The sequence below is a fragment of the Pseudomonas sp. R4-84 genome (assembly GCF_054130985.1).
Window position 1 is genome coordinate 963,344 of the sequence record NZ_CP096390.1, and the last position, 55,987, is coordinate 1,019,330.

Genomic DNA, 55,987 nt, shown 5'->3' on the forward strand with positions numbered 1-55,987 from the left:
GGAGATTTCAATGTCATCCGCTTGAACGCCGACGGTAGCCTGGACTCAAGCTTTGGCAGCCAGGACGGCAAGCTCCATATGGAGGGGTACGCCGGCGAGGAAATCTTGCGGGGCACCGATGCCGCCGAAATCATCCACGGCTTGGCGGGCGATGATGTGCTCCACGGTGACGGCGGGCGTGACGTGTTGCAAGGTGGCTCAGGCTCGGACATCTTCCGTTTTACCGAACTGGGCGACAGCTTCCGCACCGCCACGCTGAACAGCAGCGACCGAATCCAGGACTTCGATGTCTCCGAGGACCGCATTGACCTGATCGGCCTGGGCTTCACCGGTATTGGCGATGGCCATGACGGTACCTTGGCCATCCAGGCCAGCGCGGACGGCACCCGCACCTACCTCAAGAGCTTCGACGCCGATGCTACCGGGCAACGTTTTGAACTGACCTTGGATGGCAATCTGGTCGGGCAATTGAACAACACGAATCTTGTGTTCACAGCGCCCACTCTTGAAGGGGAATCTACCAACGATACGATTACCGGTTCTGCCTTGTCGGAAATCATCCATGGCCTGAACGGCAATGACCGTATCAACGGCGGCGCCGGAGCGGATGTCATCATCGGCGGCGCGGGCGCCGACCGTCTCAACGGTGGGGACAGAGCCGACATTTCGTTGTGGACGGACAATCGGGAAAACGCCGACGTGTTCCGCTATCTCTCCATCGAGGACAGCTACCGTACCGACAACCAGAGCTTTGCCGACCTTATCGAAGGCTTTACGGTTGACGACAAGATCGATGTGTCGGCACTGGGCTATACCGGCTTCGGAGAGGGTACGGGCACTACGCTGAAGTTGGTCTACAACGAGGCATTGGACCGCACTTACCTGAAGGATGCTCAAGCGGACGCGCAAGGCCATTCGTTCCAGGTTGCGCTGGCCGGGGACTGGCGGGAAAGCCTCGGCGAAGACAACATGGTCTTTGCTCCCACAGCGGCTCCCGACGCCCAACTAGGCCTGATCGGGGTGGCGCCAGACGTCGATCAATGGCATTTGTTAAGTTGACGCCCATAAAAAAACACCGCGTGACAGTCACTGCCACGCGGTGTTTTTTTCATTTCAGACGTTGAAGCGGAAGTGCATCACGTCGCCGTCCTTGACGATGTATTCCTTGCCTTCCAGGCGCCACTTACCGGCTTCCTTCGCGCCAGCTTCGCCCTTGTACTGGATGAAGTCGGCGTAGGCGATGACTTCGGCGCGGATGAAGCCCTTTTCGAAGTCGGTATGGATGACGCCAGCGGCTTGCGGGGCGGTGGCGCCCACGCGAACGGTCCAAGCGCGCACCTCTTCGACACCGGCGGTGAAGTAGGTCTGCAGGTTGAGCATTTCGTAGCCAGCGCGGATCACCCGGTTCAGGCCAGGCTCTTCCAGGCCCAGGGCCTCGAGGAACATGTCCTTCTCTTCGCCATCGTCCAGTTCGGCGATTTCCGCTTCGATCTTGTTGCAGACAGGAACGACCATGGCACCTTCTTCCTCGGCGATGGCACGGACCACGTCCAGATGCGGGTTGTTCTCGAAACCGTCTTCGGCGACGTTGGCGATATACATGACCGGCTTGGTGGTCAGCAGGTGGAAGCCCTTGATCACCAGCTTCTCGTCGGTGCTCATGTCCTTCATCAGGCTACGCGCGGGCTTGCCCTCGGTGAAGTGAGCGATCAATCGCTCCAACAGGCCTTTCTGGACGACTGCATCCTTGTCGCCACCCTTGGCGTTGCGGGCAGCCTTCTGCAGTTGTTTCTCGCAACTGTCGAGGTCGGCGAAGATCAGTTCCAGGTCGATGATCTCGATGTCGCGTTTCGGGTCGACGCTGTTGGAAACGTGGATCACGTTCTCATCTTCGAAGCAGCGCACCACGTGGGCGATGGCATCGGTTTCGCGGATGTTGGCCAGGAACTTGTTGCCCAGGCCTTCACCCTTCGAAGCACCGGCCACGAGGCCTGCGATGTCGACGAACTCCATGGTGGTCGGCAGGATGCGCTTGGGATTGACGATGGCCGCCAGTGCGTCCAGGCGCGGATCGGGCATCGGCACGATGCCGCTGTTCGGCTCGATGGTGCAGAAGGGGAAGTTCTCGGCCGCGATACCGGATTTGGTCAGGGCGTTGAACAGGGTGGACTTGCCGACGTTAGGCAGGCCGACGATGCCGCAATTGAATCCCATGGTGTTTCCCCTCGGATAAGTGTCAGGCCTTCTGGCTGTGCAGGTTTTTCATCGCGCGGTTCCATTCACCGGCGAGGATATCCGGCAGCACGCCGAGGGCAAAGTCGATGCTGGCATCGAGTTTTTCCTGTTCGGCGCGAGGCGCGCGACCCAGGACAAAATTTGAAACCATACTGGCAACGCCCGGGTGGCCGATGCCGAGCCGCAGGCGGTGAAAGGTATTTTGATTGCCCAGTTGCGCAATGATGTCGCGCAACCCGTTGTGACCGCCATGGCCGCCGCCCTGCTTGAGCTTGGCAACGCCCGGAGGCAGGTCGAGTTCGTCGTGGGCCACCAGGATTTCTTCAGGCTTGATGCGAAAGAAACCGGCCAACGCCGCCACGGCCTGGCCGCTGCGGTTCATATAGGTGGTGGGAATCAACAGGCGAACATCCTGACCCTGGTGTGAAAAACGCCCGGTCAGGCCAAAATATTTGCGATCGGCGGCCAGGCTGACGCCTTGGGCGTGCGCGATGCGCTCAACAAAAAGGGCCCCTGCGTTATGCCGGGTCTGTTCGTATTCGGCGCCTGGATTTCCCAGGCCAACGATCAGTTTGATGGCAGTCACGATAGGGGCCCTTCCTGGAGTGGTGGTTAACATGTCGCGGTCAGACGGTGTGGCGACAACGAACGAAAATTGCGGATCTACCGTTAAGTAAACTTCGCGTTCTTGCCCGTTGTCTCGCTACGTTCCAGTCCGCGATGTTTCCGGTCACTCCGGCGACAGAGTGTAATTACTCTGCTGCGCCTTCTTCAGTCGCTTCTGGAGCAACACGTGGAGCGTGGACGTTGGCAACAGCCTTGTCATCACCGTGTGCCAGGGCAACAAACTCAACGCCTTTAGGAGCCTTGAGGTCGGACAGGTGAACGATCGTGCCAATCTCGGCGTCAGCCAGGTCGACTTCGATGAATTCAGGCAGGTCCTTCGGCAGGCAGGAAACTTCCAGCTCGGAAGTCACGTGCGAGATTTCGCCGCCTTTCTTGATCGGAGCAGCTTCGTTGATGAAGTGCACTGGAACGGTAGCGGTCAGTTTCTGGCCAGCCACGACGCGGATGAAGTCAGCGTGCATGATGAACTGCTTGGCCGGGTGACGCTGCATCGCTTTAACGATGACGTTTTGCTTCTTGCCATCAACGTTCAGTTCGATCACGTGGCTGAAAGCAGCCTCGTCTTCGAACAGCTTGGCCACTTCTTTGGCCAGCATGGTGATGGATTCAGGGGCCTTGTCACCACCGTATACAACGGCAGGAACCTGGCTGGCGAGACGACGCAGGCGGCGGCTCGCACCTTTCCCCAGGTCGGTACGCGCTTGGGCGTTCAGAATGAAATCGGTCATGTTGTTTCTCCAAAATAGCCATATCCGAATGACGTCTGCGACCGACGCCAAAGCGGTATGGGCAAAAAAGCCCCGCCCCAACATGAGTGTTGGGGCGGGGCGCTTTTCGTCAACGAGATATCCGGGAAAGGGCAGGGCCCTTAGCGGAACATCGCACTGATCGATTCTTCATTGCTGATGCGGCGAACCGCCTCGGCAACCACCGGTGCGATATCCAACTGACGGATACGCGCACAGGCTTGTGCTGCAGCGGACAGCGGGATGGTGTTTGTCACCACCAGCTCGTCCAGCACGGAATTTTCAATGTTTTCGATCGCCCGACCCGACAGCACAGGGTGCGTGCAGTAGGCGAAGACCTTGGCAGCGCCATGCTCCTTCAGGGCCTTGGCCGCGTGGCACAGGGTGCCGGCGGTATCGACCATGTCGTCGACCAGGATACAGGTGCGCCCTTCGACATCGCCGATGATGTGCATCACTTCGGAGTGATTGGCCTTCTCGCGGCGTTTGTCGATGATACCCAGATCAACGCCCAAGGATTTGGCTACGGCTCGTGCACGCACGACGCCGCCAATGTCCGGGGACACGATCATGAGGTTTTCGAAGCGCTGATCCTCGATGTCATCCACCAGGACGGGGGAGCCGTAGATGTTGTCCACGGGAATATCGAAGAAGCCCTGGATCTGGTCAGCATGCAGATCGACCGTCAGTACACGATCAATGCCGACCACGGTCAGCATATCGGCAACGACTTTCGCGCTGATGGCCACGCGTGCGGAACGCGGACGGCGATCCTGGCGGGCATAACCAAAGTAAGGAATAACAGCAGTAATACGAGTAGCCGAGGAACGGCGGAAGGCATCAGCCATCACGACGAGTTCCATCAGGTTATCGTTGGTCGGAGCGCAAGTCGGCTGAATAATGAAGACGTCTTTACCGCGAACGTTTTCATTGATCTCGGCAGTGATTTCGCCGTCGGAGAACTTACCGACAGAGATGTCACCGAGAGGGATATGCAGCTGACGTACGACACGCCGAGCCAGATCGGGGTTAGCGTTCCCCGTAAAGACCATCATCTTGGACACGCGCAGTACCTGAAGGCTGAGGGTATACCTGGATGAGTATAGGAAAATGGCAGGGGCGGCTGGATTCGAACCAACGCATGGCAGGATCAAAACCTGCTGCCTTACCGCTTGGCGACGCCCCTGTATCTGTTGCTGCGAGTGCCCAGCACTCGATTCCTTTTAGAGCAGACTTTGCAGCTTGCGATGCAACATCGAAACGTTGCTTCCTTTTGCTACAAACCCTGTAAGGGTCTCTGTAAGAAGGGCCGAGACTTTATCAGCTTCAGCTTTGCTTGGGAAGCCCCCAAACACACAACTTCCAGTTCCGGTGAGTTTTGCTTCGGTAAATTTACCTAACAAATTCAATGCGTTACGAACATCTGGATAACGCCTTGCTACCACCGGTAAGCAGTCATTTCGACTGTTTCCCTTGGGAACGGGGCGCACTTTAATGGGAGGAGAGTTACGTGTCAACAGTGGATCTGAAAAAATTTCTGCTGTACTTACAGAGACTTGCGGCACCAGCACCACGTACCAAGGTTCCTCGGGCTCTACCGGTGTGAGTTTTTCCCCGACGCCCTCGGCGAAAGCCGCGTGGCCACGCACGAAAACCGGTACGTCGGCACCCAGCGAAAGGCCCAGCGCCGCGAGGCGATCCATGTCCCAGCCCAACTGCCAGAGATGATTGAGGCCTAGCAGCGTCGTGGCCGCATTCGAACTGCCGCCACCGATCCCTCCACCCATGGGCAGGATTTTTTCGATCCAGATGTCGATGCCCAGCGAACAGCCGGATTGCTCCTGAAGCTTCTTCGCCGCCTTGACGATCAGGTTGCTGTCGTGGGGAACACCGTTGAATTCGGTGTGCAAACGGATCACGCCGTCATCGCGCACGGCAAAAGTGATCTCGTCGCCATAATCCAGGAACTGGAAAATCGTTTGCAGCTCGTGATAGCCATCCGGGCGACGACCGAGGATGTGCAGCATCAAGTTGAGCTTGGCCGGGGAGGGCAGCGTCAGGCGTGCAGCGGTCATGTCATTGTCCCAGCTTGCGCGGCTGCCATTGCTTGATGACCAGCGTGACGTCCAGGTTGCTGCCGTGCAGCTTGATGCGCTCCGGCAACCAGTAGCCGTTCTGCTCGGCATAGCTCAGGTATTCGATCTGCCAGTCATCCTGCTCCAGGTTCGACAGGCGGCTGTCGGCGTCCAGGGTCAGACGGCTCTTGCTGTCCGGTGCCGGGAGGCCGCGAACCCACCAGGTGAGGTGGGAAACCGGCAGTTTCCAGCCCAGCTGTTCTTCCAGCAGTGCTTCGGGGCTCGGAGCCTCGTAGCGTCCCTGGTTGGCGACTTCCAGCGAAACCTGCCCTGGCCGGCCGGTCAGCCGCGCCGCACCGCGCCCCAGTGGGCCCGAAAGTCGAATGTCGTAGTAATCCTGGCGCTGCAACCAGAACAAGGTACCGCTGCCAGAGTCCTTGGGCGCACGAATGCCGATCTTGCCGTCGATCTGCCAGCCGTCGAGGCCGCTGAGCTGTTCTTTATGCTCGCGCCACTGGGCCGGGTCGCCATGACCCTGGACGGATTCTCGGGCGCCGAAGCCCGCGCAACCGGCGAGCAGGGCGATGAAACTGAAAATAATGAAGTGGCGCACAAACATAATCTTAAAGGGTCTCTGATCCGGTCAGGCGTTTGATGGTGCCGCGCAGAATCGGGCTGTCCGGTTGTTCCTTGAGGAACTTGTCCCAGATCTGCCTGGCTTCGCGTTGTTTGCCGTTGGCCCACAGTACTTCACCCAGGTGCGCGGCGACTTCCTGGTCGGGGAAGCGCTCCAGGGCCTGGCGCAACAGGCGTTCGGCTTCGTCGAGGTTGCCCAGGCGGAAATTCACCCAACCGAGGCTGTCGAGTACGGCCGGGTCTTCCGGATTGATCCGGTGGGCCTGCTCGATCAGCACCTTGGCTTCATCGTAGCGGGTGGTCCGATCCGATAGCGTGTAGCCGAGGGCGTTGAGGGCCATCGCGTTGTCGGGGTCGCGCTGGATGATCAGCCGCAGGTCTTTTTCCATTTGGGCCAGATCGTTGCGTTTTTCCGCGAGCATGGCGCGGGTGTACAGCAGGTTCAGATCGTCCGGGTATTGCTTCAACGCTTGTTGCAGAACAGCCCAGGCTTTATCGCCCTGCTTGTTGGCCGACAGGGTTTCGGCCTCGATCAGGTAGAGCTGGATGCCATAGTCCGGCTGGGTGTCGCGCTGAACGGCCAGGCGACTCTGGGCCTCGGCCGTCCGGCCGTTGCCGATCAGGATGTCAGCCTGGCGCAGCTGCGCTGGGAGGTAGTCATTGCCCGGGCCGACCTGGGCGTACTCGATCAGCGCGCTCTCGGGATCGTTGCGCTCCTCGGCGATGCGGCCCAGGTTCAGGTGGGCCGAGTCGACGTGGCTTTCCCGCGCTATCAGGTCTTCCAGATAACCCTTGGCTTCTTCCCACGCCTTGGCCTCCAGGCAGACCAGCGCCAGGGAATAACGCAAATCGTCGTCTTCGGGGTATTGCTGCACCAGGCTGGAAAACTCGACCTTGGCGTCGTCCATGCGGTTGTTTTCCACCAGCATGCGGGCGTAGGTGAGGCGAAGGCGTTTGTCGTCCGGGTACTTCTTGATGCTTTTTTCCATCAGCGGCAGCGCTTCGTCGCCGCGATTCATGCCTTGCAGCAAGCGTGCACGCAACAGGATAGGCGCCACTTCGCCCGCTTCCGGCGGGTTGTCTTCCAACAAGGTGAGGGCGCCTTGAGAGTCGCCGTCCTGCTGCAGCAGCAAGGCCTTGCCGAAAATCAACTGGCCGTTGTTTGGGTGACGTTCCAGCAGGCGATCGAAACTCTTCTTCAAGCCGTCGCGGGTCTCTTGGTCGGTATCGGCGGCGGACAGCGCAAGGAAATCGAAATGGGTATCGCCCTTGCCCAGCAAGACTTTTTCCATGTACACCATGGAATCGTCGTAACGCCCGGCGCGCGCCAGTTGCACGGCGGCGGCGCGTTGCGCTTCGAGGTCGTCCGGGGCGTTTTTGGCCCAGATCAGCGCCGTATCCAGCGCGGCCTGGTCGGCCCCCAGGTATTCGGCAATGCGGAACGCCCGCTCGGAAATGCCCGGATCCTGAGTGTTGATGGCCTGGGTGACGTAGTTATCCAGGGCAATGTCGAAACGATTGCGCTGGCCTGCCAGCTCGGCACTCAGCAGACTGAAGACAGTTTCTTCGCTGAACGAGCCGTAGACCTTGGGCTTTTCGGGAGCCGGAGTGCTGCCTTCGACCGGTGGCGTACCGTCCGTCGAAACGGGGGCCATGGACTGGCAGCCGCCGAGAAAGGCAAAAGCGAGGAGCAACGCAAAAGATCTATTCATATAGGAAGAGGACGACTTACCTGCGGTCGGATCATCATGACACAAGCCATCGGTCAAACATAACCGAGTCTCGGCGGATGCCTTATAGGCACAGGTAATTGTGACAATAGTCGGTGGTGGTTGTTCTCAATCTGGCGAAGTAGGACAATTGCCGGCTTCACGTCACCATCAGCGACCTTGAATGGCCTTCCTTGCACTTGGTATTAACCACAAGACTGCTTCAGTAGATGTCCGCGAGCGCGTGGCCTTTACGCCTGAGCAGCTGGTTGAGGCCCTGCAGCAGCTCTGCCGACTCACCGACAGCCGCGAAGCTGCGATCCTCTCCACCTGTAATCGCAGTGAGCTTTATATAGAACAGGATCACGTCTCGGCCGATTCGGTGCTGCGCTGGCTGGCCGAATACCATGACCTGAGTCTGGAAGAGCTGCGCGCCAGCGCCTATGTACATGAGGACGATGCGGCCGTTCGTCACATGATGCGTGTCGCTTCGGGGCTCGATTCGCTGGTGCTCGGCGAACCGCAGATTCTCGGCCAGATGAAGTCGGCCTATGCCGTGGCGCGCGAGGCCGGCACCGTCGGGCCGCTGCTGGGGCGTCTGTTCCAGGCCACTTTCAACGCCGCCAAGCAAGTGCGCACCGACACCGCCATTGGCGAAAACCCTGTGTCCGTGGCGTTTGCCGCTGTCAGCCTGGCGAAGCAGATATTCAGCGATTTGCAACGCAGCCAGGCGCTGCTGATCGGTGCTGGCGAGACCATCACCCTGGTCGCCCGCCATCTGCATGACCTGGGGGTGAAGCGCATCGTGGTCGCCAACCGCACCCTTGAGCGCGCCAGTACCCTGGCCGAGCAATTCGGTGCGCATGCGGTGCTGCTGTCGGATATTCCCGCCGAACTGGTGCACAGCGACATCGTCATCAGTTCCACCGCCAGCCAGTTGCCGATCCTGGGCAAGGGCGCGGTGGAAAGCGCCTTGAAACTGCGCAAGCACAAGCCGATCTTCATGGTCGACATTGCCGTGCCCCGCGACATCGAGCCCGAAGTCGGCGAACTGGACGACGTATACCTCTACAGTGTCGATGACCTGCACGAAGTCGTAGCCGAGAACCTGAAGAGCCGGCAAGGCGCGGCGCAGGCCGCCGAGGAAATGATCACCGTTGGCGCCGAGGATTTCATGGTGCGCCTGCGCGAGCTGGCGGCGGTGGACGTGCTCAAGGCGTATCGTCAGCAAAGCGAGCGCCTGCGCGACGAAGAATTGCAAAAGGCCCAGCGCCTGCTGGCCAACGGCGGCAGCGCCGAAGAGGTGTTGGTGCAACTGGCGCGCGGCCTGACCAACAAATTGCTCCATGCCCCAAGCGTCCAGCTCAAGAAGCTGACGGCCGAGGGCCGCCTCGATGCGCTGGCCATGGCCCAGGAACTTTTCGCCCTCGGTGAGGCTTCACCGGATAGCTTTTCGGATAAAAAATCGCAATGAAAGCGTCACTGCTCAATAAGCTGGACATTCTCCAGGACCGTTTCGAGGAACTGACCGCCTTGCTGGGCGACGGCGAAGTCATTTCCGACCAGAACAAATTCCGCACCTATTCCAAGGAGTACGCGGAAGTCGAGCCGATTGTCGCCACTTATAAGCAACTGCTCAAAGTGCAGGGCGACCTCGAGGGCGCCCAGGCGCTGCTCAAGGACAGCGACCCGGACATGCGCGAAATGGCCGTGGAGGAAGTGCGCGAAGCCAAGGAGCAATTGGTCGAGCTGGAAAGCAATCTACAACGCATGTTGCTGCCAAAGGACCCGAATGACGGACGAAACGTCTTTCTCGAAATCCGCGCCGGCACGGGCGGCGACGAAGCCGCGATATTTTCCGGCGACCTGTTTCGCATGTATTCGCGTTATGCCGAGCGTCGCGGCTGGCGGGTGGAGATCCTGTCGGAGAACGAAGGCGAACACGGTGGCTATAAAGAAGTCATTGCCCGGGTCGAGGGCGACAACGTCTACGGGAAGTTGAAGTTCGAATCCGGCGCCCACCGCGTACAACGGGTGCCGGCCACCGAATCCCAGGGCCGCATCCATACATCGGCCTGCACCGTCGCGGTGTTGCCCGAGCCGGACGAGCAGGAAGCCATCGAGATCAACCCGGCGGACCTGCGGATCGACACCTACCGTTCTTCGGGGGCTGGTGGCCAGCACGTCAACAAGACCGATTCGGCGATCCGCATCACTCACTTGCCCTCGGGCATCGTCGTCGAGTGCCAGGAAGAACGCTCTCAGCACAAGAACCGGGCACGGGCAATGGCCTGGCTTTCGGCCAAGCTCAACGACCAGCAGACCAGCGCCGCCGCCAACGCCATCGCCAGCGAGCGCAAACTGCTGGTGGGGTCGGGCGACCGTTCCGAGCGCATCCGTACCTACAACTTTGCCCAGGGCCGGGTGACCGATCACCGGGTCAACCTGACCTTGTACTCCCTCGACGAGATCCTGGCCGGTGGTGTGGACGCCGTCATCGAGCCTTTGCTCGCCGAATACCAGGCCGACCAACTGGCCGCGATTGGCGAGTAAGCACGGGTGACCCAATGACCATCATCGCCAGTTTGCTTCGCGCCGCCGAATTGCCGGATTCCCCCACGTCACGCTTGGATGCGGAGTTGCTGCTGGCCGCTGCCCTGGGCAAGTCCCGCAGCTTCCTGCACACCTGGCCCGAGCGGATCGTGCCGAGCGAGGCCGCGCTGGTGTTTTCCGAATATCTACGCCGTCGTCGCTCCGGCGAGCCGGTGGCCTATATCCTCGGGCAGCAGGGTTTCTGGAAACTGGACCTGGAAGTCGCGCCCCACACATTGATCCCGCGTCCCGACACGGAGTTGCTGGTTGAGGCTGCGTTGGAGCTGCTGACAGCCACGCCGGCCCGGGTCCTCGACTTGGGCACCGGCAGCGGCGCGATTGCCTTGGCATTGGCCAGCGAGCGTCCGGCCTGGAGCGTGACGGCGGTCGATCGTGTGCTGGAGGCTGTGGCGTTGGCCGAACGTAATCGCCAGCGCCTGGGCCTGCGTAACGTCGCAGTCCTGAGCAGCCACTGGTTCAGTGCGCTGGAAGGCGAACGTTTCGGGCTGATCATCAGTAACCCGCCCTATATAGCCGCCAGCGATCCGCATCTGGCCGAGGGCGACGTGCGTTTCGAGCCGGCCAGTGCGCTGGTGGCGGGGCCGGACGGGCTCGACGATTTGCGCGCGATTGTCCAGCAGGCCCCCGATCACCTCGAGGCAGGCGGCTGGCTGATGCTCGAGCATGGTTATGACCAGGCCGACGCGGTGCGGGGGCTGCTGCAAGAACAAGGTTTTGCCCAGGTCCATAGCCGCAAGGACCTCGGTGATCACGAACGCATCAGTCTGGGACGCCTGCCGTGCTGAACGATCAAGAGCTGCTGCGCTACAGTCGACAGATCCTGTTGCAACACGTCGACATCGATGGGCAACTGCGCCTCAAGCAGAGCCGCGCATTGATTGTCGGCCTCGGTGGCCTGGGCGCGCCAGTGGCGTTGTACCTGGCCGCAGCCGGTGTCGGCGAGTTGCACCTGGCCGACTTCGACACGGTCGACCTGACCAACCTGCAGCGACAGATCATCCACGACACTGATAGCGTCGGGTTGACCAAGGTCGATTCGGCGATGCGCCGCCTCACCGCCATCAACCCTGAAGTCCGACTGGTCCCCCATCCAGCGGCCATGGACGACGGCAGCCTGGCTGACGCGGTGGCGGCGGTTGACGTCGTGCTGGACTGCTCCGACAACTTTTCCACCCGCGAAGCGGTGAACGCAGCCTGCGTCGCCGCGGGCAAGCCCTTGATCAGCGGCGCGGCCATCCGCCTGGAGGGCCAACTGTCGGTATTCGACCCGCGCCGCCCCGAAAGCCCTTGTTACCACTGCCTCTACGGGCACGGCAGCGAAGCCGAGCTGACCTGCAGCGAGGCCGGCGTTCTTGGGCCGCTCGTGGGGTTGGTGGGCAGTCTCCAGGCGCTTGAGGCCCTAAAACTGTTGGCCGGCTTTGGTGAGCCGCTGATGGGGCGCCTGCTGTTGATCGATGCGCTGGGCACGCGATTTCGCGAATTGCGGGTCAAGCGGGATCCGGGGTGCGGCGTTTGCGGTACCCGACATGAGTGAGGCGCCGGTCGGGGTGTTCGATTCAGGGGTCGGCGGGCTGTCGGTGCTGGGGGAAATTCGCCGATTGCTGCCCCATGAGTCGCTGCTGTACGTAGCCGATTGCGGGCATATTCCCTACGGAGAAAAAAGCCCGGAATTCATCCGTCGGCGGTGCGCGATCATTGCCGATTTTTTTCAACGCCAGGGAGCCAAGGCGCTGGTGGTGGCCTGCAATACGGCAACCGTCGCCGGAGTGGCTGACCTGCGTCGTGATTATCCGGACTGGCCCATTGTCGGCATGGAACCGGCGGTCAAGCCGGCCGCTGCGGCGACTCGAAGCGGCATCGTCGGTGTGCTCGCCACCACAGGCACGTTGCAGAGCGCCAAATTTGCCGCATTGCTCGACCGCTTCGCCACGGACGTGCGAGTGGTCACGCAGCCCTGTCCCGGATTGGTCGAACTGATCGAGGCTGGCGACTTGCACAGCCCGGCCTTGCGCCAGTTGTTGCAGGGCTACGTTGCCCCGTTGCTGGCGGCTGGTTGCGACACGGTGATCCTGGGCTGCACGCACTATCCATTCCTCAAGTCACTGCTCAAAGAGATGGTTCCGGAGGATGTCAGCCTGATCGACACTGGCGCTGCCGTGGCTCGCCAACTCCAGCGCTTACTGAGCGAGCGGGCAATAGCTGCCGAGGGGCCTGCTGGCGAAACGCAGTTCTGGAGCAGTGCCGATCCGTCACATTTAAGAAAAATCCTACCGATGCTATGGAATTCTTCCGGCATTGTGCGAAGCTTCGTCCTGTAAAAAAAACGTGAAAATTATGTAAATCGTGCTGAACTTCTGTTTTGGCGCGGATTTCTATAGCTCTGTCTGTTTGTAAGAAAAAACTAACTAAAGCTGTCGGAAAAGGATGTTTCTAATGAAGCGTTTATTCTGCTTTGCCGCGCTTGCGGCTGCGTTGCTGGGGCACACTTACACCGCACAGGCGGCAGGCGTGGAGTTCGGGGTCGGCCAGACCGGCGACTCGACCATGACCTATCGCCTGGGCATGCAGTTCGATTGGGACAAGAGCTGGCTGCAGAGTGACGTGGGTCGGCTGACCGGTTATTGGAGCGGTGCCTACACTTACTGGGAAGGGGACAAGACCTCCAGTAACCATAGCCTGTCGTTCTCGCCGGTGTTTGTGTACGAATTTGCGGGTCAGAACGTGAAGCCCTACATCGAGGCGGGGATCGGCGTCGCGTTTTTTGACAATACCGAGATCGAAACCAACAAGCTCGGTACGTCGTTCCAGTTCGAAGACCGTGTCGGTTTCGGCCTGCGCTTCAATGGCGGACACGAAGTGGGCATTCGTGCCACTCACTATTCCAACGCCGGCATCTCGTCGGACAACGACGGGGTAGAAAGCTACGCGCTGCACTACACGATGCCGCTGTAACAGCAAAAACCGTGTCAGCGAGCTTGCTCGCGATAGCGGTGACCAGCGCCTGCACTCGCCTGGTCCACCGCTATCGCGAGCAAGCTCGCTCCACAGGGATCCAGTGCATCAGATCATTCTTTATCGATACGCCGTCGCAATGCCCTGGCGTTCTTCCAGGCACTCCGGCGCGCCCATCTCGAATTCTCTGCAGATCAGCGGACGCTTTTCGTAGATCGTGCACATCATGCTGTCGCGATCCAGCGCCGCGCACCAGCCGTCATCGAGCCTCAGCATGACCTCCCCACCCCAATCGTCGGTGTCGATGAAACGTTCCGGAACGCCAGTATCGGTGATCAACATCACTTCCAGCTGGCAGCAGCACGCCGCGCATGTCGAGCACGTGACGACCGGCGCAGGCAGTTCAACGAGGGGGATGGTTTTCATGGCGCGCAGTGTACGGCAACCGGGTCGATCAGGGTTGTCCCTTGATCGGGGATTCGCCAGCGGGCTGGGTGTCCGCGGGAAAATTGTTGGCCGGGGAGGGTAACGGCCAGAGGGTCTTCATGGAGGCGGCGGGTAGGGGCGTTTCGTGGGGGCGTTCGTTCAACTGCGCCAAGATGTAGTTCGCCGTCGCTGGGGCCGACCATCGGGTCGGGATGGGAAGGCTACCGTCGAGACCCATCGCCGGGTCGTCGAATCCTGGGATAACCAGCGTTACGTCGATGCCTTTGCCGGACGGGGCGCCACGAACCGATTCAAACACCTGGCGCAGCGTAGTGCCGTCGCCTGGCGCGTGGGAAGGTGCCAGGTACGTGACGGGGCTGGTAATGCCTACCAGGTGAGGCGTGGCCCCCAGGCGCAATAACGGCAGCGCCACGTCAATGCAAAAACTTGCAACCAACAGATTGCTGCGGATGATGCGTTCGACCAGCGTATGGTCAGCCGGTTGGCCTTCAACGTATTCGGCCGTTCCGGCATTGATGATCACCGTGTCCAACGCGCCCCATTGCTGGGAAATCAATTGGCCGACCTCTCGAGCGATCTGGCTGTTGGTCAATTTGGCCGGGACCGTCAAGACTTGGTCGGGAAAGCGCTGGGACAGGAGCTTAGACATTTTAGACGAGCCGATAGCCAACTGCGCCCCGGTCTGAAGCAATGCTTCAGCCAGCGAGGCACCCACGCCATCAGCCGCACCGGTTAGCCAATACCTTCGTCCCAATCCTGTTCTCCTATCCTGAGTGTCATATCGAGGCCTGCGTCCTATGCAGAAGCCCTAAGTTAGTAAGACTATATAAGGTCCAGCGCGATGTGAATTCCCGATCTGCCCAATTTCATGTCTGATAATCGCGCTTCAGTTTGATTTCATGTCCTGGCGAGACGGCAACCGCTTGAAGGCCGCCAAAGCCCGCATTCTTGATTGCGCCAGATCAACGATCGGTGACGGATAATCCGTTGCGTCAAACAGTTCGCGCTGGGCATCAGGACGGTGGACACGTTGGTTATCCAAATTGTTCAATTCAGGCAGCCAACGCTTGATAAATAGTCCCTCGCGATCAAATTTCTCTGATTGGCTCAGTGGATTGAAGATGCGGAACCAGGGCGCCGAGTCCGTCCCGGTGGAAGCGCTCCATTGCCAGCCGCCATTGTTGGCCGCCAGGTCGCCGTCGATCAGATGGCGCATGAAAAAACGTTCGCCTTCGCGCCAGTCGATCAGCAGATTCTTGGTCAGGAACATGGCCACCACCATCCGCAACCGGTTGTGCATCCAGCCCGTCTCCAGCAGCTGGCGCATGGCCGCATCGATGATCGGCAGGCCGGTGCGCGCCTGTTGCCACGCTGCCAGTTCATCCGGCGCTTGGCGCCAGGCCAAGGCCTCGGTCTCCGGGCGAAACGCGCGGTGTCGGGACACGCGTGGATAGCCCACCAATATGTGTTTGTAAAACTCCCGCCAGAGCAATTCATTGATCCAGGTCACTGTTCCTGCATTTCCACTTTCGAATTCACCCTGGTTGGCGTGCAGTGCCGCGTGCAGGCATTGGCGCGGCGATACCACGCCGGCCACCAGGTAGGCCGAAAGCTGGCTGGTGCCAGGCCTGGCCGGGAAGTCCCGCTCAGTCAGGTAGTCGTCGATGTGCTGCTCGACAAACCCATCCAGCCGCCGCCGGGCTTCGCTCTCACCGGCCGGCCACAGGGTTCGCAGCGTTTCGCTGGGTGGCTCGAAACCTTCGACGCACGTCGGCACGGGATCACTGGCTATGGCGGTGGACGCTTGCCGGGCAGGCGTGGGCACCACTCTCGGTAGTGAGAAATGCAAGCGTTGGTAGCACACCTTGCGAAACTGGCTGAATACCTGGAAATAGTTGCCGGTCTTGGTCAGCACGCTGCCGGGCTTGAACAAGAGCTGATCGAGGTGGCTATGAAACTCGACACCCTCTCCAGCCAGCGCACGAGCGACTTCGGTGTCGCGTCGGGTTTCGTTCAGGCCGTATTCTTCGTTGACGTGCACGGCGTCGATGTTCAGCTCCCGGCACAGTGTCGCCAATACTTCTGGCGCCTGGTCCCATTGGGGCGCTTGGCGGATCAGCAGCGGGATGTTCAGTCGTTCCAACGCCGTGCTCAGCGACGCCAGGTTGCGCAACCAGAAGTCGACTTTGCAAGGCGCATCATCGTGGGCGCGCCATTGCCCCGGGCTTGGCAGATATACCGCCACGCAGGGACCTCGGGCGGCAGCGGTGGCAAGCGCGGTGTTGTCGTGCACGCGCAAATCGCTGCGCAGCCAGATCAATTGCATGGACATACTCTTTAAAGAAGCGCCCGACGATTCAGTTCGGCGTGAGCGCAGAGCGGGTTTTCGGCCCAACTGACGTGGGGCATCGAGACGTCGGTGGATAGCCTGGCGAGATGAATGGACACGGCCGGGCCGGCGATGATGATCGGGCAGTCGACGGCATTCAGTTGCCTAGGCAATTGGGAAAGGTTCAAGGCATTGCTTGAATACAGCAACACGGCGCGGGCCTTGAGCCGTTCGACCGCCAGCGCCAACTCTCCCGCCGGCAAAGGCGCATCGAAGACCTCCACGGGGCAATCGGCGCTGCTGGCGAGCCAGGCCGTCAACCACAGGTGCGGTTCCTGGGACGACAGAGAATGATTGACCATCAGCAACGGCGCGCCATGCACCTGGCGGTTGTTGTGGTAGACCCGGCTGCCGAACTTGCTGCGCAGCCAGGAATAAAAGAACACCTGCTCCAACTGCGCGCCGAATTGCCCTTGCCAACGTGTCTGCAATTCGTCGAGCAAGGGCAGCAGCAACTGTTCGCAAACAGTACTGGGCGGATAAAGCGCCATCGCCTGGTTGACCAGATGATCGACTTGCCGCTCGGCCAGTTGCATCACCGCCAGGGCAAGGGCGTGGCGCTGGCACTGCCAATCATCTTCCAATGGCTCGTCGGGCGGCTGCGGAGTGTCGAGCAACGGCTTGACCTTGCTCACGGCCACGCCGCGATTGATCCAAGTGAGGATGCTCTGGATCCGTTGCACATGTTCAGCGCTGAACAAGCGATGGCCCTTGGGGGTGCGGTGCGGCACGATCAAGCCATAGCGGCGCTCCCAGGCACGCAGCGTGACGGCGTTGACGCCGGTCCGCCGGGACACTTCGCGTATGGGCAGCCAGCCCTGCGCCAGCGCTGTGGCAAAATCAGCGCCGAGGTCTTCGCTGGCGCTGGAGTCGGGTTCGTCGTTCATCAGATGGCGTTTCGCAGGCTGAGGTTTTCCGGGTGGGGTTGCAGGTACGCCTGTTGCGCGAGATATGGATCGGGATGCTGGCGCAGGTGATGCTTGAGTAACGTCAGCGGCACCACCAAGGGCACGATGCCGAGGCGATATTGCTGGATGAGGTGCTGCACTTCCCGCTTGTCATCGGCGCCGATGGCGCGTTTGAGATAGCCGCTCAAATGTTGAAGTACGTTGGCGTGGGTTCGACGGGTGGCGCATTTCTTCAAGGCCGTCATCAGGGCACTGAAATAACGCGGGCCCAACTCATTGGGATCCGACGTGCCCATGTTGCCCAACAGGTTGCCGAGGGCCTTGTATTGCACCGGATCGTGAGCCATCAGCAAGTATTTGTAGCGCGAGTGGAATTCGATGAGATCACGCCGGGTCAGGTCGCGACGGCGCAGCGGTTGCCAAGCGGCGTAGACGAACACGCGCGTGAGGAAGTTCTCACGCAATACCGGGTCGTTGAGGCGACCGTCTTCTTCCACCGGCAGGTCCGGATGGCGTGCACAAAAGGCCTGCGCGTAGATACCACGCCCGCCGCCGTCCTGGGGCACGCTGTTGTGATCGTAGACCTTGACCCGTTCCAGCCCGCACGACGGCGACTTCTGCATGAAGATGTAGCCGCAAATGTCGTTTAGTTCCTCGGCCATTTGCCGACCGTAATCGTCCAGCGGTTGGGTGACATCGAGATCGCGGTTCACGGTGCCGACCGCGTGGGGTTGCTCGGGTTTGCCCACCAGCCGAATCGGTTCCCGGGGAATGCCCAAGCCTATGGCGACCTCAGGGCAAACCGGGACGAAATCGAAAAAGTCATTAAGCGTGCGGCTGCATAGCTGGGATTGCTTGTGCCCGCCATTGAAGCGAACTTCGGCGCCCATCAGGCATGCGCTGATAGCAATCTTGGGTTTGGCGTTCGCTTCGCTGGGCATGAGCTACCTCTGGGATAAAAATCTTGTACATATTTACTTCGCTGTACAATATTTTTAATCATAGGTCTGAATAGACACAAGTCAACCGGCAATGGAATGAACGGGCGATGCCACGGAGAGCGCAGATGGGCTGCTGTCTATTGCGACAGCAGCGAGGGAGGCAAGGGCGATCTACTGGAGGCTGGCGTGCAACCGGCGCGCGGCGTCCTGGCCGCTGAGCCAAGCCCCTTCGACCCGGCCGGACAGGCACCAATCTCCGCACACGTACAACCCCAGGTCGGCATCGGCCAGCGCGCCCCATTCGTGACTGCTGGCGGGGCGGGCGTACAGCCAGCGGTGGGCCACGCTGAAGCTCGGAGCGGGCATGGCGCTGTGCAGCAGTTCGGCGAAGGCACCGTGCAGGTGTTCGATGACCGCTTCCTTGGACATGTCGATGTGCTGGCGGCTCCAGTCGCTGGTGGCGTGCAGCACCCAAGTGTCGAGCTTGCTGTCGCGGCCTGGCTTGCTGCGGTTGCGTGCCAGCCAGTCGAGAGGGCTATCCTGTACGAAGCAGCCTTCCATGGGCGTATCCAAAGGCTGTTCGAAGGCCAGCGCCACCGCCCAGGTCGGGTCCATTTTTACCCCGGCGGCCACGCCAGCCAGTTTCGGCACCGCGGCCAGCAATGCGGTCGCCTGGGGCGCGGGCGTGGCGATGACCACCTGGCCGAACGGGCCATGGGTGAACCCTTCAGCGTCCTGCAGATGCCAGTGCTCCTGGCCGCGAAACACTTCGGTGATGCGGCAGGAGAACTGCACGGGCAGGTCGCCGAGCAGGGCACGGGTAATCGCGCTCATGCGCGGGGTGCCGACCCAACGGGTCTGTTCGTCCGGTGAAGGGCTCATCTGCCCGTCCTGGAAGTGATAGAGCTGCGGGTTCCATTCCGCTGCCCAGCCGTTGGCTTGCCAGCGCTGCACCTCCGTGACGAAGCGCCGGTCCCGGGCAGTGAAATACTGGGCGCCCATGTCCAGCGCGCCAGCGTCGCTGCGCTTGCTCGACATGCGTCCGCCGCTACCGTGGCTTTTATCGAAAAGTTGGATGACATGCCCGGCCTCCGTCAGGGCCTGGGCGGCGGAGAGTCCGGCGATGCCGGTGCCGATGATTGCGATAGGTACAGTCATGAGGGCCTCGTTTACTTTCTGTACAGACTACGCCGTCGTTTAATCCTGTACAATTTTGGTTTTTGGTATAAGTTTTACCGTTCGCGTTTTGGCAGGTTGTCCTATTGTTAGAAACAGACCTTGGCCGATGTGAAAAATCTCTACCTATAAAAATAGACTAATGGGCCGGGTAAAACGCGATGCGAGGAACACCTCATGCACATATTGCTGACCGGCGGTACTGGTTTGATCGGACGTCAGCTCTGCCAGCACTGGTTGGAGCAAGGCCATCGCTTGACGGTATGGAGTCGTCGACCCGAGCAGGTGGCGAAAATCTGTGGGGCGCAGGTGCGCGGCATCGCCGCGCTCGATGAAATTGGCGAGCCGGTGGACGCGGTGGTCAACCTCGCCGGCGCGCCCATCGCTGATCGGCCCTGGAGCCACAAGCGCAAGATCTTGCTGTGGAGCAGCCGCATCACGTTGACCGAGGCTTTGCTTGCATGGCTGGAACGGTGCGAGCAAAAACCGCAGGTGCTGATTTCCGGTTCCGCCGTGGGCTGGTATGGCGACGGTGGCGAGCGGGAGCTGACCGAGGAATCAGGGCCGGTCAGCGAGGACTTCGCCAGCCAGCTGTGCATCGCTTGGGAGGAAACGGCGCAGCGGGCCGAGGCCTTGGGCCTGCGCGTGGTCCTGGTTCGAACCGGCCTGGTCCTGTCCGCCGAGGGCGGCTTTTTGTCGCGGTTGCTGCTGCCCTTCAAACTGGCGCTGGGCGGGCGTATCGGCAACGGGAGACAGTGGATGCCATGGATACATATCGACGATCAAATCGCTCTGATTGATTTTCTTCTGCACCGCAGTGATGCCAGCGGTCCTTATAATGCCTGCGCGCCGAACCCGGTGCGCAACCGCGATTTTGCCAAGGCCCTGGGGCACGTGTTGCATCGCCCGGCCGTGGTGCCGATGCCGGAGCTTGCGCTGAAAGTCGCGTTGGGGGAATTGTCATTGCTGTTGCTGGGCGGCCAGCGCGCCACGCCGGCCCGATTGCAGGCGGCGGGTTTTTCATTCCAGTTCACTGATTTGCCCGCGGCCCTGGAAGATTTATCGGGTCGCCTTTGAAATAGGACGTTGCATGACCGATCACGCGTTGCTTCTGGTGAATCTGGGTTCGCCTGCCTCCACCTCGGTGGCCGATGTGCGCCGCTACCTCAATCAATTCCTGATGGACCCGTACGTGATCGACCTGCCATGGCCGGTCCGGCGGTTGCTGGTGTCGCTGATCCTGATCAAGCGCCCCGAACAGTCTGCCCACGCCTACGCGTCGATCTGGTGGGAAGAGGGCTCACCCCTGGTAGTGCTCAGCCGCCGCTTGCAACAGGCGATGACCGCCCAATGGACGCAGGGGCCCGTAGAGTTGGCGATGCGTTACGGCGAGCCGTCGCTGGAGTCCACCTTGGTGCGCCTGGCGAGCCAGGGCCACAAGAACATCACCCTGGCCCCGTTGTATCCGCAATTTGCCGATAGCACCGTCACCACGGTCATCGAAGAAGCCAAGCGGGTTGTGCGCGAGAAGAAGCTCGACGTGAAATTCTCGATTCTCCAGCCTTTCTACGATCAGCCGGAATACCTCGATGCGCTGGTTGCCACCGCCAAGCCGTACCTGATGCAGGACCATGATCACCTGTTGTTGAGTTTCCATGGCTTGCCCGAGCGGCACCTGACCAAGCTCGACCCCACTGGTTACCACTGCTTCAGGGATGCCGACTGCTGCAAGAACGCGCCGCCTGAAGTCATGGCGACCTGTTACCGCGCCCAGTGCATTCGTACCGCCGAATTGTTCGCCCAGCGCATGGGCCTGGCGCAGGGTAAATGGTCGGTGTCGTTCCAGTCGCGATTGGGCCGTGCCAAGTGGATCGAACCCTACACCGAAGCGCGTCTGGAGGAACTGGCCAAGAGCGGCGTGAAAAAAGTCCTGGTGATGTGCCCGGCGTTCGTGGCCGACTGCATCGAGACGCTCGAGGAAATCGGTGATCGCGGCCGAGAGCAGTTCCGCGAGGCGGGAGGCGAGGAGTTGGTACTGGTGCCTTGTCTCAATGACGATCCGCGCTGGGCGCAGGCCTTGAGTACCCTCTGCGAGCGGGCGCCTTTAGCGCTATAAAAATTCTGCGGCCCCTTCGCGAGCAGGCTCGCTCCCACAGTAGATCTCGAGTGGTCACAAAATTTGTGTTCACAACAGATCTCCTGTGGAAGCGAGCCTGCTCGCCAAAGCAATCTGACTGACAGCAATAACCTCAAGCTGAGTCAGACCAGCGGCTCATCCGCCTTCTTCTGCTTCCATCCGTCATTGCCCGGCAAGATCAGGTTCAACGCGATCGCCACTACGGCGCACAGCGCGATGCCCTTGAGACCGAAGTCGTCCGGGCCCGTGCCGGTGCCGACCAGCACGCCGCCGATGCCGAACACCAGCGTCACCGAAACGATTACCAAGTTGCGCGCCTCGCCCAGATCGATCTTGTGACGAATCAGCGTGTTCATGCCCACTGCGGCAATCGAGCCGAACAACAGGCACAGGATCCCACCCATCACAGGCACCGGAATGCTTTGCAGCAGCGCGCCGAACTTGCCGATGAACGCCAGGCTGATGGCAAAGATCGAGGCCCAGGTCATGATCTTCGGGTTGTAGTTCTTGGTCAGCATCACCGCGCCGGTGACTTCGGCGTAAGTGGTGTTGGGCGGGCCGCCGAAGAGGCCGGCTGCGGTGGTGGCGACGCCGTCGCCGAACAACGTGCGATGCAGGCCCGGCTTCTTCAGGTAATCGCGACCGGTCACGCTGCCCACGGCAATGACGCCGCCGATGTGCTCGATGGCCGGTGCCAGCGCGACGGGCACGATGAACAGGATCGCCTGCCAGTTGAACTCCGGTGCGGTGAAGGCGGGCAGGGCGAACCAGGGGGCCGCGGCGATCTTCGCGGTGTCGACGACGCCAAAGAAAAACGCCATGGCGAAGCCCACCAGCACGCCGGAGATGATCGGCACCAGGCGGAAAATGCCCTTGCCGAACACGGCGACAATCAACGTGGTGAGCAACGCCGGCATCGAAATCATCATCGCGGTCTGATAATGAATCAGCTCGGTGCCGTCGCCGGCCTTGCCCATGGCCATGTTCGCGGCAATCGGCGCCATCGCCAGGCCGATGGAAATGATCACCGGACCGATCACCACCGGCGGCAGCAGGCGGTCAATGAACCCGGTGCCCTTGATCTTCACCGCCAAGCCCAGAAACGTGTAGACGAAACCGGCCGCCATCACGCCGCCCATGGTCGCCGCCAGGCCGAACTGGCCCTTGGCGAGGATGATCGGTGTGATGAAGGCAAAGCTCGACGCCAGGAACACCGGCACCTGGCGCCCAGTGACGATCTGGAACAGGATCGTCCCCAGGCCCGCCGTGAACAGTGCCACGTTCGGGTCCAGGCCCGTGATCAGCGGCATCAGCACCAGCGCGCCGAAGGCGACGAACAGCATCTGCGCGCCGGACAGCACCTGACGCCAGAGCGGATCGTTGAATTCGTCCTGCATGCTCAGGCGTCCTTCTGCTTGGTGCCGAAGATCTTGTCGCCGGCATCGCCCAGGCCCGGAATGATGTAGCCGTGTTCGTTGAGTTTCTGGTCGATGGAGGCGGTGTAGATGGTCACGTCGGGGTGGGCATCTTCCACGGCCTTGATGCCTTCGGGCGCGGCGACCAGCACCATGGCGCGGATATCGCGGCAACCGGCCTTTTTCAACAGATCGATGGTGGCGACCATCGAGCTGCCGGTGGCGAGCATCGGGTCGATGATCATTGCCAGGCGCTCGTCGATTTCCGGCACCAGTTTTTCCAGGTAGGTGTGGGCTTGCAGGGTCTGCTCGTTGCGAGCCACGCCCACGGCACTGACCTTGGCGCCCGGGATCAAGCTGAGCACGCCTTCGAGCATGCCGATACCGGCGCGCAGGATCGGCACCACGGTAATCTTCTTGCCGGCGATTTTTTCCACTTGCACCGCACCGGCCCAGCCGGCGATCTCGTAGGATTCGAGCGGCAGGTCTTTGGTGGCTTCGTAGGTGAGCAGGGCGCCGACTTCCTGGGCGAGTTCGCGGAAGTTCTTGGTGCTGATGTCTGCGCGGCGCATCAGGCCGAGTTTATGTCTGATCAGCGGATGGCGGATCTCGAGGATGGGCATGGGGAAGGCTCCGGCGGCGGGCAAAAAAACCGGCCTAGATTAATCTATCCGAGGGTGTTGTCCTATAGACAATACAGAACGTTAGTCCACAAATGCTTGATCTGGCCGGGCGGGATGCGTACCTTTGCCCGCTTTTCCGAACTGCCACCCCTGGAGAGCGCACATGTCCGCTGATCTCGAGCATATCCGTCAAGTCATGCGAGAGGCTGACTGCCTGTACACCGAAGCTGAAGTCGAAGCGGCCATCGCCCGTGTCGGTGCGCAAATCAACGATCAATTGGCTGAAAGCAATCCGGTCGTGTTCTGCGTGATGAACGGCGGGCTGATTTTCTCCGGCAAGCTGTTGACCTATCTGAACTTCCCGCTGGAAGCTTCCTACCTGCACGCCACCCGTTATCGCAACGAGACCAGCGGCGGCGACCTGTTCTGGAAAGCCAAGCCGGAAGTCTCGTTCATCGACCGTGACGTGCTGATCATCGATGACATCCTGGATGAAGGGCATACCCTGGGCGCGATCATCGATTTCTGCAAACACGCTGGCGCCCGCGCGGTGCACACCGCCGTGCTGATCGACAAGGACCACGACCGCAAGGCCCGTCCTGACCTGAAGGCCGATTTTGTCGGCCTGCCGTGCATCGACCGCTACATCTTCGGCTACGGCATGGACTATAAAGGCTACTGGCGCAACGCCAATGGCATTTTCGCCGTCAAGGGGATGTAATCGGATGACTGGCCCTGCCTTCCTGGATCAAGCCTTGTTCGATGAGCTGGCCGAGAAGGCCGGGGCCAGTGCGCGAGGGCGCCAACTCCACAATTTCCACCAGATGGATGAGCCTTGCCACCGCATGGCGGTGGGTTTGCAGCCCTCGACCTACATCCCGCCGCATCGCCACCTGAGCGCCGACAAGGCTGAAACCTTACTGGTGCTCAAAGGCCGCCTCGGTGTGTTGATCTTCGATGAAACCGGAACCGTGACCGGCAAGCGCATCCTGCAGGCCGGTGGCGATTGCCTCGGTGTCGATCTGCCGGCCGGTGTCTACCATGGCCTGGTGGTACTGGAAGCCGACAGCCTGATGTTCGAATGCAAAGCCGGCCCCTACCGGCCGGTGGGCGACGGCGAACTGGCCCCTTGGGCGCCCCGCGAAGGCGAGCCCGGCGTTGCGCAATACCAGGCCTGGATGCGCGCTCAATTCGACTAATATCGATGGCGATCGCGCTTTTATGAGGCCCGCGCTGATGGCCTGTGCCGCGAATGAATTGTCCGGGTCGCTTATTTTTTCGATGAATGCTAGCGTGCCCGGCCAAGCCTCCGGAGCCTGTCATGAGTGTATCGATCCGCCGCTGCGCCACTTTGCTGTTGCTAACTAGCTTGCCCTTGATGGCCGTGGCCGCGCCGATGCACAGTCAGTTCTTGCCGCCGGATGACCTCGTGGCGCGCCAGGAGGAGCCTGAACAGCAGCAGTTGCTGCAAGTCACCGAATACTCGGTGGTACTGGGCAACCAGCGCCCTTCCAACCAGCAGCCGATCCCGGTCACCTCACCATTGATGGTGCGCCTCAAAGGCAAACCGTTGAACAAGGGCGCGACCATCAGCCAGGTGATTCTCAATTTCGACGGGGAAAGCAAAAGCCTGAAGAAACCGGCGTACGACGAGGCGAGCAAGACCTTGACCTTGTCTTATCCACAGGCTCAGTACCGGGTGGTCATCGACCTGTTGCGCAATGACACGGTGTACGTGCAATTCCTCAGCTACGCCAACGGCCATATCTGGGCCGATCTGCACACCGGCACCGCACGCCCGCGTTGAGCCGCAACGCCCGCCGGGGGTAAACTGCCCGCCCCGTGAATTGTGCGAGTTGGAGCCGGCAATGCGTAAAGACAAGAAACAAGTGATTGGTGACGAGATTGGCGACGAACAGATCAAGCTGTTCCTCAATTTTGAACCGGTCGATGCTACGTCGCCGTCGCTGCACAAACTGATCAAGGCCTACCGTGGGCTGCGTGTCGACGACTTCGAGCGTTTCCTGGTGTTTTTCGTCGAGGCGGGCTACGACCTCGATGGCAAGGACGAACATGGCAATGATTTCGTTGCGCTGAACAAGGACCAGCGCAACGCCGAGGAATACATCGAGTTGATCAACAAGGCGCGTGGCTGATAGGCCGAGGGCCTGCCTGGCAGGTCAGCGGGAGCAAGCTCCCTCGCCACGAAAAGCTTCAAAAAAAAGCCCCGCCCTCATGGAGAGCGGGGCTTTTTTTAGCCGACCGAATCAAGCGTAGCTTTGGGTCTCGCTGCTTTCTTCAACCAGTTCCAACGCAATGTTGTTCTGCGCATTGATCTTGCGATACAGCGCGGCATCGGTTTCCAGTACTTTTTCCCGGGCTGGGAAGATTTCCGCGAGCTTGGTGGCCCACTCGCCCTTGGCTTTTTCCGGGAAGCAACGCTCGATCAGTTCCAGCATGATCGAAACGGTGACCGAGGCGCCTGGCGAAGCACCGAGCAGGGCGGCGAGGGTTCCGTCCTTGGCCGCCACCAGTTCGGTGCCGAATTGCAGTACGCCGCCTTTCTTCGGGTCTTTCTTGATGATCTGCACCCGCTGGCCGGCCACTTCCAGGCGCCAGTCCTCGGCTTTCGCCTCGGGGTAGAAGCGGCGCAGGGATTCCAGGCGCTGCTCCATGGACTGCATCACTTCGCTGATCAGGTACTTGGTCAGGTCCATGTTGTCCCGGGCCACGGCCAGCATCGGGCCGATGTTGCCGGCGCGTACCGACATCGGCAGATCCATCAGCGAGCCGTGCTTGAGGAACTTGGTGGTGAAACCGGCGTAAGGCCCGAACAACAGGGATTTCTTGCCGTCGACCACGCGGGTGTCCAGGTGCGGCACCGACATCGGTGGCGAGCCCACGGCGGCCTGGCTGTAGACCTTGGCCTGGTGGTGCTTGACCACTTCCGGGTTGTCGCAACGCAGCCACTGGCCGCTGACCGGGAAACCACCGAAGCCCTTGCTTTCTTCGATACCCGACGCTTGCAACAGCGGCAACGCGGCGCCACCGGCACCGAGGAAGACGAACTTGGCGTCGACTTCGCGGGTGCTGCCGGAATTGACGTCCTTGATGCTCACGGTCCAGCCGTCACCTTTGCGCTTGAGGCCGGTGACGCGCTTGCAGTATTTGATCTGAGTGTCCGGCGCGCTGCCCAGGTGCTTGAGCAACTGGTTGGTCAAGGCGCCGAAGTTGACGTCGGTCCCGTTCATGACGCGGGTGGCGGCGATGACTTCATCGGCCGGCCGGCCTGGCATCATCAGGGGCATCCACTCGGCCATCTGGTCGCGGTCTTCGGTGTATTCCATGTCGGCGAAGGCGTGATGCTGGCTCATCAGTTCGAAGCGCTTCTTCAAGAACTCCACGCCTTTTTCACCCTGTACGAAACTCAGGTGCGGCACCGGGGCAATGAAGGATTTCGACGAGCCGAACGTGCCCTTTTTAGTCAGGTACGTCCAGAACTGCTTCGACACCTCGAACTGGGTGTTGATGTGCACGGCTTTCTTGATGTCGACAGTGCCATCGGCGGCCTGGGGCGTGTAGTTCAGCTCACACAGCCCGGCATGACCGGTACCGGCGTTGTTCCAGGGGTTGGAACTCTCCGCGGCACCCGAGTCCATCAGCTCGACGACTTCCAGGGAAATCGCCGGGTCGAGCTCCTTGAGCAGTACGGCCAGGGTGGCACTCATGATGCCGGCCCCTACCAGAACTACATCAACTGCTTCGTTATGCGCCATTTAACGCGTCTCCAAAATCTGCAGCACCAAATTGTCGGCATAGCGGCCAGGAAGCGGGGCAGGTCAGTTGCGCCCCAGGTATCCATGGCCAGGAATCGCCATGTCCGAATCTTCGCAATTTTTCGCACTCTTGCGGATGCATGCAGCCTGGCCTCTAGAGTCCCATGAACTCATTTAAGCGCAGGGCAAGCAATTCGACTTATGGCCGAGACATCCGTTCGTGCAACCAAATCCGTAGCGGACAGGCTTCAGGCGGCGGTTCTTGAGCGATATCCGGTCCTGTGTCGTTGGGCTGTTCCAGACGCTGATGGTGCTTGTTCAGACGCAAAACTCTTCATTTGCTCGCCACACTCTTGTGAAGTTGTGAAAACCCGTTTTTTCACGCTCTTTTGAAGACGTGAACCTCAAAAAAGGGCTGTCCCAGCCTGGCACCGGGCCCGGTTTGGTTGCCCCCATGCAATACATGACAGGCAAAACGGGCAGACAGCTCAGTGACCGAGCGTAATGACAGCTCTGCAGATTCGCGAAAAGCGGTGATTTGCCAGGGAAACAGCAAGCGCGCCAGCTTCACTCGATCTGTGTGGGCGGCTCTCTGTGGGCGGTGCGGGGTGCCAATACAAGCGCATCAGCGGCGTTGCGAGGCCCGATCAGGAGACGTCCTTATAATCGGGGGGAGATTGTAACGAAGAAACGCGCGGAAATGGTCGTGTTTTATGACTTTTATTAGCCTTGCGGTCAGAAGGCCAACAGCTGGCGGTTACGTACGCGAGTGCGAGGCGGTTGTACCAGGGCACTGGCAGGCAAGGGCTGGTGCAGCCAGTTGAGGCGGATCTCTTCGATTTCCACCCAGCCATCGCCCATGGGCTGCAGGCTGCACTGCTTGAATGCCTGGCAGCGGCCGGTACGGTCCAGCAGGGCGAAGCAACGATGATGCGGGCGCGGGGTAAACAGGGAGATGAGAAAACGCATGGTCAGGTACCGTGTCCGGGGAGCTTGGGGGCAGCCTGACAGCCAGCCATGACACCCTGGTGTAAGGACCGTGACAAAGGGGTGACAGGAACCGCCTATCCGGGCCCGTGTCAGACATTTCAGTATTCATCGAAGGCGCTGGTTCGCCGCGATGGCGCACCGCTATACTGCCGGCCTGTCTGTGCCCGATTCTGGAGAGAAGAGCATGTTGCAACGCCTGTTGTTCGGTTTGATCGCAGTGACCAGTCTGACCCTCGTCGGCTGTGCCCACAGCCCGCAACAACTTAACCCGGAGCCCAAGCTCAACGCCCAACTGGCGCCGGTGGGTCGCGGCCAGCCGGTGGTGGTCCGTGTCGTGGACGGTCGTCCGTCGCCGACCCTCGGCACCCGGGGTGGCTTGTACCCGGAAACCAGCGTGATCACGGTGCAGGGTGCGCAAATCCTGCCTAAATTGCAGGCCCAGGCCGAGGCGGCCGTGCGTTTGCTGGGCTTCACCCCCACCGCCAATGCAATGAATGCCCCGCAACTGACCGTGACCCTGGCCGAACTGAAATACCAGTCGCCCAAGGAAGGCATGTACGTGACCGAGGCGACGATCGGCGCGACCTTCCGCTCTGACGTGCAGAACGCCAATCGTCGCTACAGCGGTCGTTATGGCGCTTCGCTGGACCAACGCTTCGGCATGGCGCCCAACCAGGACACCAATACCAAGCTGGTCAGCGATGTATTGAGTGATGCCCTGACCCGTCTGTTCAAGGACCCGACCATCGGTCAGGTGTTGGCAGAGTAACGACTGAAGACCCGTATCCCCTGTGGGAGCGAGCAACCTCGCTCCCACAGGGGTTTTTTATGGGCGATAAATTCACGCCGCCTGGGAATAGAGCTCCAGCACGCTGATCCCGGTCAGCAGGTCCGTCTCCGGCAGATCGGCATGTGAATGGCCGCCGAGGGCGCAATACACCAGCCAGTGCCGGTCCTGCACGTTGAAGGACAGGCTGTCGACGAGGTTCTGTTGTTCGTCGCTCGGGCTGATGAGATAGAGGCGATCCTGGTTTTCGGCGTGCAGCATGACAGGTTCCGTGCGGGTTTGGAGGGCGACAGGGTGGCCTATCCATATGACGAAACCGTTACCGATGAAATTAATCCGCAAACACGCTCGCCCAAAAGCACCCAACCTTGCGAGGCATCGTTACCGGTCGGAAAAACCGACGCAGCACGCCAGGCTTTCGGTAGAATCCGCGCCCTGTTCGTAGGTCCCGGGCGCAAGGCGTCCGTTATTCGCTTGAGGTCTGTGATGTCGTTGCAATTGTTTTCGCTGTTCGCTGCCCACCCGGCCAAACTGATCAACCTGCTCGCGTTGCTGTTTGCCTGCCCGGGTGGCTGGGTATTGCATGCAACGCGCCGCCGCGAACAGCGAGCACGCGCCTGCCTCCAAGCGCGCAGTGGCGAAAGCAATGAACGATTCGAAGCCCTGCTGGACCTGGCCACCCAGCGCATGAACCGGTTTTTCTACCGGTTCGGCTTTGCCTGCCTGGGCGTCGCGCTGCTGATGTCCTGGATCAGCACGCAGCTCTGAGCGCAGCAGCTTCAGTGTCGAGGGAGCAAGCCCCCTCGCCATTAAAGCCGCTAAGCAATCACTGCTTTAAAGCGGCAACCCCGCCTTGACCCGATACTGATTACGCACCGGCGTTGCATATTGCAGCACCAGGAATGGCCGCTGTTCCGCCGGGCACGCATCCAACCGACGCTGCCATTCTTCCTGAGCTTTCGCCAGTTCTTCGGCACCGAACACTTCAGCCGCCGTCGGCACCTGCAGCTGCGGGTCGGCATCGGTCCATTGGGCGTAGGCCAGGTAGTGCACGGGGAACAGGCGATAACCGCCGAGAATCTGCCGGTCCATCTCCGCTGCCAATTGCTTGGTGTCCTCGAACAGCTCTGTAATCGGCGCGGAGAAGTTCACGTGGACCCGGCCTTTGTAACCGGTGATGCCCTTGGCGATGCTGACGTCGTCCTCGCCTGGTGCCTTGGTGTAGGTCCCGGTGGTGGCGCGGATGTAAAGCTCCCGGGCCTTGGCCTGGTCGCACGGATCATATTCGTAGCTGATCGACACCGGCGTGAGGTTCAGCGAGCGGATGACCTCGCCGAACGGCTCGTCCTTGCGGCTCATGTGGAACATCTTGAGGATCGCCGATTCGGTCCGGTCATCGCCGTCCTTGGCTCGGCCCTCGGCCTGGGCGATCCAGATCGAGGCGCAATCGTTGCGGATCGAGTGATTGATGTACGCCGACAGCAACTGGTACGCCGCCATTTTTTCCCGGCGACCGGTGATGGAACGGTGCACGATAAAACTCTTGTTCAAGCGCATCAGGTCGCTGACAAACGGCTTTTGCAGCAGGTTGTCGCCGATGGCGATGCGCGGCGTCGGCAGGCCCGCGTGGTAGACGGCGTAATTGACGAATGCCGGGTCCATCACGATATCGCGGTGGTTGGCGATGAACAGGTACGCGTTGCCGGACTTGAACTGCTCCACCCCCGTGTAGGTCACGCCATCGGTGGCGCGTTCGATGGTGTGGTCGACATAGAACTCCACTTTGTCCTGCAACGTGGCGACCGATGTCACACCGGCGAACTCTCGACGCAGCTTCTGCGCTATAAGGGGTTTGAGCATCCAGCCGAAAGCACCGGCCAGGCGCGGGAAGCGGAAGTGGGTGAGGATATCTAGAAACGCCTTATCGCTGAGCAGCCGTGCCAGCACCGCTGGGACTTCACTGTCGTCGTAAGGTCGGATGGCATCGAATTCGCCCATCATGCTCTCTTGTTGGAAACGGCTAGGGTAAGTAAAGGTTCGATAAATAGCGCCAGGGCACGGCCAGGAAGACAGTCCAGGCAACAATAGCCCTGCAAATAGACCGGCGATTATACGCACAAGTCACTCGGGAGACCGCGATGCTGGAAGCTGCTGAATATGAATGTCCATATTGTGGAGAAGAGGTCGAGACTTCATTGGATCTTTCCGGTGGCGACCAGACCTATATCGAGGATTGCCAGGTCTGTTGCCGGCCGATCACTTTCGTACTACAGGTACACGATGAAGAATGGCACCTCGAGGTCTTCAGCGAAAACGAATGAGGGGCGGCCATGCAGCGAATCTACGAACTGGAAAACCTGATGGAAGGCGAATTGCTGCAAGGCATGCTCGCCAGCGAAGGCATCACCGCGCATCTGGTGGGACGTGACCTGGTGGGGGGCGCAGGGGAATTGCCGATGCATGGCTTGCTGGGGCTGGCGGTGGACGATGAACAGGCGCAATACGCCCAGGAACTGATCGCCGCCTACAATGCCGCGCTGCCGGTGCCCGGCGATGAGCCGGACAGTTACCCCGGAACGCTGGTCTGTTAGGCTCTGTATGAAATGTATCCGCACTCACCCATACTGCGTTGAAACGGGGCTCGGAATGCTCATGTACTCCAGTACACTGCGCTTCCTCGCCCCGTTTCGCCTTGTCTGGCCTTCGCGCGAACACATTTCGTACAGACCCTAGGCTGGCCGCCGTTTGATAGGAGAGTCGTGTTACCCCATGTGTGGACGTTATGCCCTGTTTCGCTGGAACCCCACCTTTGCGGCCTTGCCTGGCTTCCCTGCCGACCAGAAGGCCCAATGGAACATATCGCCCAATGATTCGGTTCTGATGCTGCGGGCTGGCGCCGATGGCCAGCGCGAATTGGCCCGCGCCCGTTGGGGGCTTACGCCGCCGTGGCTGACGGACCTGTCCCGGACCCCGGCCCATGCTCGGGCCGAAACCGTCGCCGAGCAACCGATGTTCCGCGAGGCCCTGCGGTTGCGTCGGTGTCTGCTGCCGGCCAACGGGTTCTACGAATGGCGCGGTGGTTCGCGTAAACGCCCCTATTGGCTGACGCCGGGGGAAGGTTCGTCGCTGTTTTTTGCGGCGATCTGGGAAGCGTATCCGGTGCAGGAACAGGTGTGGTTGAGCACCGCCGTCATCACCCAGCCGGCGGCCGGTCAGCGGCGTCCATTGATTCTGGATGAAGAAGGCCAACGGTTGTGGCTCGACCCCGAGACACCCTTGCATGCCTTGCAAGGGCTACTGGCGAGCGAGCCTGCGCAACTGCGCGAGCGGGTGCTGGCCAACATGGTCAACGACCCGAAACTCAATGGGCCGGAATGCCTGACGCCGGCTTGAGGTTTGTGATGGCTGTGCAGGCCTCATTGCGAGCTTGCTCGCAATGAGGTGCTTGGGTCAGACCCTGAACTGATTGATCAACCGCCGCTGCTGCTCCGCCAACTTGGTCAGCCCGGCACTGGCCGCGCTCGACTCGTCGGCGCCGCTGGCCACTTCGTTCGCCACTTGGCCGATGTTGATCACGTTGCGGTTGATGTCATCAGCTACAGCGCTTTGCTCCTCGGCGGCGCTGGCGATCTGGGTGTTCATGTCGTTGATGACCGACACCGCCTGGGTAATCGTCTCAAGCGCCTGGGCTGCCTTGGCTGCGTGCTGCACGCTTTCATCGGTGCGGTGCTGGCTGTCTTCCATGACGCGCACCACATCGCGGGTGCCCTGTTGCAATTGCTGGATCATCGACTGGATTTCTTCCGTGGCCTGCTGTGTTTTCTGCGCGAGGTTGCGCACCTCATCGGCGACCACCGCAAAACCTCGACCTTGTTCACCGGCCCGAGCTGCTTCGATGGCCGCGTTGAGGGCCAGCAGGTTGGTCTGCTCGGCGATCCCGCGGATGGCCGTGAGGATCGCGTTGATGTTCTCGCTGTCCTTGGCCAGGGTTTGCACCACGCCTACGGCCTTGCCGATTTCCACGGCCAGCGCGCCAATGGAGGTGGAGGTGTCGCGTACGATCTGCATGCCCTGGCTGGCGGCCTGGTCGGCGTGACTGGCGGCTTGGGCGGCCTGGGTCGCATTGCGGGCCACGTCTTGGGCGGTGGCAGTCATTTCATGCACGGCGGTGGCGACCTGATCGATCTCCGACATCTGCTTGTGCACGCCCTGGTTGGTGCGGATCGCGATGTCGGCGGTGTGCTCCGACGAATCGCTGACACTCTGCACCGAGGTCACCACTTGGGTAATCATCCCCTGCAATTTGCCGAGGAACGTGTTGAAGCCCTTGGCGATGGCGCCCAGTTCATCGGCGCGGTCGCTGGTCAATCGGCGAGTCAGGTCGCCCTCGCCCTGGGCGATGTCATCGAGCATCGCCACCATTTGCTTGAGCGGCCGGGCGATGCCGTGGCCCACCAGCCAGATCACCAGCAGGCCGATGGCGGCAATCGCCAGGCCGACCATGGCCATGCCGAAAATGTCGGTCTCGCGCTGATCGTCGAGGTCCTTCTGCAAGGCTTGCAGATCTGCCATCACCGCGTTCAACGGCAGTTGCATCATCAGCGTCCAGCGAGCGCTGGTCTCGCCGATGCCGAACGGCATGTACACCTCGATGTGACCGTGGGCTTCGTCGACGTCGTAACGCACTTCGCCAGCGCCGAGCTTGGCCAGGTTGTCCAGCTCGTTGGCGTCCAACAGGTCGCTGGCTTTTTCCCCGAGCTTGCTTGGGTCCTTGGTGAAGGCCACCAGGCGATTGTTGCTGGCGAGCAAGGCCATTTCCCCGGCGCCGTCGTACAGCTTGGCGTCAGCGGCAACGAGCATGTCCTGGATGAAGTTCACCGACAGGTCGGCGCCGACGATGCCCTGGAATTTACCATCGATGAGGATCGGTTCGATGAAGGAGGCCAGCATGGTCATGGTGCTGCCGACGCGGTAGGGCGCCGGGTCGATCACGCAGGCTTTCCTGCTGTCCTGGGAGCACAGGTAGTATTCGCTGGCACGAATGCCGGTGGACAGCAGTTTCTGGTCAGTCACGTCGGCGAGCTTTTCCAGGCCCAAGGTGCCGTCCTGGTTGCGAAACCACCACGGCAGGAAGCGCCCATTGGTTTCCATGCCGAGCACCTGGCTGTTCACATAGTTGGCGTCGTCGTGGTCGATAGCGTTCGGTTCCCAGGCGATGTAGGCACCCAGGACCTTCGGGTTGCGCACCACGGACTCGCGCAACAGGCTGATCATCTGCTCACGGGGCATCTTCAATAACGGGTTGCCGTCCGTGCCGTTCATGCCCATCAGGGCGTTAGTCGTCGCCAGTCCTCGGGCAAGCAACAGCGGTGCTTCAAGCTCGCGTTGGATCAGGCTGGCCTGGGTGCGGGCGAGGGCACTGAGGCGTTGTTCGATGAGTTGCTCGAATTGCGCCTTGGTCCGTTGTTGCACCATTTCCTGGGTACGGGCGCCGGCGAACAATGCGTACAGCACCAGGGCACCAACAACGCTGAGGACGATGGCACCGGCCAGGGCGGCAACGGAAAACTGGATCGATTTGAATTTCATAATGGCTCCGGACCCGGAAATGACGTCTGGTATCTGTATCGGCATTTCCGTGGGCGGGCATGAGGCGCTGTTCGTCGGGTGACTGTATTGGTTAGGTGGGAGTCGTAAAAGGATGAGTGGGACCTGTCCGAAAAAACTGTAATCGCTCGCTGTGTATCTGGCGCCGATACAAATCAAAGCCTAGGATACGCCCACGATTCCATGGAGCTTCTTTTGTATGAACAAGACTTTGATGGTGAGCGCTCTGGGCGCGGCTCTGCTGCTCGCCGGTTGCCAGTCAGTCAACACCACCAGCGGCGGAGCCGTGGGCGTGGAGCGCAAGCAGTACATGTTCAGCATGCTGTCGACCGCCGAGGTCAACCAGATGTATGCCCAGTCCTATCAGAAGACGTTGGGTGAGGCGAGTGCGCAAGGTGCCCTGGACAAGACCAGTAGCGACGCCAAGCGCCTTCAGGTCATTGCTGATCGTTTGATCGCCCAGGCGCCTGTGTTCCGTCCGGATTCGGCGCAGTGGAACTGGGAAGTGAACCTGATCAAGAGCGATGAACTCAACGCCAACTGTGGTCCCGGCGGCAAGATCATGTTCTACACCGGCCTGATCGACAAACTGAAGCTGACCGACGCTGAAATCGCCGCGATCATGGGCCATGAAATCGCTCACGCCTTGCGCGAGCATGGCCGTGAAGCCATGTCCAAGGCTTATGGCATCGAAATGGCCAAGCAGGGTGCCGGTGCGATATTCGGCCTGGGCCAGGATAGCCTGGCGTTGGCCGACACGGTTGCCAACTATGGCATGACCCTGCCTAACAGCCGTGGCAACGAGAACGAAGCCGACCTGATCGGCCTGGAGCTGGCCGCCCGCGCCGGCTACGACCCGAACGCCGCGATCACCTTGTGGAACAAGATGGCCAAGGCTTCGGAAGGGGCACCACCGGAATTCATGAGCACCCACCCGTCCTCGAGCAGCCGGATCGCCTCGTTGCAGGCGGCGATTCCGAAGGTGATGCCGCTTTATCAGCAGGCCAAGAAGTAACCACCGTCATGTGGTGAAGTTTTTTTTGTGGCGAGGGAGCAAGCTCCCTCGCCACAACAGCCTCAAACCCACCCACTGCTCTGCATCGCCTTGTACACCGCAACGATCGCCAGGATGAAAAACGCCGAGGCGGCCAGGCGGCGGATGAGGGCCAGGGGCAGTTTCTCGGCGGCAAAGTTGCCAGCCAGTACCACCGGCACGTTGGCAATCAACATGCCCACGGTGGTGCCAATGATCACCAGCCACAATTCCGGGTATTGCGCGGCGAGCATCACCGTCGCGATCTGGGTCTTGTCACCGATTTCCGCCAGGAAAAACGCGATCAGCGTGGTCAGGAAGGGGCCGAACTTGCGGGCCGTATTCGCCTCTTCATCGTCGAGCTTGTCCGGCACCAGGGTCCAAAGGGCCGTGGCCGCGAAGCTTGCCGCCAATATCCAGTGCAACACCGCATCGGAAAAGAACCCGCTGACCCAGGCTCCTACCGCGCCCGCGGCTGCATGGTTGGCCAGGGTCGCGGCGACGATGCCAGCGATGATCGGCCACGGCTTGCGAAAGCGAGCAGCGAGGATAAGCGCAAGCAGTTGCGTCTTGTCGCCGATTTCGGCCAGTGCAACGATGGCGGTGGGAACAAGGAAAGAGTCCAGCATCAGGTAATTCCTAAGAGGGGCGGGTCGACACGGCTATGACACGTACAGCCTTCCCGCCCCGGGTAAGGTGTGCGTGTCATAGGTCTTGTCAAACCCAGCGACCATCTGCGTGGACGCTTGGGCCGCATACGCCATGGTCTGCTGACCAAGTATGTTGACGTATGCCGGGCGAGCAGGGCGCTCGCGGGAGACTACTCCCCTAGGACGGTGCGGATTCTGCCTAGGCAAATCCGATTGGGCAAGCGCTGTTTCTCAAAAACGCTTCAGCCGCGCTTGGCCCGGTAGATGCGAAAGCCTTGGCCCTCGGCCTTGATCGCGCAGGGGCCCAGGTGCTCTTCGATCAACGGCTGATACTTCAGGAAACTGTTGGCAACCAGGCGCAGTTCGCCGCCGTTTTTCAGATGTTTGGCCGCTTTTCGCAACAGGTTTTCGGTCGCGTGGTAGTCGGTGTGTACGCCGACGTGGAACGGCGGGTTGCTAAGAATCGCGTTCAGGCCCATGGGCGCGGCGTCGATCCCGTCACCCGTCAGCACTTCGGCTTCCAGGCCATTGGCGGCCAGCGTCAATCGACTGCTGGCGGCGGCGAAGGCATCCACGTCCAGCAGCGTCACGGTGTTATGGGGATAGCGTCGCTTGACCGCCGCCCCCAGCACGCCGGCGCCGCAGCCGAAGTCCAGCAGGTGGCCGCTGGGCAGCTTGTCCAGATGCTCCAGCAACAGCGCGCTGCCGCGATCAAGGCGGCCGTGACTGAAGACTCCCGGCAAACTGATGACCTTGAGCGGGCCCTCGACCAGTGGCAGTTCATAGGTTTGGGCGAGGCTTTCCAGCGGCTTGGCTTCAGGGACGTTGGCGACGGTGACCTGCCACAGTTGGCAATGCCGCGCGCTGTCGAGCTTGCGCGGCTTGCCAAAGGGGTTGAGCTGCTTGGAAGCGCCTTCGATGCCGCTGCGCTTTTCCCCCACCAGATACACCTCGCGCCCAGCCAGGCGCGCGGCAACGGCGTTGAGGATGTAGTCGGTCAGGTCCTTGGCCTTGGGCAGGAAGACCACGGCAGCGTCGAACGAAAGTTCGGGTACATTCACGCCAAAATGGCTGCGCCCTGGGAAGCGGGCATCCAGGGCCGCCTGGTCGCCGGCATGCCAGCACCAGCCATGGGCCTCGGGCAAGCGGCCAAGCAGGTCGTCGGCGGGGAGCCCGGCCAGCAGGACCGGACCCTGGAATAACTCGGCCTGACGAAGCAGTACTTCACTGCGCGGATCCATGGTCTGCTCCTTGTAAAAAAGTGCGGCAGTCTATCAATTGACGACTCGTTGCGCTGTACCGCTGAAAAAGCCCCGGGCGTTTTCCGCCAGTTGGCCGACGATCCGTTGCCTGGCCTCGCGGCTGCCCCAGGCGTTGTGCGGCGTGACGATCAGCCGGGGGATATCACCTGCCAACAGCGGATTGCCCTGGGTCGGCGGCTCCACGCTCAACACGTCGGTGGCCGCCCCGCCCAGGTGACCGCTGCGCAGCGCATCGGCCAGTGCCTGTTCGTCGATGAGGCCACCGCGTGCGGTGTTGACTACGAACGCGCCGGGTTTGAGCGACGCCAGTTCACGCGCGCCAATGAAGTGGCGGGTGTGCTCGTTGAGCGGGCAATGCAAGGTCAAGGCGTCCACCGCGGGTAACAGTTGGTCCAGGGCCACGCGGTCCGCACGGGCGGGCCTTCCTGGAATCTGCCCCAGCAGCACGCGCATGCCGAAGGCTTCGGCCAGCCGTGCGACGGCGCCACCCAGTTCGCCATGGCCGAGCAGCCCGAGGGTCTTGTCCTGCAGTTCGACGATCGGGTAGTCCAGCAGGCAGAACTGCGAAGCCTGTTGCCAGCGGCCTTCGCCCACGGATTTTTGATAGTCGCCCAGGCGCGTCGCCAGGTTCAGTAGCAGCATGATCGTGTGCTGGGCCACCGACGGTGTGCCATAGCCCTGGCAGTTGCTGACGACGATGCCATGGCTGCGGGCAGCGGCGAGGTCGACGTTATTGGTGCCGGTGGCGCTGATCAGGATCAGCTTCAGTTCAGGGTTGGCGGCCATCGCGGCTGCGTCGATCACGACCTTGTTGGTGATCGCCACCGTGGCGCCCTCGAGCCGGCCTGCCACCTCATCCGGGCGGGTGCCGGGAAACAGCTGCAGTTCGGTGAAGCAATCGCGCAATGGAGCCAGCTCCAGGTCGCCGAGGTCCAGTGAAGCGTGATCGAGGAAAACTGCGCGTGCGGTATTGGTCATCAGCTGTACCTGTCATGTAGAAGACTGAAGGCGTAATGTGGCGAGCCTATCAGAAGAGTTGCCGTGGCGAGGGAGCTTGCTCCCGCTGGCCTGCAAGGCAAGGCCCCGATACGCGACGAGCGACTGCTGCGTAGCCGAGCGGGAGCAAGCTCCTCGCCACGGATTTCATTCAACAAAGATTGTCGCCAGGAGCACCACCATGTACCTCGCCGAATTTCTCACTGTCGCCCTGATCCACCTGTTGGCCGTGGCCAGCCCTGGCCCGGACTTCGCCGTGGTGGTCCGCGAAAGCGTGACCCACGGCCGCCGCGCCGGGACCTGGACGGCGTTGGGGGTCGGCACGGCGATTTTCCTGCACGTGGGGTATTCATTGCTGGGCATCGGCCTGATCGTGTCCCAGTCGATCGTGCTGTTCAACGCCTTGAAGTGGGCCGCCGCCGCTTACCTGCTCTACATCGGCTTCAAGGCCCTGCGCGCCCAGCCGGCCAAGGCGAACCCGGAAAACCTGCACAAGGAGGCCGGCGAACGTACCGCTCGCGGCGCGTTTACCGCAGGCTTCGTCACCAACGGCCTGAACCCCAAGGCGACGCTGTTCTTCCTGTCGCTGTTTACCGTGGTCATCAATCCCCATACGCCCCTGGCGATCCAGGCCGGCTACGGTGTGTACCTGGCGGTTGCCACGGCGGCCTGGTTCTGCATGGTTGCAATGTTGTTCAGCCAGGCGCGGGTGCGTGCCGGTTTTGCCCGCATGGGCCATTGGTTCGACCGGACCATGGGCGCCGTGCTGATCGCCATCGGCGTGAAACTGGCGTTCACCGAGGCCCATTGAGCGAGTTGAGCGAATCCTGATGATGGCTCAAGGCTAGTGTTTGCGGGCGGATCAAATCATTCCTTCGGCTGATTTGATCCGCGGACAAGCGCTTTAAAGTGCTTACTTTTCCAGCCTAGACCGTGCAGTCAGAAAAGGGATTCCTATGTTGCAGACTCGCGTTATTCCTCCAGCCGAGGGCGTTTACCAATACCCGTTGCTGATCAAGCGGCTGCTGATGTCCGGCGCACGCTATGAGAAAACCCGCGAGATCATCTACCGGGACCAGTTGCGCTACAGCTACCCCACCCTGATCGAGCGCGTCGCACGGCTGGCCAACGTGCTGACCGAGGCCGGGGTGAAAGCCGGGGATACCGTGGCGGTCATGGACTGGGACAGCCATCGGTACCTGGAATGCATGTTCGCTATCCCGATGATCGGCGCGGTGATCCATACCATCAACGTGCGACTGTCGCCGGAACAGATCCTCTACACCATGAACCACGCCGAGGATCGCTTCGTGCTGGTCAACAGCGAGTTCGTCGGCTTGTACCAGGCGATCGCCGGCCAGCTGACAACGGTGAAAAAGACGCTACTGCTGACCGACCAGCCGGACAAGACCGCCGACCTGCCCGACCTCGTGGGCGAGTACGAGCAACTGCTGGCCGGCGCCAGTCCGACCTACGATTTCCAGGATTTCGACGAAAACTCCGTCGCCACCACGTTCTATACCACCGGCACCACGGGCAACCCCAAGGGCGTGTATTTCACCCATCGGCAGCTGGTGCTGCACACCCTGGGTGTGTCGACCATCATGGGCGCCATCGACAGCGTGCGCCTGCTGGGCACCAACGACGTGTACATGCCCATCACCCCCATGTTCCACGTTCACGCCTGGGGCTTGCCGTACGTGGCAACCATGCTCGGCCTCAAGCAGGTCTACCCCGGTCGCTACGACCCGGAGTTCCTGGTGGAGCTGTGGCGCAAGGAAAAGGTCACTTTTTCCCACTGCGTGCCGACCATCCTGCAAATGGTCCTCAACGCCAAGGGCGCCCAGGACACCGATTTCGGCGGCTGGAAAATCGTCATCGGCGGCAGCGCCCTGAACCGCAGCCTGTACGAGGCGGCGAAGGCCAAGGGCATCCAGCTCACCGCCGCCTACGGCATGTCCGAAACCGGCCCGCTGGTGTCCTGCGCCCACCTCAACGATGAGTTGATGGCCGGCGGCGAAGACGAGCGCATCACTTATCGGATCAAGGCCGGCGTGCCAGGGCCACTGGTGGAGGCAGCGATCGTCGACGGCGAGGGCCGCTTCCTTCCCGCCGATGGCGAAACCCAGGGCGAATTGGTATTGCGCGCGCCATGGCTCACCGAAGGTTATTTCAACGAACCGCAAAAGGGCGCCGAACTCTGGAGTGGCGGCTGGTTGCACACTGGCGACGTCGCCACGCTCGACGGCATGGGCTTCATCGACATTCGCGACCGCATCAAGGATGTGATCAAGACCGGCGGCGAATGGATCTCGTCCCTGGACCTGGAAGACCTTATCAGTCGGCATGTGGCGGTACGCGAAGTAGCAGTGGTCGGCATTCCCGACCCGCAGTGGGGCGAGCGGCCGTTTGCCTTGCTGGTCGTTCGTGAGGGGCACCAGATCGGGGCTCGCGAGCTCAAGGAGCACCTCAAGCCGTTTGTCGAGCTGGGGCACCTGAGCAAATGGGCGATCCCTAGCCAGATTGCCCTTGTTACGGAAATTCCCAAGACCAGCGTCGGCAAGCTCGACAAGAAACGTATCCGCGTCGACATCACCGAATGGCAGAGCAACAACAGCACCTTCCTTTCGACGCTTTGAGCGTCCTCGCCGTGCCCGAAAAGGGCACGGCAGCCCCACCAAGCAAGCGCTTGTCTTGTTAAATAGGAAATTTCAGCCATCCTTGCCGTGCCGACAAACGTCGGCCTGGCGAAGGACTGTTCCAGAGTGGTCGGGGGCTGCAAATCACACTTTAGAGGGATCAAGCCGTACTACCTGCTGGCTATAGTCCGCTCAAGGCTTTTCGGAATGGGACGCGCGTGCCAGCACGGCGAAGGGTTTCCGGAAACGTCCACTGCCATAACAATAAAACACATGGAGTTGCGTCGATGACCTCAGCAAACACTTTCTGGCGCCGGGCAAAACTGCCTCTGGCCGTCAGTCTTGCCTCCTCGCTCGCCGGCCCGGCATTCGGCGTCAGCTTCAACATTGGTGAAATCGAAGGCCAGTTCGATTCGTCCCTGTCGGTCGGCGCGAGCTGGTCCACGGCCAAGGCCAACAAGAACCTGATCGGCGTCAACAACGGTGGCCATGGTTTGTCCCAGACCTCTGATGACGGTCACTTGAATTTCAAGCGAGGGGAAACTTTCTCGAAGATCTTCAAGGGTATCCATGACCTGGAGCTGAAGTACGGCGACACCGGTGTGTTTGTGCGTGGCAAGTACTGGTATGACTTTGAGCTCAAGGACGAAAGCCGTCCGTTCAAGGACATCAGCGACAGCAACCGCAAGGAAGGCGCTCAGTCTTCCGGCGGGCAGATTCTCGATGCGTTCATTTACCACAACTACGCCATTGCCGATCAGCCCGGCTCGGTGCGCCTCGGCAAGCAGGTGGTTAGTTGGGGCGAGAGCACCTTCATTCAGAACGGCATCAATGCCATCAACCCGGTCGATGTGTCCGCGTTCCGTCGTCCGGGCGCCGAGGTCAAGGAAGGGCTGATCCCGGTCAATATGTTCTATGTGTCACAGAGCTTGACCGATAACTTGTCGGCTGAAGCGTTCTACCAGTTGGAGTGGGATCAGACCGTTACTGACAACTGCGGGACTTTCTTCTCGCAGCCGGACGTCATTTCCGATGGTTGTGACAGTAACCTGCGAGTGCTGAGGAGCGCGTCGGCGATTCCGGCGGCTGCCATGCCTACGTTGGGTGCGTTCGGTGTGGACGTAGATGGCGAAGGCACTTTGGTGCGTCGTGGCCCCGACCGTGATGCTCGGGACAGCGGCCAGTTCGGCGTGTCTTTCAAGTACATGTACGAGCCGCTGGATACCGAGTTTGGCGCTTATTTCATGAACTACCACAGCCGTGCACCAATTTTCAGTGGTCATGGTGCACCAGCCAGCGCTTATACCAGCGGACCCGGATTGGTAGGGTCGCTGATGGCTGCCGGCATTCCGTTTGCTCAAGCGGTTGCCATGGCTCAAGCCATGGTACCGATGGTTGTCGCAGGTAATTCAAACTACTACGTCGAGTATCCCGAAGATATCCGCCTGTATGGCCTGAGTTTCTCGACCACATTGCCCACAGGTACCGCATGGAGCGGCGAAATCAGCTACCGCCCGAATGCGCCGGTCCAGCTCAATACCACCGATATCCTGTTTTCCGGATTGACGCCTTTGAACCCCGATGTTTCCGTACTGCCAGGACAGGCAGACACGGACCAGCCAGGCTATCGCCGCAAAGAAGTGACACAGCTGCAAACCACTTTTACCCACTTCTTCGATCAGGTCATGGGTGCCGAGCGTCTGACCCTCGTAGGCGAGGTCGGCTTCACTCACGTCGGCGGTCTGGAAAGCACTTCCAAGGCGCGTTATGGCCGTGATCCGAGCTATGGCCCTGGGCCTTTGCCGAATGGCCAATGTGAGATATTGAACGGTTCGACCCTGGCAGGCGGAGCGCAGAACAACGCTAGTCGCTATTGCGAAAATGACGGATTCACCACGGCAAACTCTTGGGGTTATCGCGGTCGTGCCATTTGGGACTACAACGACGTATTTGCCGGTGTAAATCTCCGTCCCAACGTAGCTTGGTCCCATGACGTCAAGGGCTACTCGCCAGGCCCTGGCGCCAACTTCGAGGAAGGCCGCAAGGCTGTGAGCCTGGGTGTTGATGCCGAATACCAGAACACCTATACCGCCAGCCTGGCCTACACCAATTTCTTCGACGGCAAGTACACCACCGTGGACGACCGGGATTTCGTGGCGCTCAGCGTCGGCGTGAACTTCTAAGCACCGTATTTCAGGACGACACACTATGAAAATAACAATGAATCTGTTGCAAGTTGGAGCGCTGGGGTTGTCCCTGCTGGCGGCCAGCGTCATGGCCGCCGTGCCTGCGGCCGAAGCCGATAAGCTGGGCAAGAGCCTGACGCCGATGGGCGCCGAGATGGCGGGTAACGCCGATGGTTCGATTTCGGCCTGGAAACCCATGACCAAGAACGCCGGTAGCGTGGACGGCAAGGGTTTCCTCGCCGATCCGTACGCCAGTGAAAAACCGTTGTTCACGATCACCGCGCAAAACGTCGACCAGTACAAGGACAAACTCGCCCCCGGCCAGTACGCGATGTTCAAGCGCTACCCGGAAACCTTCAAGATGCCGGTCTACACGACCCATCGCGGCGCAACCGTGCCCGATGACGTGTTGGCCTCCATCAAGAAAAACGCCGTGAACACCAAACTGGTGGGCGGCGGCAACGGCCTGGAGAATTTCGAGACGGCCGTGCCGTTCCCGATTCCCCAGAGCGGACTCGAAGTGATCTGGAACCACATCACCCGCTATCGCGGCGGCAGCGTGACCCGCCTGGTGACCCAGGCCACGCCGCAGCCAAACGGTTCGTACAACCTGGTGTACTTCCAGGATCAGTTCGTCTTCCGCGACAAGATCAAGGGCTTCGATCCGGCCAACCCGGGCAACGTGCTGTTCTACTTCAAGCAGCAAGTGACCGCGCCGGCACGCCTGGCGGGTACCGTGCTGCTGGTTCACGAAACCCTCGACCAGGTGAAGGAACCACGCAAGGCCTGGATCTACAACGCCGGCCAACGCCGTGTGCGCCAGGCCCCGCAAGTCGCCTATGACGGCCCGGGTACCGCCGCCGACGGCCTGCGCACCTCCGACAACCTGGACATGTACAACGGCGCGCCGGATCGTTACGACTGGAAGCTTGAAGGCAAGAAAGAGCTGTACATCGCCTCCAACAGCCACAAGATCGATTCGCCGCAACTCAAGTACGCCGACATCCTCAAGGCCGGCCACATCAACCAGGACCTGGCGCGCTATGAACTGCGTCGTGTCTGGCACGTGACCGCGACCCTGAAGGAAGGCCAGCGCCATATCTACGCCAAGCGTGACTTCTATATCGACGAAGACACCTGGCAAGCGGCGGTCATCGACCACTACGACGGTCGTGGCCAACTGTGGCGCGTGGCCGAGGCCCATGCCGAGAACTACTACGACAAGCAAGTGCCGTGGTACGCCCTGGAAACCCTCTACGACCTGCAGTCCGGTCGTTACCTGGCCCTGGGCATGAAGAACGAAGAGAAATCGGCCTACGACTTCGGCTTCACCGCGTCCACCAGCGACTTCACCCCAGCGGCGCTGCGCCAGGAAGGCGTTCGCTAACCGCTTTGCCCGAGGCCGCATCCTCGAAAAAACGCCCCGACTGGTTCGGGGCGTTTTTTTTGCCAACGCATATCTTTTGTGGCGAGGGAGCTTGCTCCCGCTGGACTGCGAAGCAGTCCCAGATCAAACCCTCCCACGGTATCCGATAAGCCAGGGCGGTCCGTTTTGGGGGGCGCTTCGCAACCCAGCGGGAGCAAGCTGCCTCGCCACAACCGCCATAAACAATCTGTAGTCTTTTTGTAGCCATTTGTAGCACTCCCTTCAATACGTCCTCGTTTACGGCTAGTCTGCGGACATCTGCAACGCCGCCACCCGCATCCCAACAAGAGCCGGCCATGACTGATCTGTCTTCACTCCCGGATTCTTCCCGCGCAGCCTTCGCGGTACAGGAAGGGCGCTTTTATCGCCCCCCTTTGCCCGATGGCCACGTCGTGCGGCCGCGGTTGTGCGAGCGCCTGAGCGCGGGGCTCGGCGGCCGGTTGCTGTTGGTGAGCGCCCCGGCGGGGTTCGGCAAGAGTTCGTTGGCGGTGGAGTTTTGCCAGGGTTTGCCGACGCATTGGCACAGCCTCTGGTTGGGGCTCAGTGCCAGGGACAACGATCCGGGGCGTTTCCTGGAGCGGTTGCTTGAAGGGCTCCAGGCGTTTTTTCCCCAGTTGGGCGGCCAGGCGTTGGGCCTGTTGAAGATGCGCCAGCGCCACCAGCCCTTTGCTTTCGAGGAATGGCTGGACGGCCTGCTGGACGAGCTGTCCGGGCATCTATCGCCACGGGCGCCCTTGCTGCTGGTGCTCGATGACTACCATCTCGCCCAGAGTCCGGTGCTGGATCGCTGCTTGCAGTTTTTCCTCAACCACTTGCCCGATGGGTTGCTGGTGCTGGTGACCAGTCGCCAGCGGCCGGATTGGCATCTGGCGCGTTTGCGCCTGTCGCGCCAGTTGCTGGAACTCAACGAGCAGGACCTGCGCCTGACCCACGACGAAGCGCTGACGCTGCTTCAGCACCACAGCAGTTCACTGCGTGGGGAAGCCTTGGAAAACCTGATCCAGCGCAGCGAAGGCTGGGTCGCCGGGTTGCGTTTCTGGCTGCTGGCTGCTTCCGAGGCCGGCAGCGAGGGGCGATTGCCCCAGGCCCTGCACGGCGGGGAAGGGCTGATCCGTGACTATCTGCTGGAGGAAGTCATCGATTGCCTGCCCGCCGAGGTGCAAGCGTTTCTCTACGACATCGCCCCGCAGGAACGTTTTTGCAGCGAGCTGTGCGATGCGGTGCGCGACGCCCACGACAGCCAGGAAATTCTCCAATACCTGGCGGCCCATCAGGTTTTCCTCGTGCCGTTGGACGAGCACGGGCGCTGGTATCGCTTCCATCACCTGTTTTCCGATCTGTTGCGCAGTCGGCCCAGCGCGCAAGCCATGGTGCCGGGCGCAACGTTGCACCTGCGCGCCTGTCGCTGGTTCAACGCCCAAGGCCTGATCGATGAAGCGGTGGAGCAGGCGCTGCGCGCCGGGCATCTGGACGTGGCGGCAAACCTGGTGCAAAACCTTTCGGAGGAACAACTGCTGGCCGAACAGAATGTCGGTATGTTGCTGCGCTGGAAAATGGACCTGCCCGACAGCCTGCTCATCAGCACGCCGCGCTTGATCGTGCTCTACAGCTGGGCCTTGGGCCTGGCCTGCCAACTCGATGCCGCGCAGGAGCTGGCCGCTCATTTGAGCCGCTTCCTGCCGGCCCCGTCGGCCACCGCGCATAAATCCATGCTCGCCCAGTGGCTGGCCCTGAGCGGCATCGTCGCCCGTGGCCGTGGCGATCGCCAGGCCACCCTTCGCTATTGCACCGAAGCCCTGGAAAGCCTGCCGCAAAAACGTTACGGCCAACGCCTGATGTGCTTGTCCACCTTGTCGAACCTGGCGATTGCCGACGGCGACCTGTGGCGCGCCCGTGCGCTGAACCGCGATTCCCTGGAACTGGCGCAGCGGGTCGGCAACCCACTCTTCGAGGCTTTGGCCCATTACGATCGCGCCCGGGTGTTGCAGGCCCGAGGGGAAATCCTGAGGGCGCTCGATGAGGTGAAACAGGGCTTGCAGCGCTTGCACGCGCTCTCGCCTCAACGGTTGTATGCGGTGCGCGCGCGACTGGTCCTGTACGAAGGTTTCCTGTTGACGCTGCGCATGCAATCCACGGCCGGGTTGGCGCGGTTGCAGGCAGGCCTCACTGAAGCCCGTGCCTGCCGGGATATCAGCGTGTTGATCGGCCATTGCGTGATCGCCCGCGTCGAAGGCCACGCGGGCGAATTTGCCCGAGCCTTTGCCGAACTGGCCGAAGCCGAGCGCCTGATGCATATCTGGGATGTTCCGCCGGTGTACTACCTGGCGATGATCACCCTTGTGAAATGCGAGCTCTGGTTGGCCCAGGGTCGCACTGAACTGGCCGAAGCCTGGCTGGCGCGGCTGGGGCAGACCTATACCGGCGAACGGGCCGCCGCGCCACCGGAATTCCATCCGCAACTGCCGCTGCATGTCGAGCTGCAACAAGCCCTGCTGGAGTCCATCCGCGGCCAGCCGATGCAGGCTGAAGGGCGGCTCGATGCGTTGCTCCAGCACGCCCAGCAAACCGGACGGCAGATGCTCGCCGTGATGGTGCTCAACCAGAAAGTCGCCTTGCTGCTGAGCGTGGGCCGCGAACCCGATGCGCGCGGCACATTGGCCGAGGCTTTCGAAGCCGCCATCGGGGGGGCGCTGCAGCCATTTGAATGGTTGTTCAAGGAGCGTCCCGAATGGTTGCGTGAGCAACTGCTGCAAGCTCCGCACAGCGAGTTGCGTCAACAGTTGCTCGATCGTTTACCGTCGACGGTACTGCCTGTCGAGGCCGCGCCATCGGTGGAGACCCTCAGTAGCCGGGAGCGAGCGGTGCTGCAACTGATTGCCCAGGGATGTTCCAATCAGGAGATCAGCGAGCAACTGTTCATCTCGCTGCACACGGTGAAGACCCACGCCAGCCATATCAACAGCAAGCTCGGCGTCGAGCGCCGCACCCAGGCCGTGGCTCGGGCCAAAGCGTTGGGATTGTTGGGATGACGATGCTGTGAGAAACCTGTGGCGAGGGAGCTTGCTCCCGCTGGGTTGCGAAGCGGACCCCAACATCAAGCGCCGCGGTGTATCAGGCTTTGCATGGGGCTGCTTCATGCCAGCGGGAGCAAGCTCCCTCGCCACAAGCACCTATTGGGTTTGAGCCAAGGAATCACTCGAATGTTGCCGTTGTACAAAACCATCCCATCCCCGGTCGGCGAGCTGATCCTCGTTGCTCGCGACGCCAAGCTGGCAGCCATCCTGTGGGAAAACGAACGGCTCAACCGGGTGCGCCTCGGACCGCTGGAGCTCGACAGCGATCACCCGACCCTCAAGGAGGCCGAGCGCCAGCTGCTTGAATATTTCGCCGGTCAGCGCCGCCAGTTCGAGCTGGCACTGGACTTCGCCGGCACTGACTTCCAGGTGCAGGTCTGGCAGGCGTTGCTGACCATCCCGTTCGGCGAAACCCGCAGCTATCGCGACATCGCCATCCAGATCGGCCAACCGACCGCGACCCGGGCGGTAGGGGCGGCCAACGGCCGCAATCCGATCTCGATCATCGCCCCGTGTCATCGGGTCATCGGTACCTCCGGCAGCCTCACCGGTTTCGCCGGCGGCCTCGCCGCCAAACAGTATTTGCTCAGCCTTGAAGGCCAGCAGAGCCTGCAACTGGCATTCTGACCTGGCCCAACCCCCCTATGGGAGCGAGCTTGCTCGCGAAAGCGGTCGTTCAGTTGCATAGGCGTTGATGACCTCTGACAGCAAGTGATCAGCTCATGGGGTTTTTTGGCGACAGCATGCGCGTTGGCGGCTTGTCATCGGCATTGTGTTGATAGATTCGCGCCGGTTGCCCCTGTTCGTTGAAAAATACCTGGCCGATCCCGGCCGAGTTCCATAACCGTTCCCCGGCCTCGGCGTGTTCCGGGACATGGGGAACGATGCGCATGCTGCGGCGCTTGGTGAACCAGTTCAACGGCGAACGGGGTGAATAGAGCCAGCGGTTCAGGCGGTCGAACCACTCCAGCAACGCCGGCGGAAATTCATTCTTGATGCCGCTGCTGGTGATCTGCCAGACGCGCGGGCCACCCTTGCGATGTGGGATCAATACCTCGTAGACGAACGAATAATGCACGTCGCCGGACAGCACCACATAGCTGCCCGGTGTGCGCGAGTGTCGGAAGATATTCAGAATCACCTGGGCCGCGCCACGGTGGGCCATCCAGTTTTCCGCGTCCACCAGCAGCGGGTAGCCGCACCAGCTGAACACCCGTTGTACGGTCTCGATCAGCTTGACGCCAAAAATCGGCGCCGGCGAGACGATGATCGCCGAAGGGTGGTCGAGCAATTCTTGTTGCAGTTCGCTCAGGGCCTCCCAATCCAGCAGGCCCGACGGCTGCTTGAGACTGCTCTCGCTGCGCCAACGGCGAGTACGGGTGTCGAGGACCACCAACGCCGGGGTCGTCGGCAACACGTAATGCCATTGTTGGAAACTGAGCAATCTATCGATCAACGCATCCTGGGGGGCGCTGTCGATGTAGCGGTCCTGGGCGGTTCCGCTCAAGGCCACGGTTTGCTGGATGACCTCACCAAAGGCATCCGGGTTGTTGCCCCAGCCCTGGCAGAGCATGTAGGCGATCAATGCATTGCCGATGATGCGCTTGGAGAAGGGATGACCGTAGGCGGTTTCTTCCCATTGGGCGGACAGGTTCCAGTCGTCCGTGATGTCGTGATCATCGAAGATCATCAGGCAGGACAGGTGAGCAAATACCCGCGCCACGCCGTCCAGCCCGGTCTTGAAGGCCTCGATCCGTTGGTGTTCCAGCTCGTAGCGCTGGCGCCGTTCGACGGTCAGTTCCGGCGGTTGCGGATCGATCAGCGTCCACGGCACGGGTGACCACACCAGCAAATACATCGCCATGACTTCAGCGAAGGTCACCAAGTGATTATCGGCGCTGCTGCTGGTAAAGATCGGCTTGCGCGCCCCGCCGAAAAATCGTTCCCGCAGGGTTTCGTTGCTTTCCAGTGCCGGCAGCAGATCGGCGCGGTGGTAGTAACTGGCCGGGTGTTGGTAAAGCTTGGCGCTGTCTTGCACCACCGCGCCTTCAAGGCACTCTTCAAACAGCCCAAGGCGCTCGATCAAGGCATGGATCGCCCGCAGCATCGGGCCCGCCACATCATCGGCATACACCTGGTCGCCGCTCATCATCAGCAGCGCCGGCCGTTGTTCGGGGCATTGCGCCAACAACCGGTCGACGCAGAGCAATCCGTCGTTGGCGGGGAAATGGGGTTTGCGGCAGGAGCCGTGGACCAGTTGGTCAATGTGCGAATGCACCATGAAACTTGGACACCGTGCATCGCCATACACCAGATGCGGCGCCCATTCGGCGATGCCGGCACCGTCCACCAGCAGGTCGTAGTCAATCGCCGCGTCCAGCGGCAGGGCGGTATCGAGTTGCACATCGATCAAATGCACAAACGCGTGGCGGCCCACCGGCACCACCGTGCAATGCAGGGCGTCGAGTTGCAGATCGGCTGCGCCGTCCAGCCGCAAGGTCAACGCCAACGGCCGCGAGCCCACCAGCCACGTCACCAGCCGCCGGGGCTCCAGCCGCCGAAGCAGCGGGCCTACAAGGACGGAGGGCAGGGTGCAAGAGGTGTCGGAAGAGGACGGCAACATGCGTGGAAAAGCTCTGCTTTCAAAGGAAAGCGAGGATCATAACGCAATGTGCCCGAGGGCTGTGGAGGCTGCACTGGTGTGGCGAGGGAGCAAGCTCCCTCGCCACAAGACTTAGCTCATGCCCAGCCAGTTCGGCAATGCCAACGAGATCCATGGCACATAAGTAATCAGCACCAGGAACGCCAGCAGGATCATCAGCCACGGCATGGCCGCGCGGATGGTCGCTGTCAACGACATGCCGGTCACCGCCGAGGTGACGAACAGGTTCAGCCCCACCGGCGGTGTGATCAGGCCGATCTCCAGGTTCACCACCATGATGATTCCCAGGTGGATCGGGTCGATGCCCAGTTTCATGGCGATGGGGAACAGGATCGGCGCCAGGATCAGGATGATCGCCGACGGCTCCATGAACGCACCGGCAATCAGCAGCACGATGTTCACCACCAGCAGGAAGGTCACCGGCGTCAGCCCGGCTTCGATCACCCACGCAGTGATCTGCTGCGGCAGTTGCTCGGTGGTCAGCACGTGGGCGAAGAGCATGGCGTTGGCGATGATGAACATCAGCATGATGCTCAACTTGGCCGACTCCAACAGCACCTTGGGCGTTTCGCGGAACGTCAGGTCCTTGTAGACGAACAGTGCGATAAACGCTGAGTAGACCGCCGCCACGGCTGCTGCTTCGGTGGGTGTGAACATCCCCGAATAAATCCCGCCGAGGATGATCACCATGAGCAGCAGGCCCCAGCCTGCCTTACGCGCTGCCGTCAGCCATTCACGCAAGGTTGCCCTGGGCATGGCCGGCAGGTTTTTCTTCACGGCGACAATGTAGATCACCACCATCAAGGCGGTCCCAAGCAGCAGGCCCGGTATCACACCGGCCATGAACAACTTGCCCACCGAGGTTTCGGTCGCGGCGGCGTACACCACCATGACGATCGACGGCGGGATCAAGATGCCCAGGGTGCCCGCGTTACAGACAATACCCGCGCCAAATGCCTGCGGATAACCCGAACGCACCATGCCGGCGATGGCAATGGAACCCACCGCCGCCACCGTCGCGGGGCTGGAGCCGGACAAGGCGGCAAACAGCATGCACGCCAGCACCGCCGCAATCGCCAGGCCGCCACGGATGTGGCCGACGCAGGCGTTGGCAAAGTCGATCAGCCGTCGCGCCACGCCGCCCGTGGTCATGAACGCACCGGCCAGCAGGAAGAACGGAATCGCCAGCAGGGTGTAGTGTTCGCTGGTTTCGAACAGCTTGATCGCCAGGGAACGTACCGAGTCGGGGCTGAAGAAAATGATCGTCAGCGATCCGGCCAGGCCCAGGGAAATCGCGATCGGCACGCCGATAAACATCAGCACGAACAACGCGAGGAACAGGAAGGCAATGGTCATGGCTTGTCTTCCTCGATATCGGTCAGTTTGATCGCTTCCGCCGCTTCATCAGCCAGGCCCAGGCCGGTCTGACGATTCATCAGGATGCGTACGAGAATTTCCGCAAAGCGGATGAATACCAACGCGAATCCTACGGGCACGATCAGCCCGATATGCCATTGCATGATGCCGAAGTGGCCGAGGTCTTCGGCGCCGATCTCGGCAATCATCAAGGTGTTGATCCACTCGAAACTCGCCACCGCGAGCAACCCGGCATAACCCAGGCAGCACAGGCAGGCGATCACGCCGATGTAGCGTTGCACCGGTTTGCTCGCCAGTTTCACCAGCGCATCGACACCGATGTGCCCGGCGGTGCGCACGCCGTAGGACAAGCCGAAGAAAATTAACCAGCCGAACAGCGCCTTGGTCAAGGAGCTGCTCCAGGTCATGGCCTGGGCCATGCCCATGATGCCGTCGCCGATGGCGAACATGGGCTCGCTGGCGGCCGGCCAGTTGTCGCCAAGGCTGTAGAACACCGCATAAAGGTTGTTGAGGACCACGTAGACGAAGGTGACCAACGTCATGGCGGCCAAAAGGAAGGCAATGAAAGCTTCCTCGAAATGTTCCCAAGTGCGCCGAAGGGCGTTCATGGATGGCATCTCCTGCAGGGAGGACGACAGGTCGGCGCTGCCATGACGGCAGCGCCGGCCAACCCATTACTGAGCCTTGTTGGAGGCTTCGGCGGCCTTGATCAGGTCGGCACCGATGTCACCTTCGAACTTCTTCCACACCGGTTTCATCTTCTCGCGCCATTCGTTGCGCTCTTCAGGCGTGAGCGTAATGATCTCGGTGGTCTTGGCGTCGATAATGCGCTGCTTGTCGTTCTGGTTCAGTTGCGCCGCTTCTTTGTTCACGTGCGCGGTCACTTCAACCAGGATCTTGTCCAGTTCGCTACGTACATCTGGCGGCAGGCCGCTCCAGAACTTGGTGTTGGTGATCAGCATGTAGTCGAGCACACCGTGGTTGGATTCGGTGATGTACTTCTGAACTTCATGCATTTTCTGGCTGTAGATGTTCGAGTACGGGTTTTCCGCACCGTTGACCACGCCAGTCTGCAGGCCTTGGTACACCTCGGCGAAGCTCATCTTGCGCGGGTTGGCGTTCACCGCCTTGAACTGCTCTTCGAGCACGGCGGAGGCTTGTACGCGGAACTTCAGGCCACGGGCGTCCTTGGGTTCGCGCAGTGGCTTGTTGGCGGACAGTTGCTTCATGCCGTTGTGCCAATAGGCCAGGCCGGTGATGTTCTTGCTTTCCATGGACTTGAGCAGTTTCTGGCCCTCTGGGCTCAGCTGGAAGCGGTCCACGGCGGAGATGTCATCGAACAGGAAGGGCAAGTCGAACAACTGCACCGTCTTGGTGTATTGCTCGAACTTGGCCAGGGACGGGGCGATCATCTGCACATCGCCCAACAGCAGGGCTTCCATTTCCTTGCCGTCGCCGAACAGCGAGGAGTTAGGGTACACCTCGACTTTGACTTTGCCCGGCAGGCGTTCTTCCACCAACTTCTTGAACAGCAGCGCGCCCTGGCCCTTTGGCGTTTGTTCAGCCACCACGTGCGAGAACTTGATGACCACCGGATCAGCCGCCATGGCGGTGCTCAGCGCGCTGAGAGCCAGCGTGCAGACGAGTGCTTTCCACATAGGTTTAAACATTGGGGTTTCCTTTTATTTTTAGTTTCGCCCGTGCGGGCTCATTCAAAACACAACGCACGGTGGGACCGTTGCAAGTCTAGGCAGAAATTAGCTTGCCGGGGCATTGTGACATCAAGTGCGCGGCTTTACTGCGTCTTGTTGGACGCTTCGGCAGCCTTGATCAGGTCCGGGCCGATATCTGCTTCAAACTTCGCCCAAACGGGCTTCATCTTGTCGCGCCACGCGTTGCGCTCGTCCGCCGTGAGGGTAGTGATTTCGGTGGTCTTGGCGGCCAAAACCCGTTCCTTGTCGTGCTGGTTCAGTCGCTGCGCCTCTTTGTTGGCATGGGCGGTTGCCTCGACCACGATCTTGTCCAGTTCGACGCGAATGTCCGCTGGCAGGCCGTTCCAGAAATCGGACGTGGTAATGAGCATGTAGTCGAGAATGCCGTGGTCCGTCTCGGTGACGTACTTCTGCACCTCGTTCAGTTTCTGGTTGTAAAAGTTCGAATAGGGGTTCTCCGCGCCATTGACCACACCCGCGCGCAGGGCCTGATACACCACCGAGAAAATCATCGGTTGCCCTTTGGCGCCTACCGCCTTGAACTGCTCCTCCAGCACGGCGGAAGTCTGCACACGAAACACCAGGCCCTGCGCATCGCTGGGCATGCGCAGCGGTTTGTTCGCCGAGAGCTGTTTCATGCCGTTGTGCCAATAGGCCAGGCCAGTGATGTTCTTGCTCTCCATGGACTTGAGCAATTGCTGGCCCTGGGGGCTTTGTTGGAAGCGATCTACCGCCGCGATGTCATCGAACAGGAACGGCAGGTCGAACAGTTGGACTTTGCGGGTGTACTGCTCGAACTTCGCCAGTGACCTGGCAATGATCTGCACGTCTCCCAGCAGCAAGCCTTCCATCTCCTTGTCATCGCCCAACAGCGTGGAGTTGGGGTAAACCTCGACCTTCACCTTGCCCGCCAAGCGTTCTTCCGCCAGTTTCTTGAACATCAGCGCGCCTTGGCCCTTCGGCGTCTGCTCGGCGACTACGTGGGAGAACTTGATGACGATGGGATCGGCTGCCATGGCGGCGCCCGATGCGGTAATGACCAATGTACAGGCGAGCGCTTTCCACAAGGATTTGAGCATGGCGGATCTCTTGGAATTATGTTTATCGTACGGACACCTTCGATGTCCCTGCGAACAGCAAACAATGGCAAGTCTAGGAGATAAAATGCGGGCCGCCGGGCTGTTTTGGCGTGGTGGGTAAAATCGCTTGGCACCTGCCGGGACTGGCCTTCAGAATCAAGCAAGCAGGATGTTCTCAAATACCAGCAAGGACTTCGCTCCATGATCGATTTCAACAACAAAGGTTTCTTCAAGCTCAAGCAAAACGATGAGTACGCCGAACGCGTCACAGCCCTCTTGCTGGACGGCGAACAAGTCATCGACGCCTACAAGTCCATGCGCGATGGGGTGGTCTTTACCAACAAACGCATCATTGCCGTGAACGTGCAGGGCATCACCGGCAGCAAAAAGGACTTCACTTCGCTGCCCTATAAAAACATCGTCGCGTACTCGGTGGAAACCTCCGGCACCTTCGACCTGGATTCTGAACTGGAGATTTACTTTTCGTCCCTGGGCAAGGTGAAGTTCGAATTCACCGGCAAGACCGGTATCGTTGAAATCTCCAAGGTCATCTCCAGGCACCTCTTGGCCTGATCGCAGCAGGCCGGCTGGAGCTCAGGGCTCCAGCGACGGCCCCTTCAACTCGATCTGGTTGCCATCCGGATCGCAGCAGTAGATCGATAAGCCCTTACCCTCCGCCCCGAAGCGCATTTGCGCTTTCTCGACATCCAGGCCGGCTGCGTGTAGATGAGCGAGCAGCGCTGGTTCGTCGAACGGTTCGATGCGTAGGCAGAAATGGTCGACGTTATGGCCGTGTTGGCCCGCTGCTTCGCCACCCTGACGGCCAAGTGGCCCGTCGACGTCCACCAGATCGATCATCGATGCACCGGCGCCGAGGTGGATCAGTCCCAGATCGTCCCGACGTTTCCTGAGCTCGCAACCCAATACCGATGTGTAGAAGGCGAGGCTGCGTTCGATGTCTGTCACGCGCAAGACGATGTGGTCGATGCGCTCGATGCTGAAGTTCTTCATGTCGGCCTCCGCATGAGTTCTGGCGCCAATGAGTCCAGTCACTGTAGCCAATGATTCCCGCAACGGGCACGGGCTGATTCGTGGCGATGAA

General features: G+C 60.8%; 55 protein-coding genes, 1 tRNA gene and 1 riboswitch (1 of these 57 only partly in view). Of the genes, 26 read left to right on the forward strand and 30 right to left on the reverse strand.

What is annotated here, in order from left to right; genetic code table 11:
• Positions 1–1,059, forward strand: the 3' portion of a protein-coding gene (locus tag M1D68_RS04470) for a calcium-binding protein (protein ID WP_457969426.1). 1,017 nt of this gene lie to the left of the window's left edge; 1,059 of the gene's 2,076 nt are visible here — the last part of the coding sequence; its start codon lies beyond the left edge, outside the window; it ends in the stop codon at positions 1,057–1,059.
• A 54-nt stretch (positions 1,060–1,113) separates the two neighbouring features.
• Here M1D68_RS04470 and ychF read toward each other — a convergent pair whose 3' ends face one another.
• The 8 genes from ychF to M1D68_RS04510 all read right to left on the reverse strand — a co-directional run bounded on the left by ychF (position 1,114) and on the right by M1D68_RS04510 (position 8,031).
• Positions 1,114–2,214, reverse strand: a complete 1,101-nt coding sequence (gene ychF, locus M1D68_RS04475; RefSeq protein ID WP_457969427.1) for a redox-regulated ATPase YchF — start codon at positions 2,212–2,214, stop codon at positions 1,114–1,116.
• A 22-nt stretch (positions 2,215–2,236) separates the two neighbouring features.
• On the reverse strand, positions 2,237–2,821 hold the full coding sequence (gene pth / locus M1D68_RS04480; protein ID WP_003185374.1) for an aminoacyl-tRNA hydrolase: 585 nt from the start codon (positions 2,819–2,821) through the stop codon (positions 2,237–2,239).
• Positions 2,822–2,987: 166 nt separating this feature from the next.
• The gene (locus tag M1D68_RS04485; RefSeq protein ID WP_420764064.1) at positions 2,988–3,590 is read right to left on the reverse strand and encodes a 50S ribosomal protein L25/general stress protein Ctc; all 603 of its coding nucleotides are present in this window, start codon (positions 3,588–3,590) and stop codon (positions 2,988–2,990) included.
• 140 nt (positions 3,591–3,730) lie between these two features.
• Positions 3,731–4,672: a ribose-phosphate pyrophosphokinase gene (locus M1D68_RS04490; RefSeq protein ID WP_003171603.1), complete on the reverse strand. Its 942-nt coding sequence runs from the start codon at positions 4,670–4,672 to the stop codon at positions 3,731–3,733.
• Between the two features lie 47 nt (positions 4,673–4,719).
• Positions 4,720–4,794 (reverse strand) — tRNA-Gln (locus tag M1D68_RS04495).
• 37 nt (positions 4,795–4,831) lie between these two features.
• Positions 4,832–5,683, reverse strand: coding sequence for a 4-(cytidine 5'-diphospho)-2-C-methyl-D-erythritol kinase (ispE, locus tag M1D68_RS04500; RefSeq protein WP_457969431.1), 852 nt, complete (start codon positions 5,681–5,683; stop codon positions 4,832–4,834).
• 1 nt (position 5,684) lies between these two features.
• Positions 5,685–6,302, reverse strand: coding sequence for a lipoprotein insertase outer membrane protein LolB (gene lolB, locus M1D68_RS04505; RefSeq protein ID WP_420764066.1), 618 nt, complete (start codon positions 6,300–6,302; stop codon positions 5,685–5,687).
• Positions 6,303–6,306: 4 nt separating this feature from the next.
• Complete coding sequence (locus M1D68_RS04510) at positions 6,307–8,031, reverse strand: tetratricopeptide repeat protein (protein ID WP_434650017.1); 1,725 nt, start codon at positions 8,029–8,031, stop codon at positions 6,307–6,309.
• A 181-nt stretch (positions 8,032–8,212) separates the two neighbouring features.
• On the opposite strand from M1D68_RS04510, the gene hemA reads away from it, so the two are divergent.
• From hemA to M1D68_RS04540, 6 genes are all read left to right on the forward strand, one after another.
• A complete protein-coding gene (gene hemA / locus M1D68_RS04515) occupies positions 8,213–9,502 on the forward strand; it encodes a glutamyl-tRNA reductase (protein WP_039592198.1) in 1,290 nt (429 codons plus the stop codon).
• A complete protein-coding gene (gene prfA / locus M1D68_RS04520; RefSeq protein WP_039592197.1) occupies positions 9,499–10,581 on the forward strand; it encodes a peptide chain release factor 1 in 1,083 nt (360 codons plus the stop codon). Before hemA ends, prfA begins: the two co-directional genes overlap by 4 nt.
• A 14-nt stretch (positions 10,582–10,595) precedes the next feature.
• A complete protein-coding gene (gene prmC / locus M1D68_RS04525) occupies positions 10,596–11,426 on the forward strand; it encodes a peptide chain release factor N(5)-glutamine methyltransferase (protein ID WP_457969433.1) in 831 nt (276 codons plus the stop codon).
• The gene (locus tag M1D68_RS04530) at positions 11,420–12,175 is read left to right on the forward strand and encodes a molybdopterin-synthase adenylyltransferase MoeB (RefSeq protein ID WP_457969435.1); all 756 of its coding nucleotides are present in this window, start codon (positions 11,420–11,422) and stop codon (positions 12,173–12,175) included. The genes prmC and M1D68_RS04530 overlap by 7 nt, the downstream gene beginning before the upstream one ends.
• On the forward strand, positions 12,168–12,959 hold the full coding sequence (gene murI, locus M1D68_RS04535; protein ID WP_434562341.1) for a glutamate racemase: 792 nt from the start codon (positions 12,168–12,170) through the stop codon (positions 12,957–12,959). Before M1D68_RS04530 ends, murI begins: the two co-directional genes overlap by 8 nt.
• A gap of 115 nt (positions 12,960–13,074) precedes the next feature.
• A complete protein-coding gene (locus M1D68_RS04540; RefSeq protein ID WP_434562343.1) occupies positions 13,075–13,593 on the forward strand; it encodes an acyloxyacyl hydrolase in 519 nt (172 codons plus the stop codon).
• A gap of 120 nt (positions 13,594–13,713) precedes the next feature.
• On the opposite strand, the gene M1D68_RS04545 is transcribed toward M1D68_RS04540, so the two are convergent.
• The 6 genes from M1D68_RS04545 to M1D68_RS04570 all read right to left on the reverse strand — a co-directional run bounded on the left by M1D68_RS04545 (position 13,714) and on the right by M1D68_RS04570 (position 19,436).
• Entirely contained in the window at positions 13,714–14,019 is a 306-nt protein-coding gene (locus M1D68_RS04545; RefSeq protein WP_420764073.1) for a YkgJ family cysteine cluster protein, read from the reverse strand.
• Between the two features lie 28 nt (positions 14,020–14,047).
• The gene (locus M1D68_RS04550) at positions 14,048–14,755 is read right to left on the reverse strand and encodes an SDR family NAD(P)-dependent oxidoreductase (RefSeq protein ID WP_457970683.1); all 708 of its coding nucleotides are present in this window, start codon (positions 14,753–14,755) and stop codon (positions 14,048–14,050) included.
• Positions 14,756–14,926: 171 nt separating this feature from the next.
• Positions 14,927–16,366, reverse strand: a complete 1,440-nt coding sequence (phrB, locus tag M1D68_RS04555) for a deoxyribodipyrimidine photo-lyase (protein WP_457969437.1) — start codon at positions 16,364–16,366, stop codon at positions 14,927–14,929.
• Positions 16,367–16,377: 11 nt separating this feature from the next.
• Positions 16,378–17,316, reverse strand: coding sequence for a MerR family transcriptional regulator (locus M1D68_RS04560; RefSeq protein ID WP_434562347.1), 939 nt, complete (start codon positions 17,314–17,316; stop codon positions 16,378–16,380).
• On the reverse strand, positions 17,316–18,278 hold the full coding sequence (locus M1D68_RS04565) for a YbgA family protein (protein WP_434650022.1): 963 nt from the start codon (positions 18,276–18,278) through the stop codon (positions 17,316–17,318). The genes M1D68_RS04560 and M1D68_RS04565 overlap by 1 nt, the downstream gene beginning before the upstream one ends.
• 171 nt (positions 18,279–18,449) lie before the next feature.
• Positions 18,450–19,436 carry an NAD(P)/FAD-dependent oxidoreductase gene (locus tag M1D68_RS04570; RefSeq protein ID WP_434562351.1) on the reverse strand — a complete coding sequence of 329 codons (987 nt, stop codon included), beginning with the start codon at positions 19,434–19,436 and terminating at the stop codon, positions 18,450–18,452.
• 195 nt (positions 19,437–19,631) lie between these two features.
• On the opposite strand from M1D68_RS04570, the gene M1D68_RS04575 reads away from it, so the two are divergent.
• Complete coding sequence (locus M1D68_RS04575; RefSeq protein WP_420764079.1) at positions 19,632–20,531, forward strand: TIGR01777 family oxidoreductase; 900 nt, start codon at positions 19,632–19,634, stop codon at positions 20,529–20,531.
• A 13-nt stretch (positions 20,532–20,544) separates the two neighbouring features.
• Positions 20,545–21,570, forward strand: a complete 1,026-nt coding sequence (hemH, locus tag M1D68_RS04580) for a ferrochelatase (protein ID WP_434650023.1) — start codon at positions 20,545–20,547, stop codon at positions 21,568–21,570.
• A 143-nt stretch (positions 21,571–21,713) separates the two neighbouring features.
• Here the strand turns inward: hemH and M1D68_RS04585 are convergent, their stop codons facing one another.
• Both M1D68_RS04585 and upp read right to left on the reverse strand, forming a co-directional pair.
• The gene (locus M1D68_RS04585) at positions 21,714–22,988 is read right to left on the reverse strand and encodes a uracil-xanthine permease family protein (RefSeq protein ID WP_434562355.1); all 1,275 of its coding nucleotides are present in this window, start codon (positions 22,986–22,988) and stop codon (positions 21,714–21,716) included.
• Positions 22,989–22,990: 2 nt separating this feature from the next.
• Positions 22,991–23,629, reverse strand: a complete 639-nt coding sequence (gene upp, locus M1D68_RS04590; RefSeq protein ID WP_039592183.1) for a uracil phosphoribosyltransferase — start codon at positions 23,627–23,629, stop codon at positions 22,991–22,993.
• A 163-nt stretch (positions 23,630–23,792) separates the two neighbouring features.
• Here upp and M1D68_RS04595 point away from each other — a divergent pair, with 163 nt between their 5' ends.
• From M1D68_RS04595 to M1D68_RS04610, 4 genes are all read left to right on the forward strand, one after another.
• Entirely contained in the window at positions 23,793–24,350 is a 558-nt protein-coding gene (locus M1D68_RS04595; protein WP_030138595.1) for a hypoxanthine-guanine phosphoribosyltransferase, read from the forward strand.
• 4 nt (positions 24,351–24,354) lie between these two features.
• Entirely contained in the window at positions 24,355–24,828 is a 474-nt protein-coding gene (locus M1D68_RS04600) for a WbuC family cupin fold metalloprotein (protein WP_457969440.1), read from the forward strand.
• Positions 24,829–24,950: 122 nt separating this feature from the next.
• Positions 24,951–25,436 (forward strand): hypothetical protein, encoded by a 486-nt coding sequence (locus M1D68_RS04605; protein ID WP_457969442.1) that lies wholly within the window; start codon positions 24,951–24,953, stop codon positions 25,434–25,436.
• A gap of 61 nt (positions 25,437–25,497) precedes the next feature.
• Positions 25,498–25,785: a PA4642 family protein gene (locus M1D68_RS04610; protein ID WP_420764084.1), complete on the forward strand. Its 288-nt coding sequence runs from the start codon at positions 25,498–25,500 to the stop codon at positions 25,783–25,785.
• 111 nt (positions 25,786–25,896) lie between these two features.
• Here M1D68_RS04610 and mqo read toward each other — a convergent pair whose 3' ends face one another.
• Entirely contained in the window at positions 25,897–27,405 is a 1,509-nt protein-coding gene (gene mqo, locus M1D68_RS04615; protein WP_420764085.1) for a malate dehydrogenase (quinone), read from the reverse strand.
• Between the two features lie 735 nt (positions 27,406–28,140).
• A complete protein-coding gene (locus M1D68_RS04620; RefSeq protein ID WP_420764086.1) occupies positions 28,141–28,374 on the reverse strand; it encodes a hypothetical protein in 234 nt (77 codons plus the stop codon).
• Positions 28,375–28,579: 205 nt separating this feature from the next.
• On the opposite strand from M1D68_RS04620, the gene M1D68_RS04625 reads away from it, so the two are divergent.
• Positions 28,580–29,164, forward strand: coding sequence for a YajG family lipoprotein (locus M1D68_RS04625; RefSeq protein ID WP_030138601.1), 585 nt, complete (start codon positions 28,580–28,582; stop codon positions 29,162–29,164).
• Positions 29,165–29,236: 72 nt separating this feature from the next.
• On the opposite strand, the gene M1D68_RS04630 is transcribed toward M1D68_RS04625, so the two are convergent.
• On the reverse strand, positions 29,237–29,443 hold the full coding sequence (locus M1D68_RS04630; protein ID WP_420764087.1) for a hypothetical protein: 207 nt from the start codon (positions 29,441–29,443) through the stop codon (positions 29,237–29,239).
• 225 nt (positions 29,444–29,668) lie between these two features.
• On the opposite strand from M1D68_RS04630, the gene M1D68_RS04635 reads away from it, so the two are divergent.
• Positions 29,669–29,950, forward strand: a complete 282-nt coding sequence (locus tag M1D68_RS04635) for a hypothetical protein (RefSeq protein ID WP_420764088.1) — start codon at positions 29,669–29,671, stop codon at positions 29,948–29,950.
• Positions 29,951–30,016: 66 nt separating this feature from the next.
• Here M1D68_RS04635 and M1D68_RS04640 read toward each other — a convergent pair whose 3' ends face one another.
• Positions 30,017–31,183 carry a 1-acyl-sn-glycerol-3-phosphate acyltransferase gene (locus M1D68_RS04640; RefSeq protein WP_434562359.1) on the reverse strand — a complete coding sequence of 389 codons (1,167 nt, stop codon included), beginning with the start codon at positions 31,181–31,183 and terminating at the stop codon, positions 30,017–30,019.
• A gap of 137 nt (positions 31,184–31,320) precedes the next feature.
• Between M1D68_RS04640 and M1D68_RS04645 the strand changes: the two genes are divergently transcribed.
• The 3 genes from M1D68_RS04645 to M1D68_RS04655 all read left to right on the forward strand — a co-directional run bounded on the left by M1D68_RS04645 (position 31,321) and on the right by M1D68_RS04655 (position 32,575).
• Positions 31,321–31,503, forward strand: coding sequence for a CPXCG motif-containing cysteine-rich protein (locus tag M1D68_RS04645; RefSeq protein WP_186612369.1), 183 nt, complete (start codon positions 31,321–31,323; stop codon positions 31,501–31,503).
• Between the two features lie 9 nt (positions 31,504–31,512).
• Positions 31,513–31,773, forward strand: coding sequence for a putative signal transducing protein (locus M1D68_RS04650; protein ID WP_434609604.1), 261 nt, complete (start codon positions 31,513–31,515; stop codon positions 31,771–31,773).
• 178 nt (positions 31,774–31,951) lie between these two features.
• Positions 31,952–32,575, forward strand: a complete 624-nt coding sequence (locus M1D68_RS04655) for an SOS response-associated peptidase (RefSeq protein ID WP_457969445.1) — start codon at positions 31,952–31,954, stop codon at positions 32,573–32,575.
• 57 nt (positions 32,576–32,632) lie between these two features.
• Here M1D68_RS04655 and M1D68_RS04660 read toward each other — a convergent pair whose 3' ends face one another.
• A complete protein-coding gene (locus M1D68_RS04660; protein WP_445571343.1) occupies positions 32,633–34,771 on the reverse strand; it encodes a methyl-accepting chemotaxis protein in 2,139 nt (712 codons plus the stop codon).
• A 217-nt stretch (positions 34,772–34,988) separates the two neighbouring features.
• On the opposite strand from M1D68_RS04660, the gene M1D68_RS04665 reads away from it, so the two are divergent.
• Positions 34,989–35,804 (forward strand): M48 family metallopeptidase, encoded by an 816-nt coding sequence (locus tag M1D68_RS04665; RefSeq protein WP_420764092.1) that lies wholly within the window; start codon positions 34,989–34,991, stop codon positions 35,802–35,804.
• A gap of 62 nt (positions 35,805–35,866) precedes the next feature.
• Here the strand turns inward: M1D68_RS04665 and M1D68_RS04670 are convergent, their stop codons facing one another.
• From M1D68_RS04670 to M1D68_RS04680, 3 genes are all read right to left on the reverse strand, one after another.
• The gene (locus M1D68_RS04670; RefSeq protein WP_039592168.1) at positions 35,867–36,451 is read right to left on the reverse strand and encodes a TMEM165/GDT1 family protein; all 585 of its coding nucleotides are present in this window, start codon (positions 36,449–36,451) and stop codon (positions 35,867–35,869) included.
• A gap of 90 nt (positions 36,452–36,541) precedes the next feature.
• Positions 36,542–36,663: riboswitch (yybP-ykoY riboswitch) on the reverse strand.
• Between the two features lie 51 nt (positions 36,664–36,714).
• Positions 36,715–37,713 carry a methyltransferase gene (locus tag M1D68_RS04675; RefSeq protein WP_420764093.1) on the reverse strand — a complete coding sequence of 333 codons (999 nt, stop codon included), beginning with the start codon at positions 37,711–37,713 and terminating at the stop codon, positions 36,715–36,717.
• 33 nt (positions 37,714–37,746) lie between these two features.
• The gene (locus tag M1D68_RS04680) at positions 37,747–38,712 is read right to left on the reverse strand and encodes a 2-hydroxyacid dehydrogenase (protein ID WP_457969448.1); all 966 of its coding nucleotides are present in this window, start codon (positions 38,710–38,712) and stop codon (positions 37,747–37,749) included.
• A 199-nt stretch (positions 38,713–38,911) separates the two neighbouring features.
• Here M1D68_RS04680 and M1D68_RS04685 point away from each other — a divergent pair, with 199 nt between their 5' ends.
• The 6 genes from M1D68_RS04685 (at position 38,912) to M1D68_RS04710 (ending at position 48,682) form a co-directional block, all read left to right on the forward strand.
• Positions 38,912–39,541 carry a LysE family transporter gene (locus M1D68_RS04685; RefSeq protein ID WP_420764095.1) on the forward strand — a complete coding sequence of 210 codons (630 nt, stop codon included), beginning with the start codon at positions 38,912–38,914 and terminating at the stop codon, positions 39,539–39,541.
• A 145-nt stretch (positions 39,542–39,686) separates the two neighbouring features.
• On the forward strand, positions 39,687–41,369 hold the full coding sequence (locus M1D68_RS04690) for a fatty acid--CoA ligase (protein ID WP_434675368.1): 1,683 nt from the start codon (positions 39,687–39,689) through the stop codon (positions 41,367–41,369).
• A 287-nt stretch (positions 41,370–41,656) separates the two neighbouring features.
• Entirely contained in the window at positions 41,657–43,552 is a 1,896-nt protein-coding gene (locus tag M1D68_RS04695) for a DUF1302 domain-containing protein (RefSeq protein ID WP_420764097.1), read from the forward strand.
• Positions 43,553–43,577: 25 nt separating this feature from the next.
• Positions 43,578–44,942, forward strand: a complete 1,365-nt coding sequence (locus tag M1D68_RS04700; protein ID WP_457969450.1) for a DUF1329 domain-containing protein — start codon at positions 43,578–43,580, stop codon at positions 44,940–44,942.
• Positions 44,943–45,277: 335 nt separating this feature from the next.
• Complete coding sequence (locus M1D68_RS04705; protein ID WP_434675366.1) at positions 45,278–48,010, forward strand: LuxR C-terminal-related transcriptional regulator; 2,733 nt, start codon at positions 45,278–45,280, stop codon at positions 48,008–48,010.
• A 171-nt stretch (positions 48,011–48,181) separates the two neighbouring features.
• The gene (locus tag M1D68_RS04710) at positions 48,182–48,682 is read left to right on the forward strand and encodes a methylated-DNA--[protein]-cysteine S-methyltransferase (RefSeq protein ID WP_457969452.1); all 501 of its coding nucleotides are present in this window, start codon (positions 48,182–48,184) and stop codon (positions 48,680–48,682) included.
• A gap of 88 nt (positions 48,683–48,770) precedes the next feature.
• Here M1D68_RS04710 and M1D68_RS04715 read toward each other — a convergent pair whose 3' ends face one another.
• The 5 genes from M1D68_RS04715 to M1D68_RS04735 form a co-directional block, all read right to left on the reverse strand.
• Positions 48,771–50,678 carry an alkaline phosphatase D family protein gene (locus M1D68_RS04715; RefSeq protein ID WP_457969454.1) on the reverse strand — a complete coding sequence of 636 codons (1,908 nt, stop codon included), beginning with the start codon at positions 50,676–50,678 and terminating at the stop codon, positions 48,771–48,773.
• Positions 50,679–50,789: 111 nt separating this feature from the next.
• Complete coding sequence (gene dctM, locus M1D68_RS04720) at positions 50,790–52,073, reverse strand: C4-dicarboxylate TRAP transporter large permease protein DctM (protein ID WP_420764102.1); 1,284 nt, start codon at positions 52,071–52,073, stop codon at positions 50,790–50,792.
• The gene (locus tag M1D68_RS04725; RefSeq protein WP_420764103.1) at positions 52,070–52,702 is read right to left on the reverse strand and encodes a TRAP transporter small permease; all 633 of its coding nucleotides are present in this window, start codon (positions 52,700–52,702) and stop codon (positions 52,070–52,072) included. The genes dctM and M1D68_RS04725 overlap by 4 nt, the downstream gene beginning before the upstream one ends.
• Before the next feature lie 66 nt (positions 52,703–52,768).
• Positions 52,769–53,764 carry a C4-dicarboxylate TRAP substrate-binding protein DctP gene (gene dctP, locus M1D68_RS04730; protein WP_420764104.1) on the reverse strand — a complete coding sequence of 332 codons (996 nt, stop codon included), beginning with the start codon at positions 53,762–53,764 and terminating at the stop codon, positions 52,769–52,771.
• 125 nt (positions 53,765–53,889) lie between these two features.
• Positions 53,890–54,885 carry a TRAP transporter substrate-binding protein gene (locus M1D68_RS04735; RefSeq protein WP_434562385.1) on the reverse strand — a complete coding sequence of 332 codons (996 nt, stop codon included), beginning with the start codon at positions 54,883–54,885 and terminating at the stop codon, positions 53,890–53,892.
• Positions 54,886–55,086: 201 nt separating this feature from the next.
• Here M1D68_RS04735 and M1D68_RS04740 point away from each other — a divergent pair, with 201 nt between their 5' ends.
• Complete coding sequence (locus tag M1D68_RS04740) at positions 55,087–55,458, forward strand: PH domain-containing protein (RefSeq protein WP_039592153.1); 372 nt, start codon at positions 55,087–55,089, stop codon at positions 55,456–55,458.
• Positions 55,459–55,479: 21 nt separating this feature from the next.
• On the opposite strand, the gene M1D68_RS04745 is transcribed toward M1D68_RS04740, so the two are convergent.
• Complete coding sequence (locus tag M1D68_RS04745) at positions 55,480–55,896, reverse strand: VOC family protein (protein ID WP_457969457.1); 417 nt, start codon at positions 55,894–55,896, stop codon at positions 55,480–55,482.
• Positions 55,897–55,987: the final 91 nt, after the last annotated feature.

Bases quoted from the DNA above. Each gene is read 5' to 3' on its own strand.
- ychF (WP_457969427.1), bottom strand. From the start codon at position 2,214: ATGGGATTCAATTGCGGCATCGTCGGCCTGCCTAACGTCGGCAAGTCC.
- M1D68_RS04485 (WP_420764064.1), bottom strand. From the start codon at position 3,590: ATGACCGATTTCATTCTGAACGCCCAAGCGCGTACCGACCTGGGGAAA.
- ispE (WP_457969431.1), bottom strand. From the start codon at position 5,683: ATGACCGCTGCACGCCTGACGCTGCCCTCCCCGGCCAAGCTCAACTTG.
- lolB (WP_420764066.1), bottom strand. From the start codon at position 6,302: ATGTTTGTGCGCCACTTCATTATTTTCAGTTTCATCGCCCTGCTCGCC.
- M1D68_RS04510 (WP_434650017.1), bottom strand. From the start codon at position 8,031: ATGAATAGATCTTTTGCGTTGCTCCTCGCTTTTGCCTTTCTCGGCGGC.
- hemA (WP_039592198.1), top strand. From the start codon at position 8,213: ATGGCCTTCCTTGCACTTGGTATTAACCACAAGACTGCTTCAGTAGAT.
- prfA (WP_039592197.1), top strand. From the start codon at position 9,499: ATGAAAGCGTCACTGCTCAATAAGCTGGACATTCTCCAGGACCGTTTC.
- prmC (WP_457969433.1), top strand. From the start codon at position 10,596: ATGACCATCATCGCCAGTTTGCTTCGCGCCGCCGAATTGCCGGATTCC.
- murI (WP_434562341.1), top strand. From the start codon at position 12,168: ATGAGTGAGGCGCCGGTCGGGGTGTTCGATTCAGGGGTCGGCGGGCTG.
- M1D68_RS04540 (WP_434562343.1), top strand. From the start codon at position 13,075: ATGAAGCGTTTATTCTGCTTTGCCGCGCTTGCGGCTGCGTTGCTGGGG.
- M1D68_RS04545 (WP_420764073.1), bottom strand. From the start codon at position 14,019: ATGAAAACCATCCCCCTCGTTGAACTGCCTGCGCCGGTCGTCACGTGC.
- phrB (WP_457969437.1), bottom strand. From the start codon at position 16,366: ATGCAATTGATCTGGCTGCGCAGCGATTTGCGCGTGCACGACAACACC.
- M1D68_RS04560 (WP_434562347.1), bottom strand. From the start codon at position 17,316: ATGAACGACGAACCCGACTCCAGCGCCAGCGAAGACCTCGGCGCTGAT.
- M1D68_RS04565 (WP_434650022.1), bottom strand. From the start codon at position 18,278: ATGCCCAGCGAAGCGAACGCCAAACCCAAGATTGCTATCAGCGCATGC.
- M1D68_RS04570 (WP_434562351.1), bottom strand. From the start codon at position 19,436: ATGACTGTACCTATCGCAATCATCGGCACCGGCATCGCCGGACTCTCC.
- M1D68_RS04575 (WP_420764079.1), top strand. From the start codon at position 19,632: ATGCACATATTGCTGACCGGCGGTACTGGTTTGATCGGACGTCAGCTC.
- hemH (WP_434650023.1), top strand. From the start codon at position 20,545: ATGACCGATCACGCGTTGCTTCTGGTGAATCTGGGTTCGCCTGCCTCC.
- M1D68_RS04585 (WP_434562355.1), bottom strand. From the start codon at position 22,988: ATGCAGGACGAATTCAACGATCCGCTCTGGCGTCAGGTGCTGTCCGGC.
- upp (WP_039592183.1), bottom strand. From the start codon at position 23,629: ATGCCCATCCTCGAGATCCGCCATCCGCTGATCAGACATAAACTCGGC.
- M1D68_RS04595 (WP_030138595.1), top strand. From the start codon at position 23,793: ATGTCCGCTGATCTCGAGCATATCCGTCAAGTCATGCGAGAGGCTGAC.
- M1D68_RS04600 (WP_457969440.1), top strand. From the start codon at position 24,355: ATGACTGGCCCTGCCTTCCTGGATCAAGCCTTGTTCGATGAGCTGGCC.
- M1D68_RS04605 (WP_457969442.1), top strand. From the start codon at position 24,951: ATGAGTGTATCGATCCGCCGCTGCGCCACTTTGCTGTTGCTAACTAGC.
- M1D68_RS04610 (WP_420764084.1), top strand. From the start codon at position 25,498: ATGCGTAAAGACAAGAAACAAGTGATTGGTGACGAGATTGGCGACGAA.
- mqo (WP_420764085.1), bottom strand. From the start codon at position 27,405: ATGGCGCATAACGAAGCAGTTGATGTAGTTCTGGTAGGGGCCGGCATC.
- M1D68_RS04620 (WP_420764086.1), bottom strand. From the start codon at position 28,374: ATGCGTTTTCTCATCTCCCTGTTTACCCCGCGCCCGCATCATCGTTGC.
- M1D68_RS04625 (WP_030138601.1), top strand. From the start codon at position 28,580: ATGTTGCAACGCCTGTTGTTCGGTTTGATCGCAGTGACCAGTCTGACC.
- M1D68_RS04630 (WP_420764087.1), bottom strand. From the start codon at position 29,443: ATGCTGCACGCCGAAAACCAGGATCGCCTCTATCTCATCAGCCCGAGC.
- M1D68_RS04635 (WP_420764088.1), top strand. From the start codon at position 29,669: ATGTCGTTGCAATTGTTTTCGCTGTTCGCTGCCCACCCGGCCAAACTG.
- M1D68_RS04640 (WP_434562359.1), bottom strand. From the start codon at position 31,183: ATGATGGGCGAATTCGATGCCATCCGACCTTACGACGACAGTGAAGTC.
- M1D68_RS04645 (WP_186612369.1), top strand. From the start codon at position 31,321: ATGCTGGAAGCTGCTGAATATGAATGTCCATATTGTGGAGAAGAGGTC.
- M1D68_RS04650 (WP_434609604.1), top strand. From the start codon at position 31,513: ATGCAGCGAATCTACGAACTGGAAAACCTGATGGAAGGCGAATTGCTG.
- M1D68_RS04655 (WP_457969445.1), top strand. From the start codon at position 31,952: ATGTGTGGACGTTATGCCCTGTTTCGCTGGAACCCCACCTTTGCGGCC.
- M1D68_RS04660 (WP_445571343.1), bottom strand. From the start codon at position 34,771: ATGAAATTCAAATCGATCCAGTTTTCCGTTGCCGCCCTGGCCGGTGCC.
- M1D68_RS04665 (WP_420764092.1), top strand. From the start codon at position 34,989: ATGAACAAGACTTTGATGGTGAGCGCTCTGGGCGCGGCTCTGCTGCTC.
- M1D68_RS04670 (WP_039592168.1), bottom strand. From the start codon at position 36,451: ATGCTGGACTCTTTCCTTGTTCCCACCGCCATCGTTGCACTGGCCGAA.
- M1D68_RS04675 (WP_420764093.1), bottom strand. From the start codon at position 37,713: ATGGATCCGCGCAGTGAAGTACTGCTTCGTCAGGCCGAGTTATTCCAG.
- M1D68_RS04680 (WP_457969448.1), bottom strand. From the start codon at position 38,712: ATGACCAATACCGCACGCGCAGTTTTCCTCGATCACGCTTCACTGGAC.
- M1D68_RS04685 (WP_420764095.1), top strand. From the start codon at position 38,912: ATGTACCTCGCCGAATTTCTCACTGTCGCCCTGATCCACCTGTTGGCC.
- M1D68_RS04690 (WP_434675368.1), top strand. From the start codon at position 39,687: ATGTTGCAGACTCGCGTTATTCCTCCAGCCGAGGGCGTTTACCAATAC.
- M1D68_RS04695 (WP_420764097.1), top strand. From the start codon at position 41,657: ATGACCTCAGCAAACACTTTCTGGCGCCGGGCAAAACTGCCTCTGGCC.
- M1D68_RS04700 (WP_457969450.1), top strand. From the start codon at position 43,578: ATGAAAATAACAATGAATCTGTTGCAAGTTGGAGCGCTGGGGTTGTCC.
- M1D68_RS04705 (WP_434675366.1), top strand. From the start codon at position 45,278: ATGACTGATCTGTCTTCACTCCCGGATTCTTCCCGCGCAGCCTTCGCG.
- M1D68_RS04710 (WP_457969452.1), top strand. From the start codon at position 48,182: ATGTTGCCGTTGTACAAAACCATCCCATCCCCGGTCGGCGAGCTGATC.
- M1D68_RS04715 (WP_457969454.1), bottom strand. From the start codon at position 50,678: ATGTTGCCGTCCTCTTCCGACACCTCTTGCACCCTGCCCTCCGTCCTT.
- dctM (WP_420764102.1), bottom strand. From the start codon at position 52,073: ATGACCATTGCCTTCCTGTTCCTCGCGTTGTTCGTGCTGATGTTTATC.
- M1D68_RS04725 (WP_420764103.1), bottom strand. From the start codon at position 52,702: ATGAACGCCCTTCGGCGCACTTGGGAACATTTCGAGGAAGCTTTCATT.
- dctP (WP_420764104.1), bottom strand. From the start codon at position 53,764: ATGTTTAAACCTATGTGGAAAGCACTCGTCTGCACGCTGGCTCTCAGC.
- M1D68_RS04735 (WP_434562385.1), bottom strand. From the start codon at position 54,885: ATGCTCAAATCCTTGTGGAAAGCGCTCGCCTGTACATTGGTCATTACC.
- M1D68_RS04740 (WP_039592153.1), top strand. From the start codon at position 55,087: ATGATCGATTTCAACAACAAAGGTTTCTTCAAGCTCAAGCAAAACGAT.
- M1D68_RS04745 (WP_457969457.1), bottom strand. From the start codon at position 55,896: ATGAAGAACTTCAGCATCGAGCGCATCGACCACATCGTCTTGCGCGTG.